40 protein-coding genes and 1 pseudogene are annotated in these 49,399 nt (G+C 71.7%); 26 read left to right on the plus strand and 15 right to left on the minus strand.

Going from position 1 to position 49,399, the window contains the following annotated elements; all coding sequences use genetic code 11:
- Nucleotides 1-138: 138 nt before the first annotated feature.
- Nucleotides 139-1,335, minus strand: a complete 1,197-nt coding sequence (locus ABZX11_RS43875; RefSeq protein WP_354924581.1) for a thiolase family protein — start codon at nt 1,333-1,335, stop codon at nt 139-141.
- A gap of 130 nt (nt 1,336-1,465) precedes the next feature.
- On the opposite strand from ABZX11_RS43875, the gene ABZX11_RS43880 reads away from it, so the two are divergent.
- The 7 genes from ABZX11_RS43880 (at nt 1,466) to ABZX11_RS43910 (ending at nt 10,912) form a co-directional block, all read left to right on the plus strand.
- Complete coding sequence (locus tag ABZX11_RS43880) at nt 1,466-1,906, plus strand: helix-turn-helix domain-containing protein (protein ID WP_354924583.1); 441 nt, start codon at nt 1,466-1,468, stop codon at nt 1,904-1,906.
- 197 nt (nt 1,907-2,103) lie between these two features.
- Complete coding sequence (locus ABZX11_RS43885; RefSeq protein ID WP_354924585.1) at nt 2,104-5,691, plus strand: CARDB domain-containing protein; 3,588 nt, start codon at nt 2,104-2,106, stop codon at nt 5,689-5,691.
- A 57-nt stretch (nt 5,692-5,748) separates the two neighbouring features.
- Nucleotides 5,749-6,513, plus strand: coding sequence for an NAD(P)H-binding protein (locus tag ABZX11_RS43890; protein ID WP_354924587.1), 765 nt, complete (start codon nt 5,749-5,751; stop codon nt 6,511-6,513).
- Nucleotides 6,514-6,610: 97 nt separating this feature from the next.
- Complete coding sequence (locus ABZX11_RS43895; RefSeq protein ID WP_354924589.1) at nt 6,611-8,923, plus strand: glycoside hydrolase N-terminal domain-containing protein; 2,313 nt, start codon at nt 6,611-6,613, stop codon at nt 8,921-8,923.
- A 59-nt stretch (nt 8,924-8,982) separates the two neighbouring features.
- A complete protein-coding gene (locus ABZX11_RS43900) occupies nt 8,983-9,351 on the plus strand; it encodes a DoxX family protein (RefSeq protein ID WP_354924591.1) in 369 nt (122 codons plus the stop codon).
- A gap of 14 nt (nt 9,352-9,365) precedes the next feature.
- Complete coding sequence (locus tag ABZX11_RS43905) at nt 9,366-10,247, plus strand: LysR substrate-binding domain-containing protein (RefSeq protein ID WP_176169711.1); 882 nt, start codon at nt 9,366-9,368, stop codon at nt 10,245-10,247.
- The gene (locus ABZX11_RS43910; protein WP_176169710.1) at nt 10,244-10,912 is read left to right on the plus strand and encodes an HAD family hydrolase; all 669 of its coding nucleotides are present in this window, start codon (nt 10,244-10,246) and stop codon (nt 10,910-10,912) included. Before ABZX11_RS43905 ends, ABZX11_RS43910 begins: the two co-directional genes overlap by 4 nt.
- 6 nt (nt 10,913-10,918) lie before the next feature.
- Here the strand turns inward: ABZX11_RS43910 and ABZX11_RS43915 are convergent, their stop codons facing one another.
- The gene (locus tag ABZX11_RS43915) at nt 10,919-11,083 is read right to left on the minus strand and encodes a hypothetical protein (protein WP_354924593.1); all 165 of its coding nucleotides are present in this window, start codon (nt 11,081-11,083) and stop codon (nt 10,919-10,921) included.
- A 109-nt stretch (nt 11,084-11,192) separates the two neighbouring features.
- Between ABZX11_RS43915 and ABZX11_RS43920 the strand changes: the two genes are divergently transcribed.
- Nucleotides 11,193-11,948, plus strand: coding sequence for a CoA ester lyase (locus tag ABZX11_RS43920; protein WP_354924595.1), 756 nt, complete (start codon nt 11,193-11,195; stop codon nt 11,946-11,948).
- Between the two features lie 118 nt (nt 11,949-12,066).
- Here ABZX11_RS43920 and ABZX11_RS43925 read toward each other — a convergent pair whose 3' ends face one another.
- Complete coding sequence (locus ABZX11_RS43925) at nt 12,067-13,242, minus strand: CaiB/BaiF CoA-transferase family protein (protein ID WP_354924597.1); 1,176 nt, start codon at nt 13,240-13,242, stop codon at nt 12,067-12,069.
- A 153-nt stretch (nt 13,243-13,395) separates the two neighbouring features.
- On the opposite strand from ABZX11_RS43925, the gene ABZX11_RS43930 reads away from it, so the two are divergent.
- The 4 genes from ABZX11_RS43930 (at nt 13,396) to ABZX11_RS43945 (ending at nt 17,460) form a co-directional block, all read left to right on the plus strand.
- Complete coding sequence (locus ABZX11_RS43930) at nt 13,396-14,310, plus strand: LacI family DNA-binding transcriptional regulator (RefSeq protein ID WP_354924599.1); 915 nt, start codon at nt 13,396-13,398, stop codon at nt 14,308-14,310.
- An 84-nt stretch (nt 14,311-14,394) separates the two neighbouring features.
- Nucleotides 14,395-15,174 carry an NYN domain-containing protein gene (locus tag ABZX11_RS43935; protein WP_176169706.1) on the plus strand — a complete coding sequence of 260 codons (780 nt, stop codon included), beginning with the start codon at nt 14,395-14,397 and terminating at the stop codon, nt 15,172-15,174.
- 82 nt (nt 15,175-15,256) lie between these two features.
- Complete coding sequence (locus tag ABZX11_RS43940) at nt 15,257-16,579, plus strand: M20/M25/M40 family metallo-hydrolase (RefSeq protein ID WP_176169705.1); 1,323 nt, start codon at nt 15,257-15,259, stop codon at nt 16,577-16,579.
- Nucleotides 16,579-17,460, plus strand: coding sequence for an alpha/beta hydrolase (locus ABZX11_RS43945; RefSeq protein WP_354924601.1), 882 nt, complete (start codon nt 16,579-16,581; stop codon nt 17,458-17,460). Before ABZX11_RS43940 ends, ABZX11_RS43945 begins: the two co-directional genes overlap by 1 nt.
- 2 nt (nt 17,461-17,462) lie before the next feature.
- Here the strand turns inward: ABZX11_RS43945 and ABZX11_RS43950 are convergent, their stop codons facing one another.
- Nucleotides 17,463-18,146 carry a methyltransferase domain-containing protein gene (locus ABZX11_RS43950; RefSeq protein ID WP_354924603.1) on the minus strand — a complete coding sequence of 228 codons (684 nt, stop codon included), beginning with the start codon at nt 18,144-18,146 and terminating at the stop codon, nt 17,463-17,465.
- A gap of 28 nt (nt 18,147-18,174) precedes the next feature.
- Between ABZX11_RS43950 and ABZX11_RS43955 the strand changes: the two genes are divergently transcribed.
- Genes ABZX11_RS43955 through ABZX11_RS43965 form a run of 3 tightly spaced genes read left to right on the plus strand, consistent with a single transcriptional unit; the run spans nt 18,175 to nt 19,898 of the window.
- Nucleotides 18,175-18,552, plus strand: coding sequence for a MerR family transcriptional regulator (locus tag ABZX11_RS43955; RefSeq protein ID WP_354924605.1), 378 nt, complete (start codon nt 18,175-18,177; stop codon nt 18,550-18,552).
- Nucleotides 18,553-18,583: 31 nt separating this feature from the next.
- Complete coding sequence (locus ABZX11_RS43960) at nt 18,584-19,171, plus strand: helix-turn-helix domain-containing protein (RefSeq protein ID WP_176169701.1); 588 nt, start codon at nt 18,584-18,586, stop codon at nt 19,169-19,171.
- Between the two features lies 1 nt (nt 19,172).
- A complete protein-coding gene (locus tag ABZX11_RS43965) occupies nt 19,173-19,898 on the plus strand; it encodes an SRPBCC domain-containing protein (RefSeq protein ID WP_354924607.1) in 726 nt (241 codons plus the stop codon).
- Here ABZX11_RS43965 and ABZX11_RS43970 read toward each other — a convergent pair.
- The 3 genes from ABZX11_RS43970 to ABZX11_RS43980 form a co-directional block, all read right to left on the minus strand.
- Nucleotides 19,895-20,119, minus strand: a complete 225-nt coding sequence (locus ABZX11_RS43970; RefSeq protein ID WP_176169699.1) for a DUF5703 family protein — start codon at nt 20,117-20,119, stop codon at nt 19,895-19,897. The two genes, ABZX11_RS43965 and ABZX11_RS43970, sit on opposite strands and share 4 nt — an antisense overlap.
- Nucleotides 20,116-21,129, minus strand: a complete 1,014-nt coding sequence (locus tag ABZX11_RS43975) for a hypothetical protein (protein ID WP_354924631.1) — start codon at nt 21,127-21,129, stop codon at nt 20,116-20,118. Before ABZX11_RS43975 ends, ABZX11_RS43970 begins: the two co-directional genes overlap by 4 nt.
- Nucleotides 21,130-21,227: 98 nt before the next feature.
- Nucleotides 21,228-22,196 carry an aldo/keto reductase gene (locus ABZX11_RS43980; protein WP_354924610.1) on the minus strand — a complete coding sequence of 323 codons (969 nt, stop codon included), beginning with the start codon at nt 22,194-22,196 and terminating at the stop codon, nt 21,228-21,230.
- Between the two features lie 87 nt (nt 22,197-22,283).
- Between ABZX11_RS43980 and ABZX11_RS43985 the strand changes: the two genes are divergently transcribed.
- The 4 genes from ABZX11_RS43985 (at nt 22,284) to ABZX11_RS44000 (ending at nt 27,045) form a co-directional block, all read left to right on the plus strand.
- Nucleotides 22,284-23,321 carry an LLM class F420-dependent oxidoreductase gene (locus tag ABZX11_RS43985; protein WP_354924611.1) on the plus strand — a complete coding sequence of 346 codons (1,038 nt, stop codon included), beginning with the start codon at nt 22,284-22,286 and terminating at the stop codon, nt 23,319-23,321.
- 1 nt (nt 23,322) lies between these two features.
- Nucleotides 23,323-24,165, plus strand: a complete 843-nt coding sequence (locus ABZX11_RS43990) for an undecaprenyl-diphosphate phosphatase (RefSeq protein ID WP_176169696.1) — start codon at nt 23,323-23,325, stop codon at nt 24,163-24,165.
- 24 nt (nt 24,166-24,189) lie between these two features.
- The gene (locus tag ABZX11_RS43995; RefSeq protein ID WP_354924614.1) at nt 24,190-24,897 is read left to right on the plus strand and encodes a histidine phosphatase family protein; all 708 of its coding nucleotides are present in this window, start codon (nt 24,190-24,192) and stop codon (nt 24,895-24,897) included.
- 93 nt (nt 24,898-24,990) lie between these two features.
- A complete protein-coding gene (locus ABZX11_RS44000; protein WP_354924616.1) occupies nt 24,991-27,045 on the plus strand; it encodes a M3 family metallopeptidase in 2,055 nt (684 codons plus the stop codon).
- A 131-nt stretch (nt 27,046-27,176) separates the two neighbouring features.
- Here ABZX11_RS44000 and ABZX11_RS44005 read toward each other — a convergent pair whose 3' ends face one another.
- Together ABZX11_RS44005 and ABZX11_RS44010 are read right to left on the minus strand one after the other, a co-directional pair.
- A complete protein-coding gene (locus ABZX11_RS44005) occupies nt 27,177-27,755 on the minus strand; it encodes an ATP-dependent Clp protease proteolytic subunit (protein WP_354924618.1) in 579 nt (192 codons plus the stop codon).
- Between the two features lie 123 nt (nt 27,756-27,878).
- Nucleotides 27,879-28,865, minus strand: coding sequence for a malate dehydrogenase (locus ABZX11_RS44010; protein WP_176169693.1), 987 nt, complete (start codon nt 28,863-28,865; stop codon nt 27,879-27,881).
- A 514-nt stretch (nt 28,866-29,379) separates the two neighbouring features.
- On the opposite strand from ABZX11_RS44010, the gene ABZX11_RS44015 reads away from it, so the two are divergent.
- Entirely contained in the window at nt 29,380-30,009 is a 630-nt protein-coding gene (locus ABZX11_RS44015) for a DUF4360 domain-containing protein (protein ID WP_176169692.1), read from the plus strand.
- A 63-nt stretch (nt 30,010-30,072) separates the two neighbouring features.
- On the opposite strand, the gene ABZX11_RS44020 is transcribed toward ABZX11_RS44015, so the two are convergent.
- From ABZX11_RS44020 to ABZX11_RS44030, 3 genes are all read right to left on the minus strand, one after another.
- Nucleotides 30,073-32,157, minus strand: coding sequence for an FUSC family protein (locus ABZX11_RS44020; protein ID WP_176177634.1), 2,085 nt, complete (start codon nt 32,155-32,157; stop codon nt 30,073-30,075).
- Entirely contained in the window at nt 32,154-35,276 is a 3,123-nt protein-coding gene (locus ABZX11_RS44025) for a GH92 family glycosyl hydrolase (protein ID WP_354924621.1), read from the minus strand. Before ABZX11_RS44025 ends, ABZX11_RS44020 begins: the two co-directional genes overlap by 4 nt.
- 127 nt (nt 35,277-35,403) lie before the next feature.
- Nucleotides 35,404-39,711: a GH92 family glycosyl hydrolase gene (locus tag ABZX11_RS44030; protein ID WP_354924623.1), complete on the minus strand. Its 4,308-nt coding sequence runs from the start codon at nt 39,709-39,711 to the stop codon at nt 35,404-35,406.
- A 148-nt stretch (nt 39,712-39,859) separates the two neighbouring features.
- Between ABZX11_RS44030 and ABZX11_RS44035 the strand changes: the two genes are divergently transcribed.
- Both ABZX11_RS44035 and ABZX11_RS44040 read left to right on the plus strand, forming a co-directional pair.
- Nucleotides 39,860-41,491 (plus strand): tannase/feruloyl esterase family alpha/beta hydrolase, encoded by a 1,632-nt coding sequence (locus ABZX11_RS44035; protein WP_354924625.1) that lies wholly within the window; start codon nt 39,860-39,862, stop codon nt 41,489-41,491.
- Between the two features lie 41 nt (nt 41,492-41,532).
- Nucleotides 41,533-42,177 carry a methyltransferase domain-containing protein gene (locus tag ABZX11_RS44040; RefSeq protein ID WP_176169689.1) on the plus strand — a complete coding sequence of 215 codons (645 nt, stop codon included), beginning with the start codon at nt 41,533-41,535 and terminating at the stop codon, nt 42,175-42,177.
- Here the strand turns inward: ABZX11_RS44040 and ABZX11_RS44045 are convergent.
- Nucleotides 42,167-42,919, minus strand: coding sequence for a helix-turn-helix transcriptional regulator (locus ABZX11_RS44045; RefSeq protein ID WP_176169688.1), 753 nt, complete (start codon nt 42,917-42,919; stop codon nt 42,167-42,169). The two genes, ABZX11_RS44040 and ABZX11_RS44045, sit on opposite strands and share 11 nt — an antisense overlap.
- 54 nt (nt 42,920-42,973) lie before the next feature.
- On the opposite strand from ABZX11_RS44045, the gene ABZX11_RS44050 reads away from it, so the two are divergent.
- The 3 genes and pseudogenes from ABZX11_RS44050 to ABZX11_RS44060 all read left to right on the plus strand — a co-directional run.
- Entirely contained in the window at nt 42,974-43,939 is a 966-nt protein-coding gene (locus ABZX11_RS44050; protein WP_354924627.1) for a zinc-binding dehydrogenase, read from the plus strand.
- A gap of 24 nt (nt 43,940-43,963) precedes the next feature.
- Entirely contained in the window at nt 43,964-44,692 is a 729-nt protein-coding gene (locus tag ABZX11_RS44055) for a dienelactone hydrolase family protein (protein WP_354924628.1), read from the plus strand.
- 5 nt (nt 44,693-44,697) lie between these two features.
- Nucleotides 44,698-45,068, plus strand: a pseudogene (locus ABZX11_RS44060) (leucine zipper domain-containing protein); the annotation flags it as partial.
- A gap of 55 nt (nt 45,069-45,123) precedes the next feature.
- Here the strand turns inward: ABZX11_RS44060 and ABZX11_RS44065 are convergent.
- Nucleotides 45,124-46,422, minus strand: coding sequence for a M20/M25/M40 family metallo-hydrolase (locus ABZX11_RS44065; protein WP_354924629.1), 1,299 nt, complete (start codon nt 46,420-46,422; stop codon nt 45,124-45,126).
- Nucleotides 46,415-47,242, minus strand: coding sequence for a M55 family metallopeptidase (locus tag ABZX11_RS44070; RefSeq protein WP_176169684.1), 828 nt, complete (start codon nt 47,240-47,242; stop codon nt 46,415-46,417). Before ABZX11_RS44070 ends, ABZX11_RS44065 begins: the two co-directional genes overlap by 8 nt.
- A gap of 181 nt (nt 47,243-47,423) precedes the next feature.
- Between ABZX11_RS44070 and ABZX11_RS44075 the strand changes: the two genes are divergently transcribed.
- On the plus strand, nt 47,424-49,256 hold the full coding sequence (locus tag ABZX11_RS44075; protein WP_354924633.1) for an ABC transporter substrate-binding protein: 1,833 nt from the start codon (nt 47,424-47,426) through the stop codon (nt 49,254-49,256).
- The last annotated feature ends 143 nt before the right edge of the window (nt 49,257-49,399 follow it).

A 49,399-nucleotide genomic window follows, 5' to 3' on the forward strand; every position in this document is an offset into this window, starting at 1 on the left:
GGCGGGGGCCTGTCTCCCCCGGGGCCCCCGCGCCCCTCCACCCCCCCCCCCCGGCCGTGTTTTGGCTTCGGATCGGGGTTGCGGGGGTCTGGGCTTCTTCGTGGCTCGGCTTCGGCGTGTGTTTTGGCTGCGTGTTTGTCAGTCCAGGCGTTCGATGATTGTCGCGTTGGCGAGGCCTCCTGCCTCGCACATCGTCTGGAGGCCGTAGCGGCCTCCTGTTTGCTCGAGGACCGACAGCAGTGTTGTTGCCAGGCGTGCTCCGCTTGCTCCCAGGGGGTGGCCCAGTGCCGTTGCTCCTCCGTTGATGTTCACCTTGGTCGGGTCTGCGCCGATTTCCTTCTGCCAGGCCAGTACCACGCTGGCGAATGCCTCGTTGACCTCGAATGCGTCGATGTCCGTTACCTTCAGTCCCGCCTTTTGCAGGACCTTGCGGGTGGCCGGGATGATGCCCGTCAGCATCAGCAGGGGGTCGTCGCCCGTCACCGCGAAACTGTGGATTCGGGCTCGGGGCTTCAAGCCCGACGCTGCCGCCGTCTCGGCGCTGGTGATCAGGAGGGCTGCTGCTCCGTCGTTGATCGGTGAAGAGTTGCCCGCCGTGATGTGCCAGCCCAGGTCCGGGAAGCGCTGCTCCCAGATTTCCGCGCGGAACGCCGGCTTCAAGCCGGCGAGGATCTCCGGGGTCGTTCCCGGGCGGACCGTCTCGTCCGTCGTGATCTCCCGGAGGGTTCCGTCGGCGCCGGGGGCCTTGATCGGTGCCACTTCTGCGGCGAACTTGCCGTCCGCCCAGGCCTTGGCCGCGCGCTGGTGGCTCTCCGCCGCGAACTCGTCCAGCTGCTGCCGGGTGAAGCCCCACTTCGCGGCGATCAGCTCCGCGCTGATGCCCTGCGGCACCAAGCCCTCCGGGTAGCGCGCCGCCACCTGGGGGCCGAACGGGTCGCGGCCGGCCACCTGGCTGCCCATCGGCACCCTGCTCATCGACTCGACCCCCGAGGCGATCACCACGTCGTACGCGCCCGCGATCACCCCCTGGGCGGCGAAGTGGACGGCCTGCTGGCTGCTGCCGCACTGGCGGTCGACCGTCACCGCGGGAACCGACTCCGGCAGGCCGGCCGCCAGTGCGGCCCAGCGTGCCGTGTTCATGCTCTGCTCGCCGATCTGGCCCACGGCTCCGCTGATCACGTCGTCGATGCGGGCCGGGTCCACCCCGGTTCGCTCGACCAGGGCGCGCAGGGCGTGGGCGTGCAGGTCCACCGGGTGCACCCCGGCGAGGGCGCCGTTCGGCTTGCCCTTGCCGATCGGGGTTCGTACCGCGTCGACGATCACCGCGTTCGTCATGGCGTCTGCCTCCTCGCAGATCGGGATGCCTTCGGTATACGCCCGGTCAGTTGGAATTCACAACTCTGCTGTTCCGCACGTCACATGGCGTTGACGTGCTAGGTTGGATTTTCAATCCCGTGGAGGTGGCATGGTCCGGCGTGGTCGTGAGTGCTCGGTCGCCGAGGCGCTCGAGGTCGTCGGGGAGCGGTGGAGCCTGCTCGCGCTGCGGGAGATCATGCTGGGGGAGCGGCGGTTCAACCAGATCGCCGAGAACACCGGGGCCAGCCGGGACATCCTGGCCGCGCGGCTGCGCAAGCTCGTCGACGCCGGAGTGCTGGAGAAGGTCCAGTACGAGGCCCACCCGCCGCGCCACGAGTACAACCCCACCGAAGCCGGGTGGGCCCTGCAGCCGATCCTGCTCGGCCTGATGGCCTGGGGTGACAAGTACGTCCACCAGGGCGAACCGCCCACGCTCTGGCGGCACGCCTGCGGCGAGGTGCTCGAGCCGGTCACCGTCTGCGCTCACTGCGGTGGTCCCGTGAACGCTCCCGGCACCCACGCGATCCGGCTCGGTGCCGTGCACGCCTGATCGCAGCCACCCCGCCACCCGGCCTCCTTGCTTCGGCAAGGAGGCCTTTTTGCTGCCCGGCCGTTGACTTGAGACCCACGTCACTGTAACTCTTGGACGAATCAACGCAAGAACCTGACAGATGACCGGTAAATGACGGCAACTGACAGGAAGATCCCGGTTTCGTCTCCCTCCCCTCCCCGGATCCGAGGAACCGCATGAGAACGAAGCGAGTGTTGTCACCCGCGGCTGCCTTCGCCGCCCTGTCCCTGCTCCTGGCCACGCCCGCCGCGCCGGCGAGCGCGGCCCCGGCCGCCGCTCCCGCCGTCCGGCCCGCGGCGCAGGCCGCCGCCGCGACCTACACCGCCAGCAGCCAGCTCGCCGGCTATCCCGCGTCGAACGTCGGCGACGGGAACCAGGACAGCTACTGGGAAAGCACGAACAACCAGTTCCCGCAGTGGGTCCAGGCCGACCTCGGCACGCCGACCGACGTGGCGCAGCTCGTGCTCAAGCTGCCGGCCGCGAACTGGGGTGCCCGTACCGAGACCTTCAGCGTCCAGGGCAGCACCGACGGGACCACCTTCACCGACCTCAAGCCCTCGGCCGGGTACGTGTTCGACCCGGCCAAGGCCAACACCGTGACCGTCGACGTCAGCGGCAAGCCCCGGTACGTCCGGCTGAACGTCTCGGCGAACACCGGCTGGCCCGCCGCCCAGCTGTCGGAGTTCGAGGTGCACGGCCCGGCCGGCGGGGACACCCAGCCGCCGTCCGCGCCCGGCAACCTCGCCTACACCCAGCCGGCGGGCGGTCAGATCCGGCTGACGTGGTCGGCGTCGACCGACAACACCGGCGTCGCCGGCTACGACGTCTACGCGAACGGCCAGCTCCGCGGCAGCGTCGGCGGGACCGTCCTGACCTACACCGACAGCCAGCCCGACGGTGCGACCGTCTCGTACTTCGTCCGCGCGAAGGACGCCGCGGGCAACCAGTCGGCCGCGAGCAACACCGTGACCCGCGCCGGCACCCAGGCCGGGACGAACCTCGCGCTGGGCAAGCCGATCACGGCGTCCTCGACCGAGTGGACGTACGTGGCCGCCAACGCCAACGACGACTCGGTGACGACGTACTGGGAGGGCGGCGGTGGGACGTACCCCAACCTCCTGACCGTCGCGCTCGGGGCGAACGCCGACCTGAACCAGGTCGTGGTCAAGCTCAACCCCGACCCCGCGTGGGGGCCGCGGACCCAGACGATCGCGGTCGAAGGCCGTGAGCAGAGCGCGTCCGCCTTCACCACCCTGGCCGCCGCCCAGACCTACAGCTTCAGCCCCGCGACCGGCAACACCGTGACGATCCCGCTCGGCGGCCGGGCCGCCGACGTGCGCCTGCGCGTCACCGCCAACTCCGGCGCGGGCGGCGGGCAGGCCGCGGAGTTCCAGGTCTTCGGCGTCCCCGCGCCGAATCCCGACCTGACCATCTCCGGCGTGTCCTGGTCGCCGCAGAACCCGGTGGAGACCGATGCGATCACCGCGTCGGCGACCGTCCGCAACGCCGGGACGGCCGCCTCCGGGGCGACGAACGTCAACCTCTACCTGGGGACGACCAAGGTCGGCACGGCGAACGTCGGTGCGCTGGCCGCCGGTGCGTCGACGACCGTGTCGGCGAACATCGGCACCCGGGACGCCGGCAGCTACCAGCTGACGGCGAAGGTCGACGAGGCCAACGCCGTCATCGAGCAGAACGAGGCCAACAACTCCTTCACGAGTTCGACGGCGCTGGTCGTCAGCCCGGTGCAGAGCTCCGACCTGGTCGCCGCGACGGCGTGGTCGCCCGGCAACCCGTCCGCGGGCAACACCGTCACCTTCACCACCACCCTGCGCAACCAGGGGACCGTGGCCAGTGCGGGCGGGGCCCACGGCGTCACGGTGACGATCTCCGACCAGAGCGGCACCGTCGTCAAGACGCTGACCGGCAGCTACACCGGGGCCATCGCCGCCGGCGCGACCGCCGCGCCGGTGACCGTCGGCACCTGGACCGCGGCCAACGGCCGGTACACGGTCAAGACCGTGGTGGCGAACGACGCCAACGAACTGCCCGTCAAGCAGGGCAACAACACCGGCACGCAGGCGCTCTTCGTCGGCCGTGGCGCGAACATGCCCTACGACATGTACGAGGCCGAGGACGGCGTGCTCGCCGGCGGCGCGGGCGTGGTCGGCCCGAACCGCACGATCGGTGACCTCGCGGGTGAGGCATCGGGCCGCAAGGCCGTCACGCTCAACTCGACCGGCTCGTCCGTGGAGTTCACCACCCGCGCGGCGACCAACACCCTCGTCACCCGGTTCTCCATCCCGGACAGCGCGGGCGGCGGCGGGATCAACGCGACCCTCAACGTCTACGTCGACGGCACCTTCCTCAAGGCCATCGACCTGACGTCGCACTACGCGTGGCTCTACGGCGCCGAAACCGGCCCGGGCAACTCGCCGGGCACCGGACCGCGGCACATCTACGACGAGGCGAGCACGCTGCTCGGCACGACCGTGCCCGCCGGCCACCGGATCAAGCTGCAGAAGGACGCGGCCAACAGCACGAACTACGCGATCGACTTCGTCAACTTCGAGCAGGCCACCGCGGTCGGCAACCCGGACCCGGCGCACTTCGCGACGCCGGCCGGGTTCACCCAGCAGGACGTGCAGGCCGCCCTCGACAAGGTCCGGCAGGACGCCACGCTCACCGGCGTCTACCTGCCGGCCGGGGACTACGCGCTGTCGAGCAAGCTGAACGTCTACGGCAAGGCCGTCACGGTCACCGGCGCCGGGCCGTGGTTCACGAAGTTCTCCGCGCCCTCGGGCCAGGAGAACACCGACATCGGCATCGACGTCCAGTCGAGCGCCAACGGCTCGACGTTCAGCGGGTTCGCGGTGTTCGGGAACTACACCTCCCGCATCGACGGCCCCGGCAAGGTGTTCAACCTGACCAACGTGGCGAACCTGACGATCGACAACATCTGGGTCGAGCACCAGGTGGTCATGGTCTGGGGCACCAACGTGGACAACACCACGATCAAGAACTCCCGGATCCGCGACACCTTCGCCGACGGCGTCAACCTCACGAACGGGAGCACCGGCAACCACGTCACCAACATCGAAGCCCGGTCCACCGGTGACGACAGCTTCGCGCTGTTCGCCGCCACGGACATCAACGCGGGCAACCAGTACGACAACGTGTTCGAGAACCTGACCGCGCTCACCCCGTGGCGCGCGGCCGGGCTGGCGGTGTACGGCGGGTACAACAACACCTTCCGGAACCTCTACATCGCGGACACGCTGACCTACTCGGCGATCACGATCAGCTCGCTCGACTTCGGCTACCCGTTCCTCGGGTTCGGGCCGCAGCCGACGACGGTCCAGAACGCCTCGCTGGTCCGGGACGGCGGCCACTTCTGGGGCCAGCAGACGTTCCCGGCGATCTGGCTGTTCTCCGCGTCCAAGGAGTTCCGCGGCATCCGGGTGTCCGACGTGGACATCCAGAGCCCGACCTACAGCGGCATCATGTTCCAGACCAAGTACGACGGCACCACGCCGGAGCACCCGGTCGAGGACACCGTGCTGACGAACGTGTCGATCACCGGCGCCCACCGCAGCGGGGACGCCTTCGACGCCAAGTCCGGGATCGGGATCTGGGCCAACGAGCTGCCGGAACCGGGCCAGGGCCCGGCCGTCGGCTCGGCGACCTTCACCGGGCTCACCCTGGCCGACAACGCCGAGGACATCCGCAACCGCACCACCACGTTCACCATCAACCGCACCTGAGAAGAGCCGGGTGTGCCCGCCGGGAAACCGTTTCCCGGCGGGCACACCCGTGCCAGGATGGCGCCGGAGGTGGTCGACGTGCGGATCCTGGTCACCGGCGGCACCGGGCAGCTCGGCAGCGCGGTGGTGCGCCGCCTGCGGGCGGCGGGCGAAGAGGTCCGCGTGCTCAGCCGCCGGCCCGCGCCGGACGTCGTCCGCGGCGACCTGCGGACCGGGCGCGGCGTCGACAGCGCCGTCGCCGGCGTGGACGTCGTCGTCCACTGCGCCACCGACTACTTCGGCCGGGAGGCCCAGCTCGCGCGCACGCTGATCGAGGCGGCGCGGTGGGCGGGCGGCCCGCACCTGGTGTACGTCTCGATCGTCGGCGTCGACCGCGTCCCGCTCGGCTACTACCGGGCCAAGCACGAGACCGACCAGCTCGTCGCCACCTCCGGCCTGCCCTGCACCATCCAGCGGGCCACCCAGTTCCACGGCCTGGTCCGCGGCCTCCTGTCCGGCGCGTCCCGGCTGCCGGTGGTGCCGGTCCCGCGGGTCTCCTTCCAGCCGGTCGACGTCCGGGACGTCGCCCGCCGCCTCGCCGGCCACGCGCTGGCGGACCCCGCAGGCCGGGCGCCCGACTTCGGGGGCCCGGAAATCCTCACCGCGGCCGAGCTGGCCGAGGCGGTCGGTGAAGCGAGCGGACGGCGACGGCGGATCGTGCCGCTCACGGTGCCGGGGGAGACGTTCCGGGCCTACGCCGACGGCGGCCACCTGGCTCCCGGGCACCGCGAAGGCGAGATCACCTTCCGGGAGTACCTGGCCGAGCGAGCCGATCACGGGTAAGGCGGCCATCCCGAAGATTCTTGACCACCGGATCGGATAGGTCATATGTTTGGCGGGCTTCGCGGCCGTTTTCCGCCCAACGCCGATCGGATGACCCATGCCGGAACTGCCTGTCCCGCCGTCGCGGCGGACCTTCCTCAAGCTCGGTGGCGCGGTCGGTGCCGTGGCGGCACTCGGTGGCCTGCGTCCCTTCGGTGCCAACGCAGAAGTCATCCGACCGGCCGGTGAGGACCTCGTCCCCGAGTCGGCGGCCACCACGCTCTGGTACCCGGAACCGGCGAGCGAGGACAAGATCATCGAACAGGGCCTGCCGATCGGCAATGGTCGGATCGGTGCCCTCGTCGGCGGCGACCCGGCCGCCGACTTCCTCTACCTCGCCGACGCGTCGCTGTGGACCGGCGGCCCCAACGACGTCCTCCAGGACGACGGCCAGTTCCCGTACGAGACCGAGAAGTTCGGCACCCTGGGCCTGCTGGCGAAGCTGCGGATCGCGGTCCCGGCGCACACGGGGGTAACGGACTATCGCCGCACGCTCGACCTGAGCAACGGCCTGGCCGTGCTCACCTACCGGCACCAGGGCGTGCAGTACCGCCGCGAGTACTTCGCGAGCCACCCCGACGACGTCGTGGTCGTCCGGCTCAGCGGCGGACCCGTCGCCGGCTCGGTGACCCTCGAACCCACCCGCGGGGAACCGGCCGCCGGGCCGGGCGCGTTCACCGGCACCTTCGCCAACGGCCTGGAGTACGCCTGCGCGGTGACGACGTCCGGTGGGCTCGCCTTCCGCGGCCGCGAGATCGTCATCGTGCTCAGCGGCGGCACGAACTACGTGCCGGACGCCGCGCGCAAGTTCCTCGACACCTCCCTCGACCCCCTGGTGCTGTCGCAACGCAAGGCGGCCGCGGCGCTGGCCGTGGGTGGCGGCGCCCTGCGGGCCACCCACGTCGCCGACTACCGGCGGCTGTACGACCGGATGAGCGTCGACCTCGGCCAGTCGCCCCCGGCGAAACGGGCGCTGGACACGGGGGCGCGGCTGGCCGCCCGGCACGACGAACCGGACGCGCCCGACCCGGAGCTGGAGGCGAGCTACCTGCAGTTCGGGCGCTACCTGACGATCACCGGCTCGCGCGACGGCCTGCCGATGGGCCTGCAGGGCCTGTGGCAGAACAGCAACTCGCCGGACTGGATGAGCGACTACCACACCGACATCAACGTCCAGATGAACTACTGGCTCGCCGACCGCGCGGCGCTGCCCGGGAGCTTCACTGCCCTGGCCGACTACTGCCTCGCGCAGCTTCCGGTGTGGACGGACAGCACGAAACGGCTGTTCAACGACCCGAGGAACCGCTTCCGCAACACCAGCGGGAAGGTCGCGGGCTGGGCGGTCGCGTTTTCCACCAACATCTACGGCGGCTCCGGCTGGTGGTGGCACCCCGGCGGCAACGCCTGGCTGTGCAACTCGCTGTGGGACCACTACGCCTTCACCCAGGACAAGGCCTACCTCGCCCGGATCTACCCGGTGTTGAAGGGCGCGGCCGAGTTCTGGGAGGCGCGGCTGCTCCCGATGACCGTCGACGGCCGCGAAGTGCTCGTCGACGACCACGACTGGTCACCCGAGCACGGCCCGCAGGACGCCCGCGGGATCACCTACGCCCAGGAGATCGTCTGGGACCTGTTCGAGCACTACCGCGAAGCCGTCGCGGTGCTGGGCCGCGACCGCGCCTACGGCGACCGGATCGGCGCGCTGCAGAAGCGGCTGTACCTGCCGAAGGTGAGCCCGGCGACGGGCCGGCTCGAGGAGTGGATGTCGCCGGACGACCTCGGCGAGACCACGCACCGGCACCTTTCGCCGCTGATCGGCTTCTTCCCGGGCGACCGCATCGCGGCCGACACGGCACCTCGGGAGCTGCTCGACGGCGTGCGGGCGCTGCTCACCGCCCGCGGGATGGACAGCTTCGGCTGGGCCTGCGCGTGGCGCTCGGCGTGCTGGGCGCGCCTCAAGGACGCCGAGCACGCCTACCGGCTGCTGCTCACCGTGCTGCGCCCGTCGGTGGCCAACGGCAACGGCACCGCGCCGAACTTCTTCGACATGTACAGCCAGGGCAGCTACACGATCTTCCAGATCGACGCGAACCTCGGCGCTCCGGCGGCGATGGCCGAGATGCTGCTGTACTCGCGGCCCGGGGTGCTGGAGCTGCTCCCGGCGTTGCCGACGGCGTGGGCGGCGTCGGGCCGCGTGACCGGGATCGGCGCGCGCGGCGGGTTCGAGGTCGACCTCGCCTGGCGGGCGGGGAAGGTCACCCGGGCGGTGATCCGCAGCGTCGGCGGCACCCGGACCGAGGTGCGGGCCGGCACCTGGCGGCGGACGATCACGCTGCGACCGGGGGGAACGGTCACGGTCCGGCCAAGTTGAGGTGGCCTCTCCGGAAAGAGGTATAGGGTTCAACTACTTTCTTCCGACCGGAGGTGACCGTGAACGTCGTCCTGTGGATCGCGGCGGGCCTGCTCGCTGCGCTGTACCTCGGCGCCGGGGGCATGAAGCTCGCCACCCCGCGCGAGAAGCTCCTGGAAAACCCCAACATGGGGTGGGCGGGGGACTTCTCCGATGCCGCGGTGAAGGGCATCGGCGCGGTGGAGGTCCTGGCCGCGATCGGGTTGATCCTGCCGCAGGCGCTGGACATCGCCCCCGTGCTGACGCCGCTGGCCGCGACGGGACTGGTGCTCGTCCAGATCGGCGCGATCATCGTGCACGCGCGCCGCAAGGAGACGAAGTCGCTGCCGGTGAACGTCGTGCTGCTCCTGCTGGCGGCGTTCGTCGCGGTGGGCCGCTTCGCGAGCTAATACCCTGGAGCCCGATGGACGTCGATCTGCGGAAGCTACGGTACTTCGTGGCGGTCGCCGAAGCACTGCACTTCGGGCGGGCCGCCGCGCGGCTGCACATCGCGCAGCCGGTGCTTTCGCGGCAGATCCGGGCCCTCGAAGGCGAGCTGCGGGCGCAGCTGTTCGTGCGCGACAAGCGGTCCACCGAGCTCACCGCGGCGGGCCGCCAGCTGCTCGAGGACGCGCGGCCGCTGCTGGCCTCGGCCGACGCCCTCCGCCGCCGGGTCGCGACGGCCGCGCGCGGGGCCTCGGCGTTCACCGTGGCGTTCATGCCCGGCATCACGGTCACCGGCGCGGTCCGCGAGCTCTCGGCACGTCACCCCGACCTCACCGTGGAACTGCTGCGCACGACGTGGGACGACCAGCTCGAAGTCCTCCACGACGGCCGCGCGGACGTCGGCGTCATCCGGCTCCCGGTGGACCGGCGCGGGCTCCGGGTGCGGCCGCTGTTCCGCGAGCCGCGCGTGGCCGTGCTGCCCGGCGGGCACCGGCTGGCCGGCAAGGAATCGGTGCGGGTCGGCGACCTCGCGGACGAGCACCTGCTCAACGACCCGGACGCGGTGCCGGAGTGGCGTGACGTCGCGGTCGAGCTGCGCGAGGGCACCGCGCCGGCCCGGCGGGTGTTCCGGAGCGTGGAGGAGAAGCTCGAGCACGTCGCGGCCGGGCGGGGGATCGCCGTCGTCCCGCGGTCGACGTCGGAGTACTACACGCGGGCGGACGTGGTGCACGTGCCGGTCGAGGACCTGCCGCCGAACGAGGTGGCGCTGGCCTGGGTGTCCGGCAGGCGGTCGCGGGTGATCTTCGAGTTCGCGGAGATCTTCGCGGGCCTGACCGAGGCAGGGGAGGGGACGCGGTGATCCGCTGGGCGACGTTCGACTGCTTCGGCACGCTGGTGGACTGGCGCCACGGCATCGCCACCGGCTTCGAGCTGCTGTTCCCCGGCCGCGGCGCGGAGCTGCTGGAGGTCTACCACCGGATCGAGCCGCAGGTGCAGGCCGAGGTGCCGGTGCGGCGCTACCGGGAGGTGCTGGCCGAGTCCGTGCGCCGGACCGCGGCCGAAGCGGGGCTGGAGCTGGTGGCCGACGACGCGTCGGTGCTCGGCACCGGACTGCCGTACTGGCCGGTCTTCCCGGACACGCGGCCGGCGCTGGCCGCGCTGCGGGCGGCGGGCTGGCGCCTCGCGCTGCTGACCAACTGCGACCGCGACCTGATCGGTGAGACCCAGCGGCGGCTCGCGGTGCCGATCGACGCGATCGTGACCGCCGAGGACGTCGGCGAGTACAAGCCCGGCCACGGGCCCTTCCGCCGGTTCGCCGCCTCCTTCGACGCGACCGCCGCGAACTGGGTGCACGTGGCGCAGAGCCACTTCCACGACATGGTGCCCGCCCAGGCGCTGGGCATCCCGCGGATCTGGGTGAACCGGCACGCCGGCCCGCAGGACCCGGCGGTGGCGGACGCGGTCCTGCCCGGCCTGGCCGAGCTGGCCGAAACGGTGGAGCGGGTGCACGCCGGAGCCCGCTGACCGCCGTCACGGATGCCGAACCTCGACCCGGCGGGCCGGGAACAGCGCCGTCCACAACGCTTTCCACGGGTGTGAAGACGGCCGCTCGTGCGGCACCCGCGGCGCCGGCCGCGGCCCGGCCCGGTAGGCCATTTCCACCTGCACCCAGTCGTGGATCCAGTCGCCTCGCATGAACAGCTCCCTTCGTCGTGGAGCCCACGGTCGTCCTGAGGGGTGACCCGCCGCATCGGGTGATCACGCAGTCCGGCGCCGGCGGACCCCTACCCGCTATCGTGGCCGGGTGGCCGCGACGACCTACCTGTTCGTGCCCGGTGACCGGCCCGACCGCTTCGGCAAGGCGGCCGCCAGCGGCGCCGACGTCGTGATCCTCGATCTCGAAGACGCCGTCGCTCCCGCGGCGAAGGATGCGGCACGGGCTTCGGTGGGCGCATGGCTCGGGAGCCACCGCGCGATGGTCCGGATCAACCCGCCCGGCACCCCGTGGTTCGCCGCGGACGCCGAGCTGGTGGCCGCGCGCGGTGTGCCGGTCATGGTGCCGAAGGCCGAGACGCCCGGGGTGCTCGCCGGGTTCGGGGAGGTGGTCGCGCTGGTCGAGACCGCGCTCGGCGTGGAACGGGCCGGTGAGCTGGCCGCGGTGCCGTCGGTGACGCGGCTGGCGTTCGGCAGCGTGGACCTGGCGGCCGAGCTCGGGGTGGTGCCGGAGGACCGCGAACCGTTCGCCTACCCGCGCTCGCGCCTGGTGCTCGCCTCGGCGGCGGCCGGCCTGGCCCCGCCGGTGGACGGCGTCACCACGGACCTGCACGACCCCGCCCGGCTGTCGGAGGACGTCCGGTACGCCCGCCGGCTCGGCTTCGGCGGCAAGCTGTGCCTCCACCCCCGGCAGGTGGGCCCGGTCCGGGCCGGTTTCGCCCCGACGGAGGAGGAACGCGCGTGGGCCCGCCGCGTGCTGACGGCGGGGGCCGGGGTGTCCGTTGTGGACGGCCGGATGGTGGACCGGCCGGTGCTCGCCAGGGCCCGGCGCATCCTGGGGGAGTGACGGTGCGCCCCGGCCGCTGACGGTGATGATCCGGGTGTTCGCCCGGCCCTTTCACGGCGAGAACGAGATCACCTCTCGAAGTGGCGACCCGCCGGCGGCCCGAGCGGGCGGACCTGCGCTAGACCGCGCCCTGACGCCGCAACGCCGTCACGTCGAAGCCGAACTCCGTCAGGACCGCGTCGGTGTGCTCGCCCAGTGCCGGCACCGGGTCCATCCGGGGTGCGCGGTCCGGGACCGTGATCGGCGGCAGCGTCGCCCGGACCGGCCCGGCCGGGGTGGCCACCTCCGCGAACCGGTCGCGCGCGGTGAGCTGCGGGTGCGCCAGGACGTCCGGCAGGTCACGGCGGCGGGCGTGCGCGATCCGGCCCGCCCGCAGCCGGGCCTCCAGTTCCGGCCCGGTGAGCCCGGCGAAGATCGCGTCGATCCCGCCTTCCAGCGACGTCCGGTTCGCCACGCGGGCGCTGCCCGTCGCGAACCGCGGGTCGGTGACCCAGTCCGGGCGGACCACCGCGTGCTCGCAGAACGCCGCCCACTCGCGGTCGTTCTGCACCGCCAGGACCACCTCGGTGCCGTCGCCCGCGCGGAAGGTGCCGTAGGGGGCGATCGCCGCGTGGCTGGTGCCCGTGCGCGGGGGCGGCGTCCCGCCGTAGCCGGCGTAGTACAACGGGAAGCCCATCCACTCGACCAGCGAGTCGAACAGGCTGACTTCGAGCTCGGTGCCCTGCCCGGTGCGCTCGCGGTCGTACAGCGCGGACAGGATGCCGGAGAAGGCGTACATCCCCGCGCCGATGTCGGCGGCCGGGATGCCGCTCTTGGCCGGCTCCGCCGCGGACCCGGTCACCGACACCAGCCCCGCTTCGGACTGGATGAGCAGGTCGTAGGCCTTCGCGTCGCGGTACGGCCCCGTCGAGCCGTAGCCGGACACCGAGCAGGTGATCAGCCGCGGCCGGGTGGCGCGCAGGGCGGCCGCGCCCAGCCCGAGCCGGTCCGCGACGCCGGGTGCGAAGTTCTGCACGAACACGTCGGCGCGGTCCAGCAGCGCGGCCATCACCGCGGGGGCGGCGGCGCTCTTGAGGTCGAGCGTCACGCTCTCCTTCGAGCGGTTCAGCCAGACGAAATGACTCGAGAGGCCGTGCACCGTTTCGTCGTAGGCGCGGGCGAAGTCGCCGCTGCCCGGCCGTTCGATCTTGAGCACGCGGGCCCCCAGGTCGGCCAGGTGCCGGGTGGCCAGCGGCGCGGCGACCGCCTGTTCGCACGACACGACCGTGACGCCGTCGAGGGGCAAGGAGCGCATGGCCGCATCCTGCCACCCCGGCCGGGCTGCCGCGGTGCCGGACGAGCGGGCCGGATCCGCTGGAGTTTCGGGCAAAACCGTTGACGGCCCTCCGGGCGGCTTGCAGTCTGAATCGGATCAGCTGACCGCGGCAACCGGCGAACGAGGTACCCGATGGGCAGGGTGCGGCAGGCCGACATCGCGCGGGTGGCGGGGGTTTCCCAGGCGACGGTTTCGGTGGTGCTGGGCGGCAACCGCACCGGCGTCCGGCTGGCCGAGTCGACCCGGCTGCGCGTGCTGGAGACCGCCCGGCGCCTCGGTTACGCCGACCCGCTGGCGAAGCGGCAGGCGGGCCACGGTCTCCTCGGCATCTGCGCCGCCGCCCCGGCGTTCGAGGCGCACCAGGAGATCCTGGCCGGTATCGAGGCGGAGGCCGCCGCGCTCGGCAAGGACCTCATCATGTTCACCGCGCCCGGCCCGGGGTTCCCCCGCCGCAGCCGGCTCGCCGACGGCTGCCTGATCCTCGGCGGTCCCGTCCCCGCGGAGCAGCTCGCCGCCGGCTATCCGATCGTCCACATCGGACGCTGCACGGACCTCGGCGCCCGCGTCCCGTGGGTCGACGCGGACTACGCAGCGGCTTCGGCGGAGGTGATCACCCGGCTGCGGGAGGCGGGCCACCACCGCATCGGCTACCTGCGCGACCCGGCCGACACCCCGGCGGCGCGCGAGCGCGAACGCGGAGTCCGGTCCGCGGGCACCGGCCTGACCATCGGCCACGACCCGGCCGCGGTCCAGGGCTGGCTCCGGGAAGGCGTGACCGCGCTGGTCGTCGACGAGCCGGTGGTCGCCGCGGCGGAGCGCGCCCTGCACGCGGCGTCGATCCCGGGGGACGTCTCCCTCGCGGTTCTGGGCCGCGCACCGGCGGGCTCGGAGTTGAGCGGCTTCGAGGTACCCCGGCGCGAACTCGGCCGCGAGGCGGTGCGGCTGCTGGCGTCTGTCGTGGCGACGGGGGCGGGGGAGCAGCGGTTGCTCGCTTGCCCGCCCGTGGCCGGGGCGACGATCGCGCCGGTTCGGGAGAGGCCGCTGTAGTCGGGCAGAATCCACTCGGGACAGCCGGGGGAGACCCCGGAACGACGGGTTCGCCCGGCCGCGGCGAAGGACGAGGGGCACAGCATGGCCACAGCCAGTGAGACCGCCGCCAAGCTGGCGGTGCTCATCGACGCGGACAACGCCCGGCCGGGGATCACCGAGGCGCTGCTGGCCGAAGTGGCCAAGTACGGCACCGCGCACGTGAAGCGCGCATACGGCGACTGGACCGGGACGAGCCTGAAAGGCTGGAAGGACCAGCTGCTGGCCCAGTCGATCCAGCCGATCCAGCAGTTCGCCTACACCACCGGCAAGAACGCTACCGACGCCGCGATGGTCATCGACGCGATGGACCTGCTGTACTCCGACCGCTTCGACGGGTTCTGCATCGTCTCCAGCGATTCCGACTTCACCCGCCTGGCGGCGCGCCTGCGCGAATCGGGCCTCACCGTGTACGGCTTCGGTGAACGCAAGACACCCAAGCCGTTCGTCGCGGCGTGCGACAAGTTCATCTACGTCGAGAACCTCGGCTACCCCGGCAGCGCGGCCGCGCCGGCCGACTCGGCCCCCGCGCAGGTGCCGTCCGCTCGCGCCGCGCAGCTCGCGAGCGACGTCGCGCTGACAGCACTGCTGCGCAACGCCGCCGAAGCCGCCTCCGACGACGACGGCTGGGCCTCGCTGTCGGCCATCGGGAACATCGTCACGAAGCAACGTCCGGACTTCGACTCCCGCACCTACGGCTACGCCAAGCTCAGTGACCTGATCGCCGCGACCACGCTGTTCGAAATGAACCGCCGCAGCCCGGGCGAAGACAAACCGCCGGTCATCTACGTGCGCGACCGGCGGCGCCAGGGTGAACCCGTATAACGCCGTATCCGGCGCGGCGATCAGCCGAACCTGCCGGTCCCACGGCCAGCGCGTCCGGCGGCGCCAATGATAGGAATGGCCGGTGACCGAACCGAACCTGATCGAAGCCGCCGCGGCCGAGGCCGTCACGCTGACCAGTGAGCTCATCCGCATCGACACGACCAACACCGGCGATCCCGACACGCTGGTCGGCGAGCGGGCGGCGGCGGAGTACGTGGCCGAGAAGCTGACCGACGCCGGCTACGAGATCACCTACGTCGAGTCGGGCGGGAAGGACCGGCACAACGTCATCGTCCGGCTCGAAGGGGCCGACCGGTCACGGGGTGCCCTGCTGATCCACGGTCACCTCGACGCCGTGCCCGCCGATGCGTCCGAGTGGTCGGTCCACCCGTTCTCGGGCGCCATCCAGGACGACTACGTCTGGGGCCGCGGCGCGGTCGACATGAAGGACATGTGCGGGATGGCGCTCGCGCTGGCCCGGCACTACAAGCTGAACAACGTCGTGCCGCCGCGGGACCTCGTCTTCGCCTTCCTGGCCGACGAGGAGGCCGGCGGCAAGTACGGCGCCCAGTGGCTGGTCGAGAACCGGCCCGAGCTGTTCGAGGGCGTCACCGAGGCGATCAGCGAGGTCGGCGGCTTCTCGATCACGCTCAAGGACGACGTCCGCGCCTACCTCATCGAAACGGCCGAAAAGGGCATCCGCTGGATGAAGCTGCGCGTGCGCGGCACCGCCGGGCACGGCTCGATGATCCACCGCGACAACGCCGTGACGAAGCTCTCGGAAGCCGTGGCCAAGCTCGGCAACCACCGGTTCCCGCTCGTGCTCTCCGACTCGGTGAAGGAGTTCCTCGCCGGCGTCACCGAGATCACCGGCTGGGACTTCCCGGAGGACGACCTGGAGGGCTCGGTCGCGAAGCTGGGCAACATCTCCCGGATGATCGGCGCGACCCTGCGCGACACGGCCAACCCGACCATGCTCACCGCCGGCTACAAGTCGAACGTCATCCCGTCGGTCGCCGAGGCCGCGGTCGACTGCCGGATCCTGCCGGGCCGCCTGGAGGCCTTCGACCGGGAGCTCGACGAGCTGCTCGGCCCGGACATCGAGAAGGAGTGGATGGAGCTCCCGCCGGTCGAGACGACGTTCGACGGCGCGCTCGTGGACGCGATGAGCGCCGCGGTGCTCGCCGAGGACCCGGGAGCGAAGACGCTGCCGTACATGCTCTCCGGCGGCACCGACGCGAAGTCGTTCCAGCAGCTGGGCATCCGCAACTTCGGCTTCGCGCCGCTCAAGCTGCCCGCCGACCTCGACTTCTCGGCGCTGTTCCACGGCGTGGACGAGCGCGTCCCGGTCGAAGCGCTGAAGTTCGGCACCCGCGTCCTGGACCGGTTCCTGCGCACGTCCTGATGACCGGGTTCGCGCTCGCCGACGGCACGCCCCTGCAGGTGATCCGCAGGGGCGACCCGAGCGCGCCGGTGACCGTCGTGTTCGTCCACGGCTACGCGCTCGACCAGCGCAGCTGGGGCCGGATCGCGCCGCTGGTGCCGGACGCGGCGGACGGCCCGGTGGCCGTGCTGACCTACGACCAGCGCGGCCACGGCGGCTCGGGGCGGGCGCGGCGCGGCACCGCGACCATGGCCCAGCTCGGCGACGACCTCGCCGAGCTGCTGGCCCGCGAAGTGCCCGACGGACGCGTGGTGCTGGTCGGGCACGACATGGGCGGCCTGGCCATCATGTCGCTGTCCCAGCGGCACCCTTCGGTGTTCGAGGCACGGGTTTCGGGCCTGGTGCTGCTGGCGACGTCGTCGGGCACGCTGGCCGCCGAGGTGTCGGCGACCTGGCCGAACGCGCTGGGGAAGCTGGCCCGCGACCTCGAGGCGGTGCTCGGTTCCAAGCTGTTCGGCGTGGTGCGGGAGCACACCAGCCGGGCGGTCAGCGCGGGCCTGCGCTGGTGGCTGTTCGGCGACGACCCGGACCCGGACCTGGTCGAGCTGACGGTGAAGATGATCCGCGGCAACTGGCCCCACACGGTGTCTCTGTTCCGCCCGGCCATGGACGCCTACGCGCGCGAGGCGGCCTTGGCGCAGGTCGCCGGCCTGCCGGTGACGGCGATCGTGGGGGAGCGGGACCGGATCGTCCGGGCCGCCGACGTCGAGCAGTGGGTCCAGGGCCTCGGCAACGGGACGGCGGTGGTGCTGCCCGGGGTCGGGCACGTCGTGCCGCTGGAAGCCGCGGCCCAGGTGCTGCCGCGGGTGGTCGCGCTGGTCAACGCGGCGCACCGGAGCTGAGGTCAGCGGGTCCCGGCGGCCACGAAGATCGGCACGGCCACGAACAGCCGGTCGGCGCGGGCCCGGGCCGTCTGCTCGTCGAGCCAGGCGCCGTCGCCGCCGAGGTTGGCCAGCACCGGCAGGGCCGCCGCGTCGGTCCACACGAGCGTGTGGACCTCGACCGTGACGTCGGTGAACCCGTGGTCCAGCAGGAGGTTCCGGTACCGCCGGGCGATCCGCGGGTGCGGCATGCCGTCGGCGCGGGTGTGCACGATCGAGCGGGTACGGGCGGGGTCGTCGGAGTCGATCACGACGGTGTCCCAGTCCTGGCCGGTGAGCACCGCCCGGCCGGCGGGGGCCAGGACGCGGCGGGCCTCGGCGACGGCGCGCGCGGGGTCCGGCAGGACGTGCAGGACCTTGTCGGCGCGGTAGCCGGTGACCGAGCCGTCGTCGAGCGGCAGGGCGGTGGCGTCGGCGACGTGGAACTCGCCGTCCGGCCGGCGCGCGGCGGCGACCTCGATCATGGCGGGGTCGGCGTCGACGCCGATGGCGCGCACCCCGCGCGCGGCCAGCTCGCCGACGGCCCGGCCGCTGCCGCAGCCGACGTCGACCACGGTCTCGCCGAGGCCCCGGTAGGTGCGTTCCCGCAGTTCGATGGCTTGTGGACGGTCGTCGAGGGCGTCGAGGAGGGGCAGCAACGTGGACATGGCGCCCATCCTGCGACTTAATGCCGCCATGAAGTCAATCGGCGAAGTGGCCGCCCGGTTCGGGTTGCCGGCCCACGTGCTGCGCTACTGGGAAGCGGAAGGACTGCTGACGCCCGCCCGCGACGGGGCCCGGCGCCGCTACACCGACGCGGATGTGCGCCGGGTGGCCGCGATCCTGGTCGCCAAGGAAGCCGGGTTCGAACTCGCGGACATCCGGTCGATGCTGACCGACCGGTCCGCGGCCGGCCGGGCGGCCATGGCGGCCCGGCAGCGGGACCGGCTGCGGGCGCGGATCGCCCGTGCCCAAGCGGCGCTGGAGCTGCTCGACGGCGACTGCCCGCACGACGACCTCATGACGTGCCCGCACTTCCAGAGCCTCCTGGACCGACAGCTCGATCGTTCTTGACAAATTATCTGTTCGGCAGCATGCTGGGCGCATGTTTCCGGTTGCGGTGATCGAAGACGCGGCGGCGGCCGAGGTGTCGCTGGACCCGGTCCGGGCGCGGCTGCTGGCCGAACTGGCCGAGCCGGCGTCGGCGACGATGCTCGCGGCGCGGGTCGGCCTGCCGCGCCAGAAGGTGAACTACCACCTGCGGGCGCTGGAAAGCCACGGCCTGGTGGAGCTGGTCGAGGAACGCCGCAAGGGCAACGTCACCGAGCGGATGATGCAGGCGACGGCGGCGTCGTACGTCATCTCGCCGACGGCGCTGGCCGCGGTGCAGCCGGACCCGGCCCGCTCACCGGACCGGCTTTCGGCGCGCTGGCTGCTCGCCGTCGCCGGCCGGCTCGTGCGCGACGTCGGCCTGCTGATCACCGGCGCCGCCAAGGCCCGGCAGCGCCTGGCGACATTCGCGCTCGACGGCGAGGTGCGGTTCGCCTCCGCCGCCGACCGGGCCGCGTTCGCCGAGGAGCTGACCGCCGCCGTCACCGCACTGGTGGGGAAGTACCACGACGAAACGGCCGAGAAGGGCCGCCCGTACCGGGTGGTCGTCGCCGTGCACCCGAGCGTTCCGGAGGAGTCCTGAAGTGGGACACGAATTCGAACTGACCGACCTGGCCGATGTCGCCGCGACCCCGGAGCAGGTGTGGGAAGCCATCGCGACCGGGCCGGGCATCGACTCCTGGTTCATGGGCCGCAACGAGGTCGAGGGCGGCACCGGCGGCACGGTCCGCGGCGCCTTCGGCGAGTACCGGCCCGAGTTCCGGATCGGGGAGTGGGAGCCGCCGCGGAAGCTCGCCTACGGCGCGACCGCACCGGACGGACGCCGGATCGCCTACGAGTTCCTCGTCGAGGGCCGGGACGGCGGCAGCACCGTGATCCGCTGCGTGACGAGCGGCTTCCTCCCGGGCGACGACTGGGAGGACGAGTTCGAGGCGATGACCGCGGGCGGCGCGCTGTTCTTCCGCACCCTGGCCGAGTACGTGACGCACTTCGCGGGCCGGACGGCAACGCCGGTGACCGCGTTCGGGCCACCGGTGGCGGACTGGGACGAGGCGTGGGCGCGGCTCGGTGCGGAACTGGGGCTGCCGGCGCGCCCGGCCGAGGGTGACCGGGTCCGGATCGGCCAGGAGGGGATCGTGTACGCGGTGAACGACCAGACGGTGGGCGTGCGGACGCCGGAGGCGATGTTCCGGTTCGTCCGCGGCTTCCACGGCGCGATGGTCGCCTGCCACGCCGTGTTCACCCCGGGCGCCGCCGCGGACGTCGAGGAAAAGACCTGGGGTGACTGGCTGAACCGCGTGTTCGGTTAGGTCGGCAGGGCGCCGGGGAGGCTCTGCGCCGTCTTCTTGCGGCGCAGCCAGACCCGGCGCGTGCCGTCGGCGTAAAGCCGGACCGTGCGCAGTTCCCAGCCCGCGAACTCCGCGTGGATGGAGAGCTGGGTCGCCGCCGCGCGCCGGGACACGCCCGGGGGGAGGTGCAGGCGGCGGTACTCCCAATCCCCTTCGACCACCGCCTCGCCGACCGTCGTCATGGCTGGATCACCTGGGTCCCTTCTCCGGCGGCCGAGCCGATGACCACCCGGCCGCTGTTCTCGTCCACCCCCACCGAGTCCGGCTGGCGCACGGTGGGGAACCGGTACTTCTCCACGGGTTCGCCGCCGCGGACGTCGAACCCCACCACTTCGTTGCGTTCGGTCAGCGTCACCCAGGCCAGGCTCCGCCGCGCGTCGTAGGCGATCCCGTACGCCCCACCGGGCACCGGGAAGCGCTGGCGCATGATCAGCGGCGAAGCCGAGAACGCGATCAACGCCCCTGCCCGCGCGTCGGTCACCAGCACCCGGCCGTAGGAGTCGGCCACGACGTTCGCAGCGCCGTCGCCGGCCCGCAGGCCCTCGTCCACCTTCCCGGCGGCGACGTCGAGGGAGAACACCGCCGTCCGCAGCCGGTCCAGCACCACCACGCCGTCCCCGGTGTCGACCACGTCGTCGGCGCTGTAGAGCTGCCCGCCGATCGTCCGCGCCGGCCCGGCCGGCGGCAGCACCTGCACGTCCTTGCCCGCACCCATCGCGACCAGCCGATCGGCGCCGTAGGCGATGCTCGACGCCGGCTGCCCGCCCGTCTTCGTCTCCGTCAGCCTCCGGTCCGGCAGGCTCAGCTGCTGCACCACACCCTGGCCGGGCTCGGCGATCTCGACCTTCCCCGGCGTCACGGTCAGCCGCGACGCCGGACCGTATAACGGCATATTCACCGGCGGTGACGCGAGCGCGTTCAAGTCGTACAGCCGCAAAGCCGGGGGAGCAGGGACCGCAACGACGAGGGTCGAGGTCTTCGGGTCCACGGCCACCGCCGAGACCGAACCCGAGCCGAGCACCTGACCGGCGGGTTTCACCGTGACGGCGGGGGAGACGGCCGGGCGCGCGGCGACCGGGTTCGCCACGATCTGCAGCTCGTCGGAGTTCGACTTGGCCGACGAGCAGCCCGAGAGCACCAGGGCACCGGCGAGCGGGAGCGCGATCCACGACACGGCGGCGAGCCGATGCACGTTGCGGCCTCCAGGCGCTCCTCGGCGGTTGGTCTTCACCAGCATGCTCCTTGATCCCCGTGCCGTCACGTGCGTGTCACCGAACAGACACCTGGCGCTCACCGGGGCCAGCGTTCGGGGTAGCCGACCTCGATCGCGCTGACGTCGTCGAGCGCGGACCGGATGGCGGGCGGCAGGGTGATGTCCTCGGCGGTCAGCGAGCCGGTGAGCTGGCCGGTGTCGCGGGCTCCGACGACCGGGGCGACGACGCCGGGCCGGTCGCGGACCCAGGCCAGCGCCACTGAGAGCGGGGACGTGCCGAGCCCGTCGGCGGCCGTCGCGACGGCCTGCACGATCCGGGCGGCGCGGTCGGTGCGGTGGTGCTCGACGTACCCGGCGTAGGCGCTGTTCGCGCCGCGGGAGTCGGCGGGCGTGCCGGTGCGGTACTTGCCGGTCAGCACGCCGCGGCCGAGCGGCGCCCAGGGCAGCAGCCCGATGCCGTGGTGCTCGGCGGCCGGCACCACTTCGCGGTCCACGCCGCGCTCCAGCAGCGAGTATTCGACCTGGGTGGAGACGATGGGGGCGATCGCCGGGGCGCCGGCGGCGGCGGTGGCCAGCTGCCAGCCCGCGTAGTTCGAGACGCCGACGTAACGGACCTTTCCGCTGGTCACGGCGTACTCGAGAGCGGAGAGCGTCTCGGCGAGCGGCACGCAGCCGTCCCAGGCGTGCAGCTGCCAGAGGTCGATGTGGTCGGTGCCGAGCCGGCGGAGCGAGCCGTCGAGCGCGGTGAGCAGCGCGCCGCGCGAGGCGCCGCCGCCGAACGGGCCGTCGGTGCGCCTGGCGACGGCTTTCGTCGCGAGCACGACGTCTTCGCGGGGCACGAGGTCGCCCAGCAGCGAGCCGAGCACCCGCTCGCTCTCGCCCTCGCCGTAGATGTCGGCCGTGTCCACCAGGGTGCCGCCGGCGTCGACGAAGGCGACCAGCTGGCTGGCGGCCTCCTCCGCGTCGGTGTCGCCACCCCAGGTCATGGTGCCGAGCGCCATACGGGAGACGCGCAGTCCCGAGCGGCCGAGCAGTCGCTTTTCCACGACCGCCGAGCCTAGTGGGCGGCCTCCCCCGGAGGAGACCAAGGTGAGTCGTGTCGCGATCATGGCCCCCCGTTAGGGTCTGGCCCCGTGCGACTCGGACTCAATCTCGGCTACTGGGGCGCGGGGAACGACCCCGCGAACCTGGCACTGGCGAAACAGGCGGAGGACCTCGGCTACGCCGTCGTGTGGGCCGCCGAAGCCTACGGCTCGGACGCGGTGACCGTGCTCACCTGGATCGCGGCGCAGACGTCGCGGATCGACGTCGGGGCCGCCGTGCTGCAGATCCCGGCGCGCACCCCGGCGATGACGGCGATGACCGCCGCGACCCTCGACACGCTCTCGGGCGGCCGGTTCCGGCTCGGCCTCGGCGTGTCCGGCCCGCAGGTGTCGGAAGGCTGGCACGGCGTCCGGTTCGCCTCGCCGGTGAGCCGCACCCGGGAGTACGCGCAGATCGTGCGGACCGCGCTGCGCCGGGAGCGGCTGAGGTTCGAGGGCGAGCACTTCACGCTGCCGCTGCCGGACGGCCCGGGGAAGGCGCTGCGGCTGACCGTGCGCCCGGCCCGCAAGCACATCCCGCTGTACCTGGCGGCGATCGGCCCGAAGAACCTGGAGCTGGCCGGGGAGATCGCCGACGGCTGGCTGCCGGTGTTCTTCTCGCCGGCCCACGCGGGGGAGCAGCTGGCCCACGTCCGCGCCGGCGCCGAGCGGGCCGGGCGCACGCTGGAGGGCTTCGACGTCGTCCCGTCGGTGCCGCTGGTGCCCGGCGACGACTGGCGGGTGTGCGCGGACGCCGTCCGCGGCTACGCGGCGCTCTACCTCGGGGGGATGGGAAGCAGGGAGAAGAACTTCTACAACCGGCTGGCGTGCCGGATGGGATTCGCGGCCGAGGCCGCCGAAGTGCAGGAGAAGTACCTGGCGGGCGACCGGGCGGGGGCGATGGCGGCGGTGCCGCCGGAGTTCCTCGATGCGACGTCGCTGCTGGGTCCGAAGGAACGGATCGCGGAGAAGATGACGGAATACGCCGAAGCCGGCGTGACGACCCTGTCGGTGTCGCCCTACACGCCGGAGCCGGCCGAGGCGCTGCGCACGGCGGTCGAGGCCCTCGAGCTGGCGGGGGTGGCCTGACGTGGGGTGGTTCGAGGCACTGGTGCTGGGCCTGGTCCAGGGCCTGACCGAGTTCCTGCCGATCTCCTCCAGCGCGCACCTGCGGATCGTCGCGGCGCTGGCGGGCTGGGACGACCCGGGCGCGGCGTTCACCGCCGTCACCCAGATCGGCACCGAGCTGGCGGTGATCATCTACTTCGGGCCGAAGATCGGCAAGATCCTGCGGGCCTGGTTCTTCTCGCTGTACAAGGCGGAGTGGCGCCGCGACCCGGACGCCCGGCTGGGCTGGCTGATCATCGTCGGCTCGCTGCCGATCGTGGTGCTCGGGCTGCTGCTGCAGGACCAGATCGACAGCGCGTTCCGCGACCTGCGGATCACCGCGACCGTGCTCATCGTGTTCGGCGTGATCCTGCTGGTCGCCGACCGGATCGGCAGGCAGGACCGGACGCTGGACGACCTGACCGTGCCGCACGGGCTGGGCTTCGGCTTCGCGCAGGCGCTGGCCCTGATCCCCGGCGTGTCCCGCTCGGGCGGCACGACGAGCGCGGGCCTGCTGCTGGGCTACACCCGCGCCGAGGCGGCCGAGTACTCGTTCCTGCTGGCGCTGCCGGCGGTGTTCGGGTCGGGCGTGTACAAGCTCAAGGACATCGGCGCGGGTGGCGTGCCCGCCCAGTGGGGGCCGACGATCCTGGCCACGCTGGTCGCGTTCGGCGTCGGGTACGCGGTGATCGCCTGGCTGATGGCCTACATCAAGAAGCGCAGCTTCGTGCCGTTCGTGGTCTACCGGCTGGTGCTGGGCGTGCTGCTGTTCGTGCTGATCTTCAGCGGTGTTCTCGACCCGAACGCGGGCCCGGTCGGCCATTGATCGCGGCCACGTAGGCTGGGGTCCGTGAGTACGGTCATTCTGCTCCGGCACGGCAAGTCGACGGCCAACGGCTCCGGCATCCTGGCCGGGCGGTCGCCCAAGGTCAACCTCGACGACACCGGCCGCGCCCAGGCGGAGAAGCTCGTCGAGCGGCTCGACGGCGTGCCCCTCGCGGGGCTCGTCGTGTCGCCGATGCTGCGGTGCAAGCAGACCGTCGGCCCCCTGGCGGCGGCCAGGGGGCTCGACAAGGTCGTCGAGCCCGGGCTGTCCGAAGTGGACTACGGCGACTGGACCGGCAGGGAGCTCAAGCACCTGGCCAAGGAACCGCTCTGGCGGGTCGTGCAGGCCCACGCGTCGGCCGCGGTGTTCCCGGGCGGCGAAGGGCTGGCGGCGATGCAGGCGCGGTCGGTGGCCGCCGTCCGGGCGCACGACCGGCGGATCACCGCCGAGCACGGCGACCACGCCGTGTGGCTGCTGTGCAGCCACGGCGACGTGATCAAGTCCATCCTCGCCGACGCGCTCGGCCAGCACCTCGACGCCTTCCAGCGGATCGTCGTCGACCCGGCGTCGATCTCCGTCGTGCGCTACACCGAGACGCGGCCGTTCGTGATGCGCGTCAACGACCACGGTGGTGACCTGCGCGGCATCGTGCCGCCCGAGCCCAAGCCGAAACGGGGCAAAAAGGCCCCTTCGAGCAGCGACGCCGTGGTGGGCGGTACCACGGGCCGGTGACCGCGGCCACCTCCGGAAAGCGCTGACATCGACCCAGGTGGACCCCGTAGGGTGGCAAGACCGAGTGTCTGTCCCCGACCAGGAGCCTGCCCGATGATTTCGCCGGACAATCCGTTCGCCGCACCCAGCGAGCTGCCCTACGCCCTGCCGCCCTTCGACCGGATCTCCGACGAGCACTACCGGCCCGCGTTCGAGGCCGGGCTGGCCGAGCACGCGGCGGAGATCGAGCAGATCGCCGAGCAGGACGCCGAGCCCACGTTCGAGAACACGATCGTGGCCCTCGAGCGGGCCGGCGAGCTGCTGGGCCGGGTGGCGAGCGTGTTCTACAACCTGGCCGGCTCCAACAGCACCGACGAGATCCAGGCCATCCAGGCGGAGTTCGCGCCGAGGCTGGCCGCCCACCACGACGCGATCCACCTGAACCCGCAGCTGTTCGCCCGGATCGACGCCCTCCACGCCCGCCGCGGCGAGCTGGGGCTGGACGAGGAGTCGCTGCGGCTGCTGGAGCGGCGCCACACCGACTTCAGCCGGGCCGGCGCCGGTCTCGGCGCGGCCGAGCAGGCCCGCCTGCGCGAGCTCAACGAGCAGCTCTCCACGTGGCAGACGAAGTTCCAGCAGAACCTGCTCAAGGACACCAACGAGCTGGCCGTCGTCATCACCGACCGCGCCGAGCTCGACGGCTTCGGCGAAGGCGCGATCGCCACCGCGGCCGAAGCGGCGTCCGCCCGTGGTGAGGACGGCAAGTACGTGCTCACCCTGAGCCTGCCGACGAGCCAGGCGTCACCGCTGGAGACCCTGCGCAACCGGGACGTGCGCGAGCGCATCCACACCGCGTCGATGGCGCGGGGCAACCGCGGCAACGCCTTCGACAACAACGCCGTCGTCGCCGAGATCGTCCGCCTGCGCGCGGAACGGGCCGTGCTGCTCGGCTACCCGAACCACGCCGCGTACGTCATCGCGGACGAGACGGCGAAGACGGCCGAAGCCGCCGCCGGGTTGCTGGAGCGGCTGGCGCCGGCCGCGGTCGCGAACGCCCGCGCGGAAGCCGCCGAGCTGCAGGAGCTGCTGGAAGCGGACGTGCCGAGCGCGACGCTGCGGCCGTCGGACTGGCCGTTCTACGCCGCCCAGGTCCGCCGCGAGCGTTTCGAGGTCGACACCGAGGCGCTGCGGCCGTACTTCGAGGCCGACCGCGTGTACCTCGACGGCGTCTTCTTCGCCGCGACGAAGCTGTACGGCCTGACGTTCACCGAACGCGACGACCTGCCGAAGTACCACCCGGAGGTCCGGACCTTCGAGGTCTTCGACGCCGACGGCACCCCGCTCGGCCTGTACCTGCTCGACCTGTACACCCGCGACGCCAAGCGCGGCGGCGCCTGGATGAACACCTTCGTCGACCAGTCCGAGCTGCTCGGCCGCAAGACGGTCGTGGTGAACGTGCTCAACGTGAACAAGCCGCCGGCGGGGGAGCCGACCCTGCTGACCTTCGACGAGGTCGTCACGGCGTTCCACGAGTTCGGTCACGCCCTCCACGCGCTGGTTTCGGCGGTCCGCTACCCGACCTTCTCCGGCACCAACGTGCCCCGGGACTTCGTCGAGTACCCCTCGCAGGTCAACGAGATGTGGATGCTGTGGCCGGAAGTCCTCGCCAACTACGCGAAGCACCACGAGACGGGTGAGGCGCTGCCGCAGGAGCAGGTGGACAAGCTGCTGGCCGCTCAGCAGTACGGCGAAGGCTTCTCCACCACCGAGTACCTGGCGGCGTCACTGCTCGACCAGGCCTGGCACGGCCTCGGCGTCGACGACCGCGTGGGGGAGGTGCAGCGCTTCGAGGCGGAGGCACTGGTGAAGGCCGGTGTGGCCGTGGACGCGATCCCGCCGCGCTACCGCACGACATACTTCGCCCACATCTTCAGCGGCGGCTACAGCGCCGGGTACTACTCCTACATCTGGAGCGAGGTCCTCGACGCCGACACCGTCCAGTGGTTCCGCGAAAACGGGGGACTGGCCAGGGAGAACGGCGACCACTTCCGCCGCACCCTGCTCGGCCGGGGCGGCAGCATCGACCCGATGGACGCCTTCCGTGCCTTCCGCGGCCGCGACCCGGAGATCGAACCGCTGCTGGCCCGCCGAGGGCTCGGCGGCGCCTGACCCCGCCGGCCCGACCCGGGTCACACCGGTGATCTCACCAAATGTATAACGACCTATACGCCGGGGCGATTTTCGAGGAAAATCGCTCCGGCCGCTGTCGTGCAAAGAACGCAAAGACCGAGGGGACCGGCTCAGCCGGCGACGATGTGGTCCACGAAGCCGTACGCCAGTGCTTCGTCGGCGTCGAACCAGCGGTCCCGGTCGGCGTCGGCGGTGATGCGTTCGACGGTCTGGCCCGTCTGGCGTGCGGTGATCTCCGCGATGCGGCGCTTCATCCTGCCGAAGACCTCGGCCTGGATGGCGATGTCGGTGGCGGCGCCGCCGATGCCTGCCGAGGGCTGGTGCATGACGATCCGGGTGTTGGGCAGCAGGTAGCGCTTGCCGGGGGTGCCGGAGGAGAGCAGGAACTGGCCTATGGAGGCGACGAAGCCGAGGCCGTAGGTGGCGACGTCGGGTTTGACGAGCTGCATGGTGTCGTAGATGGCCATGCCGGCGGTGACCGAGCCGCCCGGTGAGTTGATGTAGAAGGTGATGTCCTTCGCCGGGTCGTCGGCGGCGAGCAGGAGCAGCTGGGCGACGATGCGGTTGGCGACCTCGTCGGTGACTTCGGAGCCGAGGAAGACGATGCGGTCGCGCAGGAGCTGCTGGTAGACCGAGTCGTCGGGGGACTGGACGGGGGCCTGCATGTCGGCTGCGGCGAGAAGGGTCATGGGGCGACGGTAGGGCGCGTGATCGGGTTCGCGGTGGGGGTTTCGCTGTGAGCGTGCGGTGTTCGCCGGACGCGAAAGGGCCGCCGTCCAGTGCGGACGGCGGCCCCGGTTCGGTGGGTCGGCTCAGATGAGGCCGAGCTTCTGCACGGTGTCGCGCTCCTCGACGAGCTCGGCGACGGAGGCGTCGATGCGGGCGCGGGAGAAGTCGTCGATCTCGAGGCCCTGGACGATCTTGTACTGGCCGTTCTCGGCGGTGACCGGGAAGGAGGAGATGAGGCCTTCGGGGACGCCGTAGGAGCCGTCGGAGGCGACGGCGGCGGAGGTCCAGTCGCCGGCCGGGGTGCCGTTGACCCAGGTGTGGACGTGGTCGATGGCGGCGGAGGCGGCCGAGGCGGCGGAGGAGAGGCCGCGGGCTTCGATGATGGCGGCGCCGCGCTTGGCGACGGTGGGGATGAAGTCGTTCTCGAGCCAGGCCTGGTCGACGGCGTCGGCGATGGCCTTGCCGCCGAATTCGGCGTGCTGGACCGAGGGGTACTGGGTGGCGGAGTGGTTGCCCCAGATGGCGACCTTCTTGAGCTCGGTCACCGGTACGCCGAGCTTCTTGGAGAGCTGGGCGAGGGCGCGGTTGTGGTCGAGGCGGGTCATCGCGGTGAAGCGGTCGGCGGGCACGTCGGGGGCGTGCGAGCGGGCGATGAGGGCGTTGGTGTTGGCGGGGTTGCCGACGACGAGGACCTTGATGTCGTCGGCGGCGCCGGCGTTGATGGCTTCGCCCTGTGGCTTGAAGATGCCGCCGTTGGCTTCGAGGAGGTCGCCGCGCTCCATGCCCTTGCTGCGGGGGCGGGCGCCGACGAGGAGGGCGATGTTGGTGCCTTCGAAGGCCTGCTTGGGGTCGTCGAAGATGTCGGTGCCGGCGAGGAGCGGGAATGCGCCGTCTTCGAGCTCCATGGCGGTGCCCTCGGCCGCCTTGACCGCCTGCGGGATCTCGAGGAGCCGCAGCTTCACCGGGACGTCCTGGCCGAGGAGCTGACCGGAAGCGATGCGGAAGAGCAGCGCGTAGCCGATCTGGCCGGCGGCGCCGGTGACGGTCACGTTGACGGGGGCTTGGGTCATTGCGGTTCTCCAGCTTGAGACGACTTTGGCTAGTGGTGTGGAGCCTATCCCTCCTTGGCGTTGCCGGTTGGGTGCGTCCAGTCACTGTTGCGAGGATCGCTTTTCGGGGGGGTTCGGGTGGCGAGGGCCTGGTCGGAGGCGTGGGCGGCGGTGCGGGCGTGGGCGGCGCCGGTGGGCGCCGGTGGCGGGCGGCGATGTACCTGAGCCCGATCGGGTGCCGTTCCGGCCGGGTGGTGGTGCAGGTGCGCGGGTGGCGGTGCTGATCGGCCGAGCCGGACGTCGCGCGGTGATCGTGGGTGACCGCCGGGGGAGCAGGGGCGCGAAATCGTTTTCCGTGCGCATTTATTCACGGGCACGCGGAATGGGCTTTACGAAATTTGTCGAAACGTGAGCAATGCCGCTTGGTGGGACGTCTGTCCAGCGTTGCTCCGTTCAGCGGGGTTTGCTTCCATGATCCTTTCGCTACCATGGTTCGGCCCCCGTCCCCAATTTGAATGTATTGGGAAGGATTCCGATGCTGTCTGCGGTCGTTGCTGCCGTAATGGCGCTGTCTTCTGTGGTCGCCCCGCATTCGTGGAACACTCCTCCGCCGCCCGACAAAATTGTCATCGACGTCGTCAACGCCATCGGTACCGGTTGTCCGACGGGCACGTCCGCGGTGGCTGTCTCGCAGGACAACACGGCGTTCACCGTGACCTACAGCGCTTACACGGCGTTGGTCGGGGTCGGCGCCGGGCCGCTGGACGCCAGGAAGAACTGCCAGATCGGCCTGCGGGTGCACGTGCCGCAGGGCTTCACGTACGGAATCGCGCAGGCCGACTACCGCGGATTCGCGCACCTGGAACGTGGCTCGACCGGCCTGGAAAGGGCCAATTACTATTTCCAGGGTAATTCGCCGACGGCCTACGTTCAGCATCCGCTCACCGGGCCGTTCGAGGATGACTGGCATTTCACTGATTCCACGGAGGTCGGGGCTATCGTGTTCAAGCCCTGTGGAGAGGAACGCAATCTGAACATCAACACGGAATTGCGGGCCGCGGTGGGTACGTCGGATCCGAAGAAGACGACGAGCTACGTCACGATGGACTCGACCGACGGCAGCATCACCACCACGTACCACTTCGCGTGGCTGACCTGCCCGTGATCGGCTCCGGGCGACCGGAGGTCCAGAGGGGCGGCGCGGCCCGATCGGGCTGCGCCGCCCCGGTCAGGGCTTCGCCGTGGCCCGGGGGTCGGTGGCTTCGAGGCCGAAGACGCGGCCGAGGGAGACGAGGGCCTCGTCGAGGTGGCTGAGGCTGGAGAGGACGGCACGGGTTTCGGCCGCTTCCACGCGGTCGGAGACCGGGGTGCCGTCGTCGCGCACGAGCGTGCCGGGTGTGGGGCCACCCGGCGCGTCGAGCGCTTTGCGGAGGACGTCGATGTTGGCCAGCAGCCGTCCGGTGAACTGCCGCAGCCGGTCGGCGTCGGCGCCGGTGAGCTGGCCGGGCTGGGCGCGGGCGGCGACGTGGCGGGCGCGGAAGGCGATGGTTTCCAGGGTGGTGAGCACGTGCCAGCCGTAGTCGCGGCGGGCGCTGCGGAGGTTCACCGGGTGGGTCAGCGGTTCGATGGTGGTGCGGACCTGGTCGACGCTGCGGTCGAGGTCGCGGGAGAGTTCGATGATGTTGACGTTCTCCTCGCCGGCGAGGAGGCCGCGGGTGTGCTCGAGGAACTCTTCGAGGTCGTCGAGCACCGTGTTGATGTCGTCGAGCATGACCGAGCGGGTGCGGACCGGGACGATGACGACCGCGGCGAGGATGCCGGCGACCGCGCCGACGGCGGTCTCGGCGACGCGGATCCAGAGCACTTCGAGGCTGAAGGTGCCGAGCAGGCTGTAGAGCAGCCCGAGCATGCTGGTGACGAAGAAGGCCATCACCACCTGGGACACGCGTGCGGTGTAGACCATCCCGAAGACGCACACGAGGATGAGGGCGAGGGTGGCGGCGGTGTTGCCGCCGACCAGCAGTGCGAGCAGGACGCCGCCGAGGATGCCGATCAGGGTGCCGCCGAGGCGGCGGATGCCCTTGACGAAGGTGGCGCCGGCGCTGGAGGCGCCGATGAACACGACGAACACGGTGAGCACGGCCCAGTACCAGCGCTGGTGGGAGACGAGGGTGCCGCCGAGCACGGCGAGGCCGCCGCCGACGACGGCCTGGATCGCGCTGCGGGTGCGGTTGTCGTAGGCGAACGCGCGAGTCGGTTCGGCGTCGTCTTCCTCGAGCGGGTCCGCCGCGGTCTCCGGGGCGGCGGCGCGCTGGGCGCGGTCGTCGGCCAGTGCGAGTTCGGCCAGTGCTTTGCGGACGCCGTCGCCGGGGGCGGCGTGTTCGTCGATGCGGCTGCCTTCGACGAGCATCCGGCTGTACTCGCCGGTTTCGCTGATCAGCGGTAGTTCCCGCGGGTCGCGTTCCATCAGGGCGCGGAAGCGGGCGAGCCGGGCGATGAGGTCGTCGCGGACGTCGGCGGCGAGTTCCTCGGAGCAGGTGCGCTGGACGGTGATCGCCAGCCAGCCGACGGCGAGCTCGACTTCGATGGCGCGGCGGCGCAGCCGGTCGGCGGCACGGGCGTCGAGGACGTCGGGGGCTGCGTCCTCGATGAGCAGGACGCACTCGTGGAGCCGGGCCAGCGCCGAGCGCAGCTGTTTGCGGGTGCGTTCGCTGCCTGACACCGCGAGGTGGGCCTCGGTGGCGCGCAAGACCGCACCGAGGCGGGCGCGGAAGGCGCGGCGGACGCGGAGGAACTCGGCCTCGGCGTTGTGCCGCATCAGGACGAACCGGACGACGGCGTTGGCGAGGACGCCGACGGCGAGCGCCATCAGCAGCTGCGGTACCTGCTTGACGTGGGCCTGCAGGAACATCGGGAAGAAGAACAGGAAGAAGGCGATCGAGCCGAGCGCGGTGCCGCGGGCGCCGAAGCGCTGGGCGTAGACGGCGACGAAGATCAGCAGGACGAACACGATGCTGTCCAGCGGCGGCCTCGCGGAGCCGAGGCTGGCCACGGTGATCGACGCGGCGCCGGTGAGGAAGGCCAGGACGAGGGTGACGGCCTGGCCGCCCGGGGTGGGGTCGTTGACGGTGAAGGCGGTCATCATCGCGGCGATGGCGCCGACGAGGGTGACGGTGAGCGGGACGTGGGCGGGCAGCAGCGCGGCGACGGCGAGGACGATGCCGAGCACGGCGGAGCCGGCCAGCCGCAGCCGGACCAGGCCGGGGTCGGCCGCGACGAGCCGGTCGAGAGCGGCGGTGCGGAACCGGTTCATCGGGCGAGGAGCTCCCATTGGGCGAGGGTGGCGCGGCGGCCGCGGGTCGCGGTGATCCGCAGCCGGTAGCGGGCGTGCGCGGCCGGGGTGGCGAGGACGAACGGACGGGTCTGGCACCGCCAGCGGAACAGTTCGCCCTCGCGTTCGTCGAGGGTGGTCCAGTGCTCGCCGTCGTCGGAGCCTTCCAGGACCCAGGCGCTCGGGTCGCCGCGGCGGGTGCCGGAGGTCAGGGTGTAGAGGGTGACTTCGCGGGGTTCGCCGGTGACGGTGAACTCGATCGACGGGGTGGCGCTCCGGAAGGTGACCTGGGTGCGGGTGGTGTCGTCGAACAGCGCGCCGGTCTTGGTGCCGTCGGAGCTGGTCGCGGTGCCGGTGAGGTCGGTGGCGGGGTCCGGGTGCGCGGCCGGTGGGGGTGGGGCGCCCCAGTCCGCCGGTTCGGTGCCCAGGTCGAAGACGAGTTCGGCGCCGGCGGCGAGGGTGGCGTGGGCGATCGAGGTGGTCTCGTGCGGACGGCCGTTGACGGTGAGGCCGCGGACGTAGACGGTCTCGTCGGTGTTGCCGGGGGCGTGGACGACCAGCTTCCGGCCTTCGCCCAGGTGCACGGTGGCCTTTTCGAACAGGGGTGAGCCGATGGCGTAGCGCGGGCTGCCGATCTGCAGCGGGTAGAAGCCGAGGGCGCTGAAGACGTACCAGGCGGACATCTCGCCGTTGTCCTCGTCGCCGGGGTAGCCCTGGCCGATGTCGCTGCCGAGGTAGAGCCGCCGCAGCACCTCCCGCACGACGGCCTGGGTCTTCGCGGGCGCGCCGGCGTGGTTGTAGATGTAGGGGATGTGGTGCGAGGGCTGGTTGGAGTGGCCGTACTGGCCCATCCGGACGTCGCGGGCCTCGGTCATCTCGTGGATCAGCCCGCCGTAGGCGCCGGGGCGGCGGCCGGTTTCGGGGGTGGCGAAGAAGGTGTCGAGCTTGGCTTCCAGGCCGGCGGTGCCGCCGTGGAGGGCGGCGAGGCCGGGGCCGTCGTGGGGTGCGGTGAAGGCGGTGTTCCAGGCGTTGGTTTCGACGAAGTCGCCGCCCCAGGCGGCCGGGTCGTAGCCTTGCGGGGCGAACTTGCGGCGGCCGTCGCGGTGGCGGCCCTGGAAGAAGCCGATCTCCGGGTCGAAGTGGTGGACGTAGTGCTTCGCGCGCTCGCGGAAGTAGTCGGCGTAGTCGGCGTACCGGCGGGCTCGCGCGCCTTCGCTTTCCCGGGACAGCTCGGCGGCGAGGTTGGCCAGGCCGAAGTCGTTGATGCAGCCTTCCAGCGCCCAGGACAGTCCTTCGTGGACCGACACCGGCGTGTAGTGCAGGAAGATCGACTCTTCGAGGCCCTTGCGGCCGACCGCGCGGCGCGGCGGGGTGACGGTGGCGTTCTTCAGCCCGGCGTCGAAGGCGGCCTCGACGTCGAAGCCGCGGACGCCCTTGAGGTAGGCGTCGGCGAAGGCGACGTCCGAGCTGGTGCCGGTCATGAGGTCGGCGTAGCCGGGGGAGGACCAGCGGGCGATCCAGCCGCCTTCGCGGTACTGCTGGACGAACCCGTCGATCATCCGGCCGCAGCGTTCCGGGGCGAGCAGCGCGTAGGCGGGCCAGGTGGTGCGGTAGGTGTCCCAGAAGCCGTTGTTGACGTACAGCTCGCCGTCGACGACTTTCGCGCCGGTGCGCCGCCGGGTGCTCGGCCACCATCGGCGCACGACCGGGCTGGCGTGCCGGATGCCCTTCGGCGTGTTCTCGTGTGCCTCGTTCGGGTAGAGGAACAGCCGGTAGAGGTTGGAGTACAGCGTCGTGCGCTGGTCTTCGGTGGCGCCTTCGACCTTGACGCGGCCGAGCTCGTCCTGCCAGCGCCGTCGCGCCTGGGCGGCCACTTCCGCGACCGTGGTCCCGGCCGGGATCTCCAGCTCCAGGTTGCGCTTGGCCTGGGCGAGGCTGATCAGCGACGTCGCGATCCGCAGCGTCACGTCGGGGCCGTCGAACTCGAAGTAGCCCGAGACCCGCCGCCACGGCGGGAAGTGCACCTTGGCGCCGCGGGTGGCGGGGGCGTCGGTGACGGCGTAGACGAACATCCGGCGCGCCCCGGCCGACAGGCGGCTGCGGACCCGGGTGTAGCCGGTGATCACGCCGGTGTCGGGGTCGATCCGGATGCGGCCGCGGTTGCGGACGTTGTCGAACAGCAGCCAGCCGTGCTTGTCCGGGAAGGTGAACCGCATGATCGCCGCGTGCGACGTCGGGGCGAGCTCGGCGGTCATCCCGTTGGCGAACCGGACCCGGTAGTGGTGCGGGGCGTCGGTCTCGTCGTCGTGGGAGAAGGCCAGGGCGCGCTTGCGGCGGTCGGGCTCGACCGGGCCGGTGCCCGGCATGAGGTGGAAGGTGTGCCGGTCGCCCATCCACGGGCTCGGCTGGTGCGACAGCGCGAACGCCTGCAGCGCCGTCCGGTTCCGTTCGTCGTTGTGGCGGTGGTAGGAGTAGAGCCAGTTGGTGACGCCGGCGTCGGTGACCGGGGTCCAGAAGTTGAACCCGTGCGGCACCGCCGTGGCCGGGAAGTTGTTGCCGCGGGAGAACTCGCCGCTGGAGTGGGTGCCGCGGGTGGTGCGGACGCAGTCGACCGGGTCGCGCGGCGGGTCGGGGCGCTCGGCGATCCGGACGTCGTCGAGCCAGCCGGTGATCTCCCCCGGCGCGTCGGTGCGCAGCACGAGCCGGGCGATCCGCCGCCCGGCGAACGCCCCGAGCGGGCGGCGGACGAGGTTCCACTGGTCCACCCACAGCGTCTTGTCGTCGACCGGCTCGAACCCGGCGGCGGTGCCGTCGGCGAACTCGACGTCGAGGCAGGCGCGGGTGGCGTGGTAGGCCGGGATGTCGCCGTCGGCTTCCGGGAAGACCACATAGGACAGCTCGGTGCGCGCGGTGACGGGCACGTCGAGTTCGAACAGGACGGCGCGGGGGCGGGCGGTGTAGCGCAGGGCCTTCAGCCCGGTGAAGCCGACGCCGGTCTTGGCGGTGGGTGAGCGGCCGGGGCCCTTGTCGATCGTCAGCCGGGGGTCCGCCGGCTGCGGATCACCGGATTCGAAGGACGAGAAGAACACGGCATCGGGCATGCGACCACCGTATCGGCCGAACGGCCCAAGCCGCGCCGCGACGCTGCCTTCCCGGCCGCGCGGGTGCCCGAACGCGGGAAGGCCACCCCGAGCTGCTCGAGGTGGCCTTCCCGGACTCGCTGCGGACCTAGATCGTCGCGCACTGCCCCGCGACCGGCCCCCGAACCGTGTTCGGCAGGTCGTGGTCGGTCGGTGCCGGGTCGTTCACCGCGCACGCCAGCGGGCCGCCCACCGTGCTCGAGGTGAGCACCGGCCCGTGGTTGCCGGTCAGGGCGACCGGGCCGCCGATGTCGGTCAGCTCGATCGACACCGCCCCGGTCACGCCGGTGATCGCCACCGGGCCGCCCACCTTGGTGCGGTTCAGCACCACCTGGGCCGCGCCGGTCGCCGACAGCGGTCCCTTGACCGAACCGCCGCGGACGATCAGCGACGCGCCGGGTGCGACGGTGACCGGGCCGGACACCGTCGCGTCCTGCAGGCACACCGTGCCGGACGTCACCGACAGCGGGCCGGAGGAGGCACCCGTGATCGTCTTCGTGCACGCCGCGTCCGGCTTGCCCAGCAGCTCGAACTCCGCCAGCTGCGCCGGGGCGCCGGTGCTGGTCGCGGTCACTTCGAGCCGGTAGTAGGCGTAGTGCGCCGGGGCGGCCACCTTGAACGCGCGGGTCTGCTGCCGCCAGCTGAACGCCTGGTTCTCCTGTTTGTCGGCCACCGCCCACGTCTTGCCGTCGTAGGAGCCCTTCAGCACCCAGCTCTTGGGGTCACCCGCACCGGTCTGGGACGTCAGCGTGTAGTGCGTGACGGCCTCGTCGGTCGAGTTGAGCTGGTACTGCAGGGCGCCGGTGACGGCGGCCTGGGTGCGTGAGGTGTTGTCGATCAACGCGCCGGCGTCGGAGCCGTCGGAAGTGGACAGCGTGCCCTTGCCCGCGCCGGTCTCGTCGTGCAGCGGTGTCGCCACCGCGTCGCCCGTGGTGATCGACTTCGGCGCGTCGTTCGGGCCGGTGCCCCAGTTCGAGGGGTTCGGGCCCATGTCGAAGTCGATGACCCCGCCGCGGGCGATCAGGTCGTGCGGCAGCGACGTCGAGGTGTACGCCTTGCCGTTGACCTTCACGCCCTGGACGTAGACGTTCTTCGCGCTGTTCTTCAGCGCGTTGATCACCAGGTCCTTGCCGCCGGCCAGGTGGATCGTCGCCTTCTTGAACAGCGGCGACCCGATCGCGTAGTCCGGGCTGCCCATCTGCAGCGGGTAGAAGCCCAGCGCGCTGAAGATGTACCACGCGGACATCTCGCCGTTGTCCTCGTCACCGGCGTAGCCCTGGCCGATCTCGCTGCCGTTGTACAGCCGCGACAGCGCTTCGCGGACCTTCGCCTGGGTCTTGGCCGGCTGACCCGCGTAGTCGTACATGTAGAGCAGGTGGTGGGCCGGCTGGTTGGAGTGGCCGTACTGGCCCATCCGCACGTCCCGCGCCTCCCGCATCTCGTGGATCACGCCCCCGTAGGAGCCGGGGAAGGTGGCGGTCTCCTGGTCGGCGAAGAACTGGTCGAGCTTGGTCGCCAGCCCGGTCTTGCCGCCGTAGAGGTTGGCCAGGCCCCGGCCGTCCTGCGGCACGGTGAACGCCATGCCCCAGCCGTCGGTCTCGGTGTAGTCCCCGCCCCACGAACGCGGGTCGTACTGGTCCTTGGTCTTGGTGAACTTGCCGCTGGCGTCCTTGCCCTGGAAGAACCCGACGCTCGGGTCGAACAGGTTCACGTACTGCTGGGCGCGGCTGGTGAAGTACTCGTAGTTCTCCTGGTACTCCGCCTTGCGCGGGTCGTTCGGCGCCGCCTCCCCGGCCAGCTTCTTCGACAGGTTGGCGATGCCGAAGTCGTTGACGTAGCCCTCGATCGCCCACGAGAAGCCCTCGCTGGCGGTGTTGGGCGTGTAGCCGAGGAAGATGCCCTGGTCCAGCCCCTTGCGGCCGACCGCGGAGTTCGGCGGCGTCACCGTGGCGTTCTTGATCGCCGCGTCGTAGGCCGACTTGACGTCGAAGTTGCGCACGCCCTTGAGGTAGGCGTCGGCGAACGCGACGTCCGAGCTGGTGCCGGTCATCAGGTCCGCGTAGCCGGGGGAGGACCAGCGCGCGATCCAGCCGCCGTCGCGGTACTGCTGCACGAACCCGTCGACCATCTTCCCGGCCATGTCCGGCGTGAGCAGCGAGTACGCCGGCCACGTCGTGCGGTAGGTGTCCCAGAAGCCGTTGTTGACGTACATCTGCCCGTCGGCCACCTTCGACCCGGTCCGGGTCGCGGTGTCCGCGCCGGTCTTCGGCGAGACCGGGCTGGCGTACTGGTAGGCGGGCTTCTGCGCCGTGCCGGTGTTCTCGAACTGCGAGTTCGGGTAGAGGAACAGCCGGTAGAGGTTCGAGTAGAGCGTCGTGAGCTGGTCCTTCGACGCGCCCTCGACTTCGATCACCTTCAGCTGGTCGTCCCACGCCTTCTGCGCCGCGTCGCGCACCGAGTCGAAGGTCGCCGCGGGCGCGATCTCCAGGGCGAGGTTCTTCTTCGCCTGCTCGACGCTGATCAGCGAGGTCGCGATCCGCATGTTCACGGTCTTGCCGGCGCCGGCGTCGAAGCGCAGGTAGCCGGTGACGTTGTCGCGGCCCTGCCCGGTGAGCTTGCCGCCGGCGGTGACCGGCTTGTCGAAGGTGGCGTAGACGAACATCCGCCCCGCGCCGGCGTACACGCCGGTGTCGGTGTAGCCCGACAGCGTGCCGGTGGCGTTGTCGAGCGTGAGGCCCGCGGAGTTGTTGACGCTGTCGAAGATCAGGCTCGAGTCCGCGCCCGGGAAGGAGAACCGGAACATCGCCGCGTGGTCGGTCGGGGCGATCTCGGTCTTGATCCCGTTCTGGAACTGCACACCGTAGTAGTGCGCCCGCGCGACCTCGTCGCTGTGCTTGAACGGCAGCGCCCGCGCGTCGCGGTTGGCGTCCGGAACCCCGGTGGCCGCGGACGGCATCACCTGGAACGCCTGCCGGTCACCCATCCACGGGCTGGGCTCGTGGCTGACGCTGAACGCCTGCAGCTGCGGGAGGTTCTGCGCGTTGTTCTGGGTGCTGTAGTTGTAGAGCCAGCTGGTCGAACCGGCGTCGGTGACCGGGGTCCAGAAGTTGAACCCGTGCGGCACCGCGGTGGCCGGGAAGTTGTTGCCGCGGGAAAAGGTGCTGTTGGCCATCGTGCCCCGGGTGGTGACCACATTGTCACTCGGACGGGTGCTCGCCGGCGGCGTCGGTGTCGCGGAGACCTTGACGTCGTCGAGCCAGCCCTGCAGCGTGCCCGGGCCGTCGGGGTTGTCGTAGCCGACCAGGATCCGGTCGATGGTCTTGCCCTTGGCGACCTGACCGATCGCCGAGCGCACCAGGTTCCACTGGTTGGCGTAGAGCACCTTCGACGCGCCCTGGCCCTCGGGCGTCAGCGGGAAGCCGTACTGGTCGGTCGCGCCCAGGTTGCGCAGGTAGGTGCCGTCGGTGAAGGCCAGGTCGATGGCGACGTTGGTGCTCGGGTACTTCAGGTCGCCGGTGATGAACTGCGGCTGCACCTTGTAGGACAGCTCGGTCGAGGGCACGACCGGGATGTTCACGTCGAAGATCTTGTTGTAGGACCAGCCGTGGGCCTGGGTCTGGCTGCCGGAGTAGCGGAACGCCTTGAGCCCGGTGAAGCCGACGCGGTTCTTGTTCGTGTAGCCGCTGGTCGGGCCGGAGTCGACGAAGCTGCGCATGTTCGGCAGCGGCGGCGGAGCCGGGTCGTCGTTGGCCAGCAGCAGCTCCGACAGCTGCAGGATCGGCCCGCCGTTGTTGCGCGTGACGTCGAGCCGGTAGTACTTGTACGCGGCGCTCGGGGCGGCCAGCCGGTAGTCCTTCTGCTGGAACCGCGCGGTGAACGCCTGGTCGGTCTGCTTGTCCAGGTCCGTCCAGCTGCTCGCGTCGTTGGAGCCCTGCAGGGTCCAGTCCTTGGGGTCGCGCTCGTCGAAGTCGTTGGCCGAGGAGATCGCGTAGTGCGTGATCGAAGTGGCCTCGGACAGGTTGATCTGCGCCCACGCGGTGGGGTCCCAGGACAGCCACTTGGTGTCGGTGGTGCCGTCGACGAGGTTGGAGACGACCTCGCCGCCGCCGGTGTTCTCGCTGCTGGCGCTGGTTTCGGTCACCTTGCCGCGGATGTCGCCGGGGATCGCGGTGCCGTTGGCGCCGTTGATCCCGGACGCGCGCGGCTTGCCCGCCGCGTCGGTGTCGACCGTGTCGGTCCACGTCGGCTGGACGTCACCGGGCTCGAAGGAGGACGAAAAGTCGGCGGGAAGGGCGTCTTCGGCGGCGGACGAGGCCGCGGGGATGGCGACCAGGCCGGCGGCGACCACGGCGGCGGTCACCAGGAAAGCGACCGGCGGTCTGGCGCTTCGGGGCATCGTTGCTCCAAGCTCGGAGGGCGGACAAAGCAGCGCCGCGCAGGCGGGGACCGGCGGCGCCAACGAAGGGAAACGCGCGGGTGACATCGATGTCAAGACCGCTCGCCAAACCTGGCCGGAATCAGACAACGCGGAAAACGGGGGCCCGATGAGAACGTTCCGGATCATCACCGCCATCGCCACCTTGACGCTCGCCACCACCACATTCACCCCGGTCGCCGCCTCCGCGGCACCGGAGTTGGCCATCCGGCCGGTGACCACCTGCGCCGGCCTGGTCCACGGGTTCACCCTCCCGGGCGCGCCCACCCACGTCACCTCGGCCGCGGTCGTCGCGGCGACCGCTTCCGACCCCGAATACTGCGACGTCGCCGGGTACGTCGAACCCGCCGTCCGGTTCGAGCTGCGCCTGCCCACCAGGACCTACGCCGGGCGCTACCTGCAGTACGGCTGCGGCGGCTTCTGCGGCCTGGTCAACCCGCCCGCCTTCGCCGACTGCGGGCTGCCCCACGGCGGCGACTTCGCGGTCGCGGCCACCGACGACGGCCACGTCGGCAAGACCCCCGCCGTCGTCGACGACGGCAGCTGGGGCGCGCACGACCAGGCCGCCCGCGACGACTTCGAATTCCGCGCGCCCCACGTCGTCTCGCGCGCCTCGAAGGCGATCATCCAGGCCTTCTACGGCGCCCCGCCGCGCAAGTCCTACTTCAGCGGCTGCTCCGACGGCGGCCGCGAAGGCCTCCTGCTCGCCCAGCGCTACCCGGCCGACTTCGACGGCATCGACGTCGGTGCCCCGGCGAACTACTGGGGCCCGCTGCTCGGGGTCTACCAGACGTGGCTCGCCCGGGCCGACAATGCCGCCGACGGCAGCCCGATCCTCACCGCCGCGAAGCTGCCCGCCCTGCACGAAGCCGTCCTCGCCGCCTGCGACCGCCTCGACGGGCTCGCCGACGGCCAGCTCGACGACCCCCGCGCCTGCTCCTTCGACCCGGCCACGCTGACCTGCACCGGCGCCGAGACGCCCTCCTGCCTCACCCCGGCCCAGGTCGCCGTCGTCCGCAAGCTGTACTCGCCGCCCACCGACGGCCGCGGCACGCTGCTCTACCCCGGTGGTCAGGAGCCCGGGTCGGAGCTGTCGTGGGCCGGGTGGATCATCGCCACGCCCGAAACCGGCGGATCCGCCTTCGCCCGCAACCTCGCCGACAACTATTTGCGCTACCTCGGCTACCCGATCGGCGCGCCGGCCTCGACCGTGGACACCTTCGCCTTCACCAAGGCGGAGTTCGACCGGCTCACCCCGGTCGGCGTCCGCTACGACGCGATGAGCCTCGACCTCTCGGCGTTCCAGCGCCGCGGCGGCAAGCTGCTGCTCTGGCACGGCTGGGCCGACGAAGCCATCCCGCCGGCCGGCACGCTCGACTACTACCAGCGGCTCACCCGCGGCGGCCCGCAGGACTGGGCACGGTTGTTCATGGTCCCGTCGCTCTACCACTGCGGCGGCGGCACCACGCTCACCGAATTCGACCCGCTCGAGCAGCTGGTCGCCTGGGTCGAACGCGGCAGCACGCCCACGGTGGTCACCGCGACCGGCCGCGCCGCCGACGGCACCGTCACCCGCACCCGGCCGGTGTTCGCCTACCCGCTACGGGCCGTCTACGACGGCACCGGCAGCATCGACGACGCCGCCAACTTCCGGCCCGCCCCGCCGTCCGCGCCGGTCCGGGACGTCGTCCGCTGGGCCGGCGAACCGCTGTACGCGCTCCCGGGGCCGGTCGCGCGGTAAACCGGTCTCGCGGGTCCGGCGTCGTCGCTAGGGTCACGATCATGACGACGCCGGAACCCGCCGACCGCGTACTCGCCCGCGCCTCCCTCGCCGAAGGCGACCCGACCGCCTGGTTCGACCAGCTCTACACCGCCGCCGCCCGCGGCGAAGCCGAAGTCCCGTGGACCCGCGGCAAACCGGGCATCGACCTGGCCGCCTGGGCCGAGACCCACCCCGGCGCCGGCCGCCGCGCCCTGGTCGTCGGCAGCGCGCTGGGCGACGACTCGGAACTGCTGTCGGCCCACGGCTGGACGGTGACGGGCTTCGACGTCGCCCCGACCGCGGTGGCGGCGGCCCGAGCCCGGTTCCCCGAGTCCGCCGTGGACTACGTGGTCGCGGACCTGCTGAACCCGCCGGGGGAGTGGACGCAGGAGTTCGACCTGGTCGTGGAGATCATGAACGTCCAGGCCATGCCCCGCGACTTCCGCCCCGCGGCGCTGAAGTCGCTGGCCTCGTTCCTCGCCCCCGGTGGCACGGCGATCGTGTGCGAGGTGGCGGAGGAGAACATGGACATGGCGAACTGGCAGAGCCCGCCGTGGCCGTTCAGCCGCGCCGAGATCGAATCCGTCGCCCAGGACGGCGTCCGCCTGCTCGGCCTGGACACCATCCGCGACGGCGCCCGCTACTGGGCCACCTTCACCCGCTAGCGCGGTGCCGGCCGGGGGTCGTCCCCACCACGGCCGTGAACGCCGCGATGAAGTGGCTCGGGTTCGCCCAGCCGCACGCCCGCGCCGTGTACGCGGTGTCGTGGCCGTCGGCCAGCAGGATCAGCGCGTGGCCGATGCGCACCTGCGTGCGCCACTCGTAGAACGTCATCCCGAGCTCGTCGCGGAACAACCGGCTGAGCGTGCGGGCGCTGGCGCCGATCCGCTGCCCGAGCTCGGCCAGCGGCGTGGTGTCCCCGGGCTCCTCGTAGAGCCGCCGCGCGATGGCCCGCAACCGGTCGTCGCGCGGCTCGGGCAGGTGCAGCGGCTGTTCGGGAGCTTCGCGCAGCTCGTCGACCAGGACCCGCCGCAGGCGCGCGCTCGCCGCCCGGTCGTATTCCCGCGGACCGGTGAGGGCCAGCAGCACCTCGCGGGCCAGGTCCGAAGCGGTGAACACGGCCGGACGGGCGGGAATGAGCCGGGCCAGTGACGCCGGCAGGAACACGATCCGCATGTCGGTGTGGCCGTGCGCGCGGTGCCGGTGCACGAACCCGGCCGGGGTCCAGGCCACCCGGTTGGCGGGCACGATCGACGTCCCCCGTTCGGTGTGCACCGACAGCACACCCCGCGCCGCGTAGACCAGATGGCCGCGGTCGTGGGCGTCGGCTTCGCTCATGCCGCCCGGCGGCCACAGGTGCACGCCACCGGAGGGCCAGATCCGCGAAGCTTGGCGGCCGATGGGCATGGCTTGGCATCCTACCGGTGGTCGGCCACCGCTGCGGCCGGTGACAGTGGGCCCATGAACACGATGCGAGCAGCGGTCTGTGTCCGGGCGGGCGGCCCGGAAGTCCTCGAGGTCCGGGAGCTGCCGGTCCCGGCGGTCCGGGACGGCTGGAGCCTGGTGCGGGTCGAGGGCACCGGCCTGAACCGGTCGGAGCTGCGGACCCGGCAGGGGCATTCCCCGTCCGTGCGGTTCCCGCGGGTGCTGGGCATCGAATGCGTCGGCGTCGTCGCCGCCTCGACCGACCCGCGCCTGCCCGAAGGCACCACGGTCGCGGCGGTGATGGGGGAGATGGGCCGCGCCTTCGACGGCGGCTACGCCGAATACGCCCTGCTGCCGAACCCGCTGCTGATGCCGGTCACCACCTCCCTGCCCTGTGAGGTGCTGGCCGCGCTGCCGGAGACGTACCTGACCGCCTGGGGCGCACTGGACGCGCTCGGGATCGGCCCGGGCCGCACCGGACGGCTGCTCATCCGCGGCGGCACGTCCTCGGTCGGGCTGGCCGCCGCCTCGATCGCGGCCGGTCACGGCCTGGAGGTCGCCGCCACCACCCGCCGCCCGGCCAAGGCGCCCGCGCTGACCGGCCACGTCCTCATCGACGACGGCGGCCCGCTCACCGGACTGGCCGAACTGTGGCCCGAAGGCCCGGACTGGGTCCTCGACCTGGTCGGCGCCCGCACGGCTGTGGACTCGCTGCGCCTGGTCCGCCGCGGCGGCACGGTCTGCGTGGCGGGCTCGCTCAGCGGCTGGATCGTCCCGGACTTCGAGCCGATCGCGAAGATCCCGTCCGGCACCAAGCTGACCGCCTTCCACAGCGACGACCTCAACGGCCGCGCCGACGTGCTCCAGCGGATCGTCGACGAGGTCGAGGCCGGCACCTACCGGCCGAACATCGACCGGGTCTTCCCGCTGGCGGAGATCGCCGCCGCCCACCGGTACATGGAGGAGGACCGCGCGGCCGGAAAACTCGTCGTCCTGCCCTGAGCCGGTGGCCTAGGCTCGGCGATCATGCCCACCCAGTCACTGCAGATCCCCACCGAGGACGGCCGGGCCGACGCCTTCGCCGCGTTCCCCGACGGCGGCGAAGGCCACCCCGGGGTGCTGATGTACCCGGACGGCTTCGGCATCCGGCCCGTGCTGCGCGAGATGGCCGAGGAACTCGCCGGCCACGGCTACTACGTGCTCGTTCCCAACCCGTTCTACCGGCACGGCCCGACACCGCTGATCGAGCTCCCCGACCACATCGGCGAAGAAGCCCGGCCCGCGATCTTCGCCGAGCTGATGCCGATGATCCAGGCCCACACCACCGACCGGGTACTCCGCGACGCCGACGCCTGCGTCCGGTTCCTCACCACCCGGCCCGAGGTCGGTCCCGGCCCGATCGCCACCACCGGCTACTGCTTCGGCGGCCTCCTGGCGACCCACACCGCCGCGGCCCACCCCGGCCGGGTGGCCGCGCTCGCCGGCTTCCACGCCCCGGTGGGCACCGCCGGGCCCGAAAGCCTGCACCGCATCGGCGCCCGCGTCCACTTCGGCCACGCCGAATCCGACCTGACCCCCGAAGCCCTCACCGAGCTCAACGAAACCCTGGACGCCGCGGGCCTGGAGTACACCTCGGAGATCTACCCCGGCACCGTCCACGGCTTCACCATGGCCGACACCGACGCCTTCAACCCCGCCGCCCTGGAGCGGCACTGGGACAGCCTGCTCGCGCTCCTGCGAGAAGCGCTCGGCTAGCTGTGATGTCCAGGGACGTTGTCCCGAGTGTCAAACACGGCTGGAGCTGCACGGCAGCGGCCAAGATGTTCATGGTCGCCGCCAAACCGCCCGAAAATGGACTGACCGCTACTGGCTCGAGGGCGTGACCGGGATGACCGACCGCAGCTCACGCCCGTATCGCAGCCCGACCCGCACCCCCGAACACCTGCTGCGAGCAATCGTGCGGCTGCGATGGCGCCATCGGCTGGGACCAGTCCAGATCGCCGGCCGACTCGGCCTGCCCGCCTCCACCGTGCACGCGGTACTGGTCCGATGCCGGCTCAACCGGCTCTCTCGCAACGACCGGGTCACCGGCGAATCGCTGCGCCGCTACGAGCACGATCATCCCGCCTCGTGACCGACGGCAAGCCGCCGGTCACGAGGCGGACCAACCTCCCGGAACATCACAATTAGCAGCTCTCGAAGAACCGGGTCAGGACGCGGGTGCCGAAGTGCAGGCCCTCCACCGGCACCCGCTCGTCCACCCCGTGCGCCATCGCCCGGTACGGGAACCCCTTCGGCAGCCACAACGGCGCGAAGCCGTAGCAGTCGATCCCCAGCTGCGCGAACGCCTTCGCGTCCGTCCCGCCGCCCAGGCAGTACGGCACCACCACCGCCTCGGGGTCCTCCGCCCGCAACGCCGAGGCCATCGCGGCGAACCACGGCGACTCCACCGGTGCCTGCACCGGCGGCTGGTGCGCCACGAACTCGCGCGTCACACCCTCGCCCAGCAGCTCGTCCAGCGCCGCGAACAACGACTCCTCGGTGCCCGGCAGCACCCGCACGTCCACCTGCGCGGTCGCCGTCGACGGGATCACGTTCACCTTGTAGCCCGCGTCCAGCATCGTCGGGGTCGTGCTGTTGCGGACCGTCGGCACCACCAGCGCACCGGCCGGGCCCAGCGCCGCCACCGCCGCGTCCACACCGCCGGACGTGGACAGATCCACCGGCACCCCCAGGGCCGCGCCCGTCCGCTCCAGGAACGCCCGCACCGCCGGCGTCAGCGACACCGGCCAGCGGTGGGCCGCGATCCGGTGCAACGCCCCCACCAACCGGGTGACGGCGTTCTCGTCGTTCGGGCGCGAACCGTGACCGGCGCGGCCGCGAGCGGTCAGGCGCAGGTGCGCCGTCCCGCGCTCGGCCGTCCCCACCGGGTACAGGTGCACGTCCCGGCCGTCGGCGGCGGGCACGTGGTAGGTGTAGCCGCCCGACTCGCTGATCGCCGCCGCGCACCCCTCGAACAGCTCGGGGTGGCGGGCGACCAGCCAGTGCGCGCCCCACTCGCCGCGGTCCTCCTCGTCGGCGACGAACGCCAGCACCAGCTCCCGCCGCGGGCGCACCCCGCCGGCCAGCGCCGCCAGCACCATCGCCACGAAGTCCTTCATGTCGGTCGCGCCGCGGCCCCACAGGTACCCGTCGCGCACCTCGCCGGCGAACGGCGGCACCGACCAGTCCGCCGCGTCCGCCGGGACCACGTCCAGGTGCCCCTGCACCAGCAGCGCCGCCAACGACGGATCGGTGCCCGGCACCCGCGCGATCACGCTGGCCCGCCCCGGCGCGGCTTCGAGGATCCGCGAGGGGATGCCCAGGCCGTCCAGGAACGCGGCCACGTACTCCGCGGCCGGCCGCTCGGGGGAGGCGTCGTTGTTCCCGCGGTTGGTCGTGTCGAACCGGATCAGGTCCGCGCACAACTCGACGACATCAGCCATAGATACCCTGCACCGCCCCCGCCGCGATCGCCGTGACGACCTTGAACGCCTTCATCGCCTCGGTCATGGTCGGCGCGTCGAACCCGACCCGCCGCGTGCCGATCTGCTCCACCGTCGGGATCACCGCCGTCGCCTGCGCCAGGTGGCTCGCGTCGAACTCCACCTCGATCCGGTGCGCCCCGGGCTGCCGCTCGTCCCGGCCGGCCCGGGCCATCGCGTCGGCCGCCGCGCCGGTCAGCAGCTCCGCCGTGCGCGCCGGCGGCAGGCAGATCGCCGCGTACCGGCTCACGCATTCCTTCACCTGGACCAGCTCCGCCTCCGGAGCGTAATCACGGGCGTCGTCGCACGTTTTGTCGTCACCCGAAACGAGCAGGACAGGGACGCCGTACTCCGCGGCCAGGCCCGCGTTCAGCCGCCCTTCGCTCGCCGGCACGTCGTCCAGCCACACCCCGGTGATCTGGTTCTCCAGGTAGGTGTGGGAGAGCACCCCGTCGAAGCCCGCGCCGGCGTGGTACCCGAGGAACACCACACCGTCCACACCGGAATCGACACCCTGCATCATCGACAGCGGCTTGTGCCGCCCGGTGAGCATCCGCGCCCGCGGGTCGAGCTCCTCCAGCAGCAGGTTCCGTTGCGAGGAATGGGCTTCGTTCACCAGCACGTCGCTCGCGCCCGCCTCGAACAGCCCGGCCAGCACGGCGTTGACGTCGCCGGTGAACAGCCGCCGGAAGCGGTCCCACTGCGGCGAACCGGGCACGACGTCGTCGGTCCAGGTGACACCGGTGGCGCCCTCCATGTCCGCCGAGATCAGGATGCGCATGCCCGGCACTCTAACCAGCCCGCCCGGCTCCCGGACGCGGAACGCCCCCATCACCGGATGTCACTCAGCGTGACGATCAGGGAGTCGATAACGATCGGGCACCTGCCGAGGCGGCAACATATTGCGCGATTGTCCCGGTATGTGGTTACTTCTCGTCCTTGGGGAGGCTCACATGCGAACGATGGGGTGGTTTTCGGTGCAGTTCCAACACAGAACAGGGCGGCTCGCCCGCGTGGGCGCGGTCGTCGCGGCCGCGACGCTGGCGGCGATCCCGCTCGCCGTTCCCGCCCAGGCCCAGCAGGCCAAGGTGCTGCGGGTCGCGCTCACCACCGGCATCGACCACCTCAACCCGTTCACCGCGGCGCTCTCGGCGTCCACCCAGATCGGCCGGTTCACCTTCGAGTTCCTGACCATCCCGAACGCGGAAAAGGCCGAAGCCTCGCCCGCGCTCGCCGAGTCGTGGACCCCGTCGCCGGACAAGCTCACCTGGACCTTCAAGATCCGCAGCGGCGTCAAGTGGAGCGACGGGCAGCCGGTGACCGCCAAGGACGCGGCCTTCACCTTCAACCGCATGCTCACCGACGAGAACGCCCGCACCGCCAACGGCAACTACGTGGCCAACTTCGAGACGGTCACCGCGCCCGACGACACCACCCTCGTCATCAAGACCAAGGCCGTGCAGGTCAACATGAACCTGCTCGACGTGCCGATCGTGCCCCAGCACATCTGGGAGCCGATCCAGGACCTCAAGGCCGCCTCGACCGACACCCTCGCCGTCTCCGGCGTCGGCGACGGCCCGTTCAAGCTCACCGAGTACAAGCCGAACGAGTACGTCAAGTTCGCGGCCAACAAGGACTACTGGCGCGGCGCGCCCAAGGTCGACGAACTGCAGCTGCTGCAGTTCAAGGACACCGAAGCCGCGGTCAACGCCCTCAAGCAGGGCGAAGTCGACGTCATCAACCGGCTCAACCCCAACCAGTTCGCCGCGCTGCAGGGCCAGCAGGGCATCACCACCAACGCCGCCCCCGGCCGCCGCTACGACGAGCTGTCGCTCAACTTCGGCGTCACCGACAACGCCGACAACCCGATCGGCGACGGCAACCCGGTCCTCAAGGACATCAACGTCCGCAAGGCCATCACCCAGGCCGTCGACACCCAGGCCATCGTCGACAAGGTCCTCAAGGGCCTCGGCCAGGTCGGCGGCGGGGTCGTGCCCCCCATCTACGCCGCCTACCACTGGGACCCCAGCGACAGCGAGAAGATCAAGTTCGACCTCGCCGCCGCCAACGCCACCCTCGAGCAGGCCGGGTACAAGAAGGGCGCCGACGGCGTCCGCACCACCCCGGCAGGCGCCAAGCTGGAACTGCGCCTGACCGGCCACGCCAACCGCAGCTACGACCAGGGCGTCGCGCAGTACGTCACCGGCTGGCTCAAGGACATCGGCATCACCGTCAAGCAGGACCTCGTCTCCGACGACGAGCTGTCCGACCGCACCCAGGCCGGCAAGTACGACCTCGCCATCGGCGGCTACGGCACCAACCCCGACCCGGACTACGTGCTGTCGCTGCACACCTGCGGCGCCCGGCCCGCCCCGGACGGCAAGGGCGGCAGCACCGACACCTTCTTCTGCGACGCCGCCTACGACGACCTCTACAAGAAGCAGCTGACCGAAACCGACGACGCCAAGCGCGCCGGCTACGTCAAGCAGGCACAGGCCCGGCTCTACAGCCAGTTCCCGACGATCGTGCTCGACTACCAGAACACCCTCGAGGCCTACCGCTCCGACAAGTTCGCCGGCTTCACCACCCAGCCGCAGCCCAAGGGCGCCATCCTCGAGCAGACCGGCTACTGGGGCGTCTACGGCGCCACCCCGGCCGGCACCACCAGTGCCGCGAGCAGCGGCTCCGGCAACACCGTGCTCTGGATCGTCATCGGCGCGGTCGTCGTGGTCGTCCTGGTCGGCGGCGGCATCGCGCTCGGCCGCCGCGGCAAGACCGCAGAGGACCGCGAGTAAGACATGACCACCCCCGACCAGGCCGCGGGGGGGGGGGGCCCCCCCCCCCCCCCCCCGCGGGGGGGGGGGGCCCCCGGGGGGGGGCACCCAAAAAGCGGGACGCGGGGTGAACAGCAGGGGGGGGGGGGGGGGTGGTTTGTGTA

It is taken from the genome of Amycolatopsis sp. NPDC004169, from assembly GCF_040610315.1.
GTDB lineage: Bacteria > Actinomycetota > Actinomycetes > Mycobacteriales > Pseudonocardiaceae > Amycolatopsis.

Bases quoted from the DNA above. Each gene is read 5' to 3' on its own strand.
- ABZX11_RS43875 (WP_354924581.1), bottom strand. From the start codon at position 1,335: ATGACGAACGCGGTGATCGTCGACGCGGTACGAACCCCGATCGGCAAG.
- ABZX11_RS43925 (WP_354924597.1), bottom strand. From the start codon at position 13,242: ATGCGCTCCTTGCCCCTCGACGGCGTCACGGTCGTGTCGTGCGAACAG.
- ABZX11_RS44000 (WP_354924616.1), top strand. From the start codon at position 24,991: ATGATTTCGCCGGACAATCCGTTCGCCGCACCCAGCGAGCTGCCCTAC.
- ABZX11_RS44040 (WP_176169689.1), top strand. From the start codon at position 41,533: ATGACGACGCCGGAACCCGCCGACCGCGTACTCGCCCGCGCCTCCCTC.
- ABZX11_RS43960 (WP_176169701.1), top strand. From the start codon at position 18,584: ATGTTTCCGGTTGCGGTGATCGAAGACGCGGCGGCGGCCGAGGTGTCG.
- ABZX11_RS43935 (WP_176169706.1), top strand. From the start codon at position 14,395: ATGGCCACAGCCAGTGAGACCGCCGCCAAGCTGGCGGTGCTCATCGAC.
- ABZX11_RS44045 (WP_176169688.1), bottom strand. From the start codon at position 42,919: ATGCCCATCGGCCGCCAAGCTTCGCGGATCTGGCCCTCCGGTGGCGTG.
- ABZX11_RS43930 (WP_354924599.1), top strand. From the start codon at position 13,396: ATGGGCAGGGTGCGGCAGGCCGACATCGCGCGGGTGGCGGGGGTTTCC.
- ABZX11_RS44030 (WP_354924623.1), bottom strand. From the start codon at position 39,711: ATGCCCCGAAGCGCCAGACCGCCGGTCGCTTTCCTGGTGACCGCCGCC.
- ABZX11_RS43890 (WP_354924587.1), top strand. From the start codon at position 5,749: ATGGCGCCGGAGGTGGTCGACGTGCGGATCCTGGTCACCGGCGGCACC.
- ABZX11_RS44070 (WP_176169684.1), bottom strand. From the start codon at position 47,242: ATGCGCATCCTGATCTCGGCGGACATGGAGGGCGCCACCGGTGTCACC.
- ABZX11_RS43945 (WP_354924601.1), top strand. From the start codon at position 16,579: ATGACCGGGTTCGCGCTCGCCGACGGCACGCCCCTGCAGGTGATCCGC.
- ABZX11_RS43885 (WP_354924585.1), top strand. From the start codon at position 2,104: ATGAGAACGAAGCGAGTGTTGTCACCCGCGGCTGCCTTCGCCGCCCTG.
- ABZX11_RS43905 (WP_176169711.1), top strand. From the start codon at position 9,366: ATGGACGTCGATCTGCGGAAGCTACGGTACTTCGTGGCGGTCGCCGAA.
- ABZX11_RS43970 (WP_176169699.1), bottom strand. From the start codon at position 20,119: ATGACGACGGTCGGCGAGGCGGTGGTCGAAGGGGATTGGGAGTACCGC.
- ABZX11_RS43880 (WP_354924583.1), top strand. From the start codon at position 1,466: ATGGTCCGGCGTGGTCGTGAGTGCTCGGTCGCCGAGGCGCTCGAGGTC.
- ABZX11_RS44025 (WP_354924621.1), bottom strand. From the start codon at position 35,276: ATGCCCGATGCCGTGTTCTTCTCGTCCTTCGAATCCGGTGATCCGCAG.
- ABZX11_RS43895 (WP_354924589.1), top strand. From the start codon at position 6,611: ATGCCGGAACTGCCTGTCCCGCCGTCGCGGCGGACCTTCCTCAAGCTC.
- ABZX11_RS43915 (WP_354924593.1), bottom strand. From the start codon at position 11,083: ATGCGAGGCGACTGGATCCACGACTGGGTGCAGGTGGAAATGGCCTAC.
- ABZX11_RS44020 (WP_176177634.1), bottom strand. From the start codon at position 32,157: ATGAACCGGTTCCGCACCGCCGCTCTCGACCGGCTCGTCGCGGCCGAC.
- ABZX11_RS44055 (WP_354924628.1), top strand. From the start codon at position 43,964: ATGCCCACCCAGTCACTGCAGATCCCCACCGAGGACGGCCGGGCCGAC.
- ABZX11_RS44005 (WP_354924618.1), bottom strand. From the start codon at position 27,755: ATGACCCTTCTCGCCGCAGCCGACATGCAGGCCCCCGTCCAGTCCCCC.
- ABZX11_RS43955 (WP_354924605.1), top strand. From the start codon at position 18,175: ATGAAGTCAATCGGCGAAGTGGCCGCCCGGTTCGGGTTGCCGGCCCAC.
- ABZX11_RS44015 (WP_176169692.1), top strand. From the start codon at position 29,380: ATGCTGTCTGCGGTCGTTGCTGCCGTAATGGCGCTGTCTTCTGTGGTC.
- ABZX11_RS44010 (WP_176169693.1), bottom strand. From the start codon at position 28,865: ATGACCCAAGCCCCCGTCAACGTGACCGTCACCGGCGCCGCCGGCCAG.
- ABZX11_RS44065 (WP_354924629.1), bottom strand. From the start codon at position 46,422: ATGGCTGATGTCGTCGAGTTGTGCGCGGACCTGATCCGGTTCGACACG.
- ABZX11_RS44050 (WP_354924627.1), top strand. From the start codon at position 42,974: ATGAACACGATGCGAGCAGCGGTCTGTGTCCGGGCGGGCGGCCCGGAA.
- ABZX11_RS44075 (WP_354924633.1), top strand. From the start codon at position 47,424: ATGGGGTGGTTTTCGGTGCAGTTCCAACACAGAACAGGGCGGCTCGCC.
- ABZX11_RS44035 (WP_354924625.1), top strand. From the start codon at position 39,860: ATGAGAACGTTCCGGATCATCACCGCCATCGCCACCTTGACGCTCGCC.
- ABZX11_RS43950 (WP_354924603.1), bottom strand. From the start codon at position 18,146: ATGTCCACGTTGCTGCCCCTCCTCGACGCCCTCGACGACCGTCCACAA.